A 57671-nucleotide genomic window follows, 5' to 3' on the forward strand; every position below is an offset into this window, starting at 1 on the left:
ATGTCTTTCCTGAGAGTCCTTTTTGCCATTTTGTTTCCACCCCTGGCGGTGATCGATCAGGGTTGTGGTTCCGTGCTCATCGTATTCCTGCTGACCCTTGCAGGATGGGTTCCCGGAGTGATTGCTGCACTGGTCATTCTGAACCGCCAGAAATAAGCTATGTTATCTTTCCTAAAAAGCAGGTTTGGATGGTTCGTCATTCAATGATGGTAGTTTTTCCTGGTAAGGTTTTTAAAGCTTTTTTGAACAAAAAGAAACGCCAGGAAACAATCCCCCCACAAACTTGTTTAACTTTTATTAAAACAAGTTAAACATGGAGTCGAAAAACTACCTCATTATTGGCGGCACCTCAGGCATTGGTGCCGCCATTGCCAACACCCTTGTCAGAGAAGGACACCAGCTGTATATCGTATCGCGCAAGGGAGCTGAAGTCCTGCCTGAAGGTGCAATCCACCTCCAGGGTGATATTCTTGATCCGTTAACTGATCTCAGCGGCTTTCTGCCCGAGGTCCTGCACGGACTGGCCTATTGTCCGGGCAGCATCAATTTGAGGTCCTTTAAGGCCATCAAACCAGCCGATTTTGAGGAGGAATTCCGCATCAATTTGTCGGGGGCAGTGATCGTCATCAAGGAGGCCCTGAAGCCCCTGCAGAAGGCAGGGCATTCCTCGGTAGTGCTGTTTTCGACCGTTGCTGTGCAGACGGGCCTTCCGTTTCACGCCTCCATCGCTGCTGCCAAGGGTGCGGTAGAAGGTCTGACCCGTTCGCTGGCCGCTGAATTTGCGCCGGGCATCCGCTTCAATGCCATTGCCCCATCACTGACCGACACCCCCCTTGCAGCCCGCCTGCTCGAAGGAGAAGCCAAGCAGGAAGCAGCTGCCCAGCGGCATCCGCTCAAACGTTTCGGCAAACCGGAAGACATGGCCGAAACCGCCGCATTCCTGCTCTCCGAAAAAGCCTCATGGATCACCGGGCAGATCATTCATGTGGATGGAGGATATGGCACGCTGAAAGCATAGTGATTTCCCCCTTGGTTTAGCCTTATTTGGGTCTTGGTTTGGCCGTTGTTGTGCATCATAACCAGGTCTTAACAATTTTTTTAAATATGTTTTTATAAAACGATATAATTCTTCCAGATACCGAACATAGATTAGGCTGGAAGGAAGTATTACCTGTATTGGATCTTGAGGTGATCTCGGAGAAATAAAGAGCACCTCAGCAGATGCCCCAATGTTTCAAAAAAAATTTAATAGCATTAAATATCAGGTAAAATAATTGACAGAGTTATTTATCTTTGGAAGAGGCTCACTTTGCTTTGATGCAGCCAATAAGCCTCTCTTCGGCCAGCAATTTAGAAGGCTTTCCCTTGTTTCTGACCATTGCAATCGTACTTTTGAGAATCCATAAATCACTCCAGTAAATTAAAAACAGGAAATTATGAAAAGGATAATCTTTCTTTTTGCCTTTCTATCCATCTTCTCTGGTTGTAAAAAAGAGGGAGGAAAACTGGGCTGCACTATGACTTACGAGCTTTCAAACCCTTTGAATGCTGAATTAAAAACTTATTCTGATGATTTAACGAGCGACCAGTATTCGCAATTTGGAGATTACATCACAAGCATTACCCCAAGCCGGTTTGTCGGTAAGTTTTTACATTTACGTTTCACCAATTGGCACGAAGATCAATATCCCGGGGATGAATTTAATATTGATCTTTTTGAGAATCATTCAGAGATTGCAAATCCCCAACGCTTGGCTGATTTCAGCAATGGCAGCACTGTAAGCTTTGTGCCAGAAGAAGTTAACGTACGCAAAACGACCGATCTTATTTACTTCCTTGTCATTCCCATTTTCTTTTACCAGGAACTTGAGTTACCTGAACAGTATGAAAATTTTTATGGGAATATGTTACAATTTTTAAATTTTGATGGTACAGGCGTGGGCAGTTTTGATGGCTTTTCTATAGGTGCAGAAAAAATTGGCCGATTTGTAAAAGCAGGTTATCAAGATTTTGTAGCCCCGATTTTCATTCCAAACTGGACTGGTTCTAATGGTAATTATGGCAACCTGACTTTTTGTTATGCATTTGGAAATACCGATTCCACTTTTGTTTTTCATAATGATATACCGGATATCAGAACGAATGATAACCCATTGGGGCAGACCGGATATATTATTAGGAGCCATCAGCATAATCCCATTACGATAACCAGCATACCAGAAGGAGAGATCAGGTCCATTCAGGCAACCATGAGCTTTAACACCATCGACCTGATTCAAATTTATGCTGGCCAGGATAATATACCCTATACTTCGGATGATATCTTTGTTTACTCCCCAAAATTTTGGGAAAGAATGGCTGTGACACTGGTCTACAACTAAACCCTTCGCTTTTTGATGTCCTTATTTTTAGGGTAAACCTAATGTGAATCAGGGTGACAGAAAAAACCCAGGTTATTGCCACCCTGTTGAGCAGAATCCTTAATCTCATTCATAGAGAGTTGGTTTTCTAAATCCATACAATTGAAATTGGTTTTTGAAAGATAAAAATGAAATGAGGAAAAAAGAACGTATTCATAATCCTAAAGACGGTTTAGCTTGGGAAAAAGGAAAAATGCCTGGAACCCAACCGTATATTCTGGCAGAAACTAACTGGCATGCCCTGAAAAATCAAAGTTTTGAACTAGCCATTTTACCCTGGGGGGCTACGGAGGCTCATAATTATCATTTGCCCTATTCAACCGATAATATTGAGTCGGAGCGGATCGCCGCGGAGGCTGCCAGGCTTGCCTGGGAAAAAGGTGCCAGGGTCATTGTCCTGCCTACCCTGCCCTTTGGCGTCAATACAGGGCAGCGCGACATTTACCTGGACATCAGCCTTAATCCCAGCACCCTGATGGCCATTTTATCCGATATCGTCGATGGCCTGCATCACCAGGGAATTCTTAAATTACTGATCCTCAACAGTCACGGGGGCAATGACTTTAAACCCATCCTGCGGGAGCTCGGGTTGAGATACCCCGGCATGTTTCTCAGCCTGGCCAACTGGTACCAGATACCGGGAAAGGAAAAATATTATGAACAGGCGGGCGACCACGCCGGGGAAATGGAAACCAGCCTCATGCTGTACCTTCGCCCCGACCTGGTTTTGCCCAAAGAGGACTGGGGTGAGGGCAGGGAAAAACAGAACCGGATCCGGGCCTTCCGGGAAGGATGGGCCTGGACCGAGCGGAAATGGCCCCTGGTGACGGAAGACACGGGGGTCGGAAACCCAAGGCCTGCCACCCGGGAAAAGGGGGAGAAGCATTTCCTGGACCTGACTGCGGCCGTTGCTGAACTGATCGTGGAAATCTGCGATACCAATCCCGGGGAGATGTACGAATAAACCAGGGGTTGGAAAAGCCTGGTATGATAAAAAGAAACATTCACCCCTTGAGATCTTAACCTGAAAGCCCCCAGTTGAAATCAAAAAAGCCAAAAAACCGGTCGCATCTATTTTTGATCGGTTATTTTGAGTACCCTGTTCATTTTTTTCTTAAATTTCCGGAACCGGCTGGGGTTCAAATCGCTCATTTTTTGAATGCAGATTTTTCTATTCGCATTCACAGCCAAGTTTAACAGGCAAAAGGTGAAAACCACACTCCCAAAAAATCCGGACAACCATGGAAAAATGGGGAAAACAGGCATTTATCTTTCCTGTAGGCTATGAGGCCTTTCACAAAAAGCAGTTGTATAATTTTCAGCTGAATCGTCCATATTCATTCGGGTATGCCCGGAGGGAAGACCTTTGGGATGTTGGGAAAAGGATTCATTCCTTCAGTGACTGGACGGCAGAGATGCTGAAACTGGCCACGACGGCCGAAAAGGAGGGTAGGCTTATGAATGCTGCCTTTTATTACCGGGCGGCAGAATTTTACCTGAAATGGAAAGATGCGTTAAAATCCGGACTCTACGAAACATTCATTTCATTATTTGACCAGGCCTTTGAAGGCGATGACTATCAGCGCCACCTGATCCCCTATGAAAATGCTTTGCTCTCTGCCCTCAGGATCAATCCCAAGGGCGATAGGAAAGGAACCCTTGTGATTCATGGGGGCTTTGATTCGCTGATTGAAGAGTTCTATTCAATGATGTGGTATTTTGCCTCCCGGGGCTATGAAGTCATAGGATTTGAAGGGCCGGGGCAGGGTGCCAGCCTGAGAAAACATGGCCTTCCCATCACCATTGCCTGGGAAAAACCAGTCCGGGCGATCCTCGATCACTTTGGCCTTGAAGACGTGACCCTCATCGGCCTTTCCATGGGAGGCTGGTTCTGCCTGCGGGCGGCTTCCTTCGAGGAACGGGTAAAACGCGTCATCGCCAACGGGCATGCCATAGATTATATGAAAAGCATGCCGGGCTTTCTCCGGAAAATACACCTCTGGTCCATGACCCGCTGGCCGGGAATGATGAACCGAATGGCGGAATGGAAATTCAGCAACAGGGAGGGGGTTCAAGGCTGGATGGTTGACCAGCTGAAATTCATCACCCAAAAGACAAAAGCCCTGGAAGCCCTGGATCTTTATCTTCAGCTGAACACAGAGAACATAAGGGCAGACCAGGTGAAACAGGACGTTTTGATCCTTTCGGGCAGCCACGATCATTTTATCCCCCGGAAAATGCATGGGATGCAGCTGAAGGCCCTGGTAAATGCCCGGTCGGTCACCGGGAAAATGTTCTACCCCGATGAACAGGCAGAAAACCACTGCCAGATCGGAAATTTTGAACTCGGCCTTCGAACCATGGCTGATTGGTTAAACGGTTTTCAACGGAAAGAATGACCACACCTGTCAATATTTAAAGCGTTATAAGACCCAAAAGAAATGATAAAAAGAGCCCTGATATTCACAATCCTCTTGCTGATCGGGATGAAATCCCATTCACTGCCTTTTGGACCTTTCCCATTCATTGACAACAATCCTCCGGTTACAGGATGTACGGTCATTTCAGTGGCCAAAGGAGATCGTGTTTTTTTCGGGGGAAATGACGATTACATCAATCCCGATTCCTGGTATTGGGTGGATCCAGGCGACTCCACCCGTTATGGCGTGATTTGGATTGGCACCCCGGATAATCCCCAGCAGGGGGTGAATGAAAAGGGACTGGCCTATGATTCTAACGGTTTGCCAAGGGTGGAGGTAAATCCCCACCGGGAAAGGATCCCGGTTTCAGAAGCCTACCACCTCTATTGCATGCAGATCATGCAAGAATGTGCAAGGGTGGAAGAGGTCATTGCCTGGGTTAATCTCCACCAGCGTCCTCCTTACATGCACGACCAATTGCATTTCGCCGATGCCACGGGCGATGCCGTCATCATCAGTGCCGGGGCCGACGGCGAGATGGTGTTCCGGCGAAAACCCCCGGGGGACGGATTCCTGGTTTCCACCAACTTCAATGTGGCCAACCCGGACAATGGGTTTGGTTTTCCCTGCTGGCGTTACGACCGTGCTGAAGCCCTTATCGGGGAGCTTATTAGCAAACCCGGGCCTATGGATTTTCAGGAGGTCACCCAAGTGATGGATGCCGTGCACGTGGAAAAGGGTTCAAGCTGGACCCTGGAAACCCTGGTGGCTGACCTGGTCAAAGGAGTGGTTTATATCTATTATTTCTACCAATACGACCGCCCGCTGGTTCTTGAAGTGGCCAGTGAGCTGGCCAACCCACGGGAATCAGGACCCTTAAGCCAGCTATTCCCGGAGGATGTCCGGGAGGAGGCCGCCAGGCGATACCAGGAAGCCCGGGCAGGCTTTAGAATGAGCCGGATCATCGGGATCTTATGGCCGGCACTGGTTTTATTCAGCCTTTTGATGCTAATCATCCTTTTAAAAGATACCAGGAAGGGATCCAGTTTCTGGTTTGCCGCCGTGCTGGTGTTGGGCCCCCTTGGATTGATAGCCCGTTCCCTGGCGAAAATAAAAAGGGAGACCCCTGTTGTCAGGAATTCAATCATTGAAACAACAGGCAACCTAATCCCGATCGTGATCTTTTTTACCCTTGGCCTGACCCTCCTGATCCTGGAAACCATCAGCGGAACCGCTTCCCCGCTTTTTCAGCTCTTCCTGATCCTGATTTTGCCCCTGATCCTGGTGTGGCTATCTCAGGGTATCCTGATGGTTCATTTAAGCCAAAAAGGCTTTCCGCGATTCCTTTTCCAGCGTCTTCTCCAGGCAGTCATCTCTGCCTTCTTAAGCCTGGCCGGCATTGTCCCGGTTGCCATGATCCTGTCCAACCGGAACCTGAACATTTCCCTGATCATCCCACTTTCGCCACTGGCCGTGGCCAATTGGTGGGCCTATGTGGTCCTGGGCTCGGTTCCGGGAGGGATCCTGGTTTACCTGTTTGAGCGCTGGGAGACCAAACGGGGGTATAGAGCCTGGACTTCACTGATTAATGAGGAAGGCACCCTCAGCCTCCCGCCTTTCCGGAAAACCTGGGGCTGGCTGCTGATCAGCCTGGTGATGCTGCTCGGAGGGCTGGTCCTGGGAACTTCTCTTAGTCATGGGTGAATTTTCTCATCCGGCAATACTACCCAGGAAGCCAGATCATGAATTGGAACCCAAAAAATCATTTTTATCATGTCATTCATTTTTATTTCAAGATCAAAAGATGAAAAAGAGTGAAATGAAGCCGGAAGAAAAACGGCAACTGATCCGGAAGATCGTGGCCAGGTTTGCGGGGCTGCCGCTGGTGCTGGCCACGATCGTGCTCTTGCCCGCAGGCACCTTCAATTACTGGGAGTTTTATGTCTACACGGGAATTGTGGTCATTCCCATGCTTTTTGTGCTGAGTTATTTTCTGAAACGCGACCCACGGTTCCTAGACCGCAGGACCCGCGCCAGGGAGAAGGAGAAAACCCAGGTGATCGTCCAGGTAATTTTTACGATCGTTTTCCTTGTGGGATTTGTTGTATCAGGACTTGACCGGCGTTTCGGCTGGTCGGAGGTGCCGGTTAACATAGTCCTGCTGGCCGACCTAGTCATTTTATTGGGTTACCTGATCATCTTCCGGGTGTTCAGGGAAAACAGCTATGCTTCGCGCATCGTGGAAGTGGAAGAGCATCAGGATCTTATCACCACCGGGCTTTACAGCCTGGTCAGACACCCCATGTATGTCGGCGTGCTGATCATGTATGTGCCCACCCCAATCGCCCTGGGCTCCTGGTGGGGCGTGATCCCAATGATGATGATACCCCTGGCGCTGGTATTGAGGATCCGCAATGAAGAAGCCCTCCTGAAAAGGCAATTCCCGGAATATGCTGAATATTGCCGGAACACGAAATACCGGCTGATCCCATACCTCTGGTAAATCATTAACCATGATAACGCTTTTCTGTAAATAGAGCCCAAAGGGGTTTCAGTTTCAGCTACAAAAAAACGGAACTTCTTATGCCTTAAAAAATTTTATCACAGAACTTTAGGGATCCTTAAAAGGCTGGAGGAAAAATAAAGATCCTGGATTCATCTGTTTTTTTCGGAATGGAGATGTAGTTTTTTTTCGTTGTTTTCGACCTATTGATTAAGAAGTGTTAAATGAGATTGCAAAAAGGACACCGGAAAGCATTCATGGGCCTTATTGAAGGCAATAAGGGCATCATCCATAAGATTGCCCTGATTTTTTCCGAAACCCTCCACGATAAGGAAGACCTGTACCAGGAAATCTGCTTTCAACTCTGGAGATCTCATGGAAATTACCGGGGAGATGCCAAATTAAGCACCTGGCTATACCGGGTTGCACTGAACACTGCGATCAGCTCTGTCAGGACAAAAAAACGAAATGTGGAAACCGTTGAACTTATTCCTGAAAAGCATTACCAGATCAAAGACCCGGAAAAAGATGAGATGACCGCAAATTTATTCAAGGCCATTGGCCTGTTGCAAAACATTGACCGGGCCATTATTCTCCTTTGGCTGGAAGAAAAAAATTACGAGGAGATCTCAGAAATCACGGGCTTGACTAAATCGGCGGTTAGCGTAAGGTTAGTCAGGGTAAGAAAAAAACTAGAAGAAATATTAAAAAGAATTGAAAATGAATAAGATAAAAGATCGGTGGAATAATATCAATGAATTTTCCGGCATTCCAGGATATGGCCTAACTTCCATCGAGAAATTCATACAAGGCCGGTCGGAATCAATCTTCGAAAAGATTAGATCTATATTCTTGAGGGATATCATCATTAAGTCCATAGCGGCTGTGTTTATTACCCTGAACCTAATATTTTACCAGGGTTATGATTTGATCATTACATTGAACGTCGTTCTTTTGGCTTTCCTGGGTTTCTTCTTTTTTATCGAGATGAAGTATTTTTCAGCATTCAAAAGGAGTGCTGACATGGGGAAATCCTCCAAAGAAAACCTTTCATCCATCCTGATATTCCTTGAGCGGAAATTTCCGGTGTCAGCGATCTTCAGGGCAACCACCTATTTGTTCGGGTTCGTTCCTGGCCTTTTACTCTATTTTTACCTGGCCTACGGCTACCCCAAACCGATAGAAACCATGGGTTATTTTGTATTTTCCTTCCTTTGCCTTCTTGGGATAATTTCGGGGTACATCCTTGATACCAGACAGGTCCGCCACCACAAAAACCACATAAAAGTCTGCCTGTCTGACCTGAATGACGATGCCCTGGCCCTGGCCTCAGCAAATATTGAAGCGAACCGTAAACTGGACATCACGACCATTGTCTTGGTTCAAGCCCTGATACTTCTGGGATTCCTTGTCCTGGTTGTGATCCTAAAAAGTGCTTTAACATAAGGTGAGAATTATGAAAAAGATCCTGCTGATCCTCTGCATTGCCCTTGGAATATATTACACGCTTTCCTGTCATGGAAGGGAAGAGAACAAAAACCCCATTCGCAAAGAAGGCGATAAAACCATTCTGGTATATGGCAATGGCCTTGATCCGGCTTACATTGAATATGTAATATTTTTGACCGGAAAGCCCAGACCAAAGGTTTGCTTCTTTCCGACAGCCGCAGCGGATGATCCAAGGGTTATTGATTACTGGAGCCGGATGGTATCCGACTTACCCCTTGAACCCATCGTCATCCGGACTTTCATTAGTTCTGCACCCGGGCAAAAAACCTTTGCTGAGGAGATCCTGTCCTCTGATGCAGTGATTGTTGGAGGAGGCAATACCTTGAATATGCTTGCGGTATGGAAAGTCCAGGGAATTGATACCCTTCTCAAGCAAGCCTATGAACAAGGAATTGTCCTGGCGGGAGGCAGCGCAGGTTCCCTTTGCTGGTTTACAGGCGGGTACAGTGATTCCAGACCAAAAGCATTATCACTGATTGAGGGCCTTGGGTTTCTTGATTTCAGCCACTCACCCCATTACAATGAACCTCAGCGAAGGTCCCTATTCAAGGAGGCTATTTTGTCCGGAGCCCTGCAGCCAGGTTTCGCCTGCGATGATGATGCTGGCCTCCTTTTTATCAATGGGAAAATGGTTAAATCTTTATCTCTTCATCAGGATCGGCACAATTATTATGTCACAATTAAAAACGGTAAGATTTCCGAGGAGCGATTGACCGCCGAAATAATTAAATAGCAAATAAAACCAGTGAAGAGGTAAAAAGGTTAACTAAAAATGTTCTAGCTTGCTAAAAGCAAGCTCAGAAAGATTAAGAAAGATAAAAAATACAATAGCTCTTGGGGGATTTCAAGCAAAACCTTCATGGATCATGTTCCCGGACATAGTTTCAATTTCTGGTTGAAAACCATGAACGGGCGATAGAAGTCATTTTTACTGGCTCAGAAAGGGATAAGTAAATACGGAAAGGTCTGTTGTCTCGGGGTGGCATAGTTTTTGGGGAAAACTTTGGGAAAATGCCCAAAAAGAAAAATAATTCAGGGTGCTTTTTTCCGTAAAATTACGGTCAGAATTAGGGTAACATGTTGTAATTTCGGGCCCGTATGTGCACTCAGAGCAGTAAACCCTAAAGCCACCCCCTGATGCTGACCGATTTTCTGACCCGCCTGGCCGACCTGATTGGTTACGTAAACACCTATGTTGAATTTCTGCTGCTTCTCTTTGCCTTTATGGCGGGGCTGATCTTTTTCACCATCCCCTATGTAAGGCCATTGCGGAGCTTACTGGGTTCGCTGGGCCTGAGTTTTGGTGAGATCACACGGGTTTTGTGGGCTTGTTACAAGAGTCCGCGCAAACTGATCCGGGTTTACATCGAACTGGCCATCTTTCACACAGGGGGGCTTCACCAGAACCGGCAATTCTGGCGCAAATTCCTTCGTACCTTCAAGCGGTTTATTGATGATAATGGTGAGTCGGGGACTTACATTGCAAAGGTGGAAACTTGCTTTGATGTGGCTTCTGCAGAGTTCAACGAACTGGTCAGCGCATATTTCGAATTTTTTAAGCAAAATAAGGCCAGTGATAAGTTTGCCATACCTGCTGATGAGCCTTTGTCGTTTATTATTCAAACTGAGATCAACGAGGGCTTCATTGTGCCCATTACTTTCATCACTGGGCTGAACGACCGCTATGATGAGGACTGGGAAAAGATCCTGGGCAATTATTTCACAGCATTTGGCGAAGAGCAGCCTCCTGAAACAGCCATCCTGCCCGAAGAGCTGTATTTCACTTACAACTGGCTGATGTGGGGCCCGAGTTACCAGATCAAATATGCGCCCCAGAAAAATAAACTGATACAATATGGCTTTGGCGATGAATCGAACTCGGTGAATATCGTGCTGAAAACCGATGAGGTGGGCGACAGCCTGTGGGAAAAAATATGTCACGAAGGAGAAGAAAACGGGGGAAAGAAATTTGGTTATAACTGTATGATCAGGGGCCGCCTGGTTGACAGCTCCGAATATTATAACTATAAGCGTGATGAAATGGACCTGCGTGCGATGCCATTTTTAAAGCGACTTTCGGCACCTGCACTGGGCATTTCATTCCTGATGGAACTGGAGCATTACGAGATCAAGCACAGCCTGAAGGCCGACAATTACTTCTTCTCAGCTTATCTGTGGATCATGTTTGCCCTGGTCGATACAACCAATCCAGGCTTTACCCCCCGCAAAAGCGTCACCTTCTTTGAGCACGCCAACCTGGCCGATACCACCAATTATAAGTTTCTTGCCAATTCCCTTGTGGATAAGTGTATCCGGCATTTTCAGTATATTGCCGGGCATACGGAATACCGAAAACGTAAGTATCAGCTATGTCTTTCGATGAATACCTTTATCGAAAGCCTGTTTTTAAAACGCCTGCATGAGATCCGGCGGGAGGATCCGCAAGGCTGGTTCAGCACAAACCTGGCTACAGATACCCCTTTCTCCATCAGCGAAATTCTGGACACCTTCGACAATTACTTTGTCACCCAGGAGTCGGATTTCGAGGTGGTGGGCGTACAGGCCGGCAATAAGGAAGGCATCCGTCACCTGTGCAACTTTTATGCCGACACTTACCTGGAGGAATTTGAAAAACTGCCCTCTGCCCTTTCACTCGACAGGATGTTTGCCCTGATGCGCAAGCCTTCCGAGCAGTGCAGCTTTCATATCTCGCTGGCCTTAAAGGAAGAAACGGAAGTGGTTGGAGGGGCAACGGCTTTGTACCTGCCCGGGTCAAAATGCGGGGTGATCGACAGCATTGCCGTGGCCCAAAACTACCGCAACAATGGTACCGGAAAGCGCTTGGTTGACCACGCCCTGCAAATGCTGAGGCAGGATGCCCTGGAGAAGAACGGCAAGGGGCTGAAGTTCCTGTTGGCAAGGGTCCCCCACGAAAGTGACCAGGCAAGCCTGCGCAAATTTCGGTTCTGGGCAAACCACGGCTTTTTGCATCTGCCCGAAAACACCAGGCAGAATCATCACGGCTGGGCGGTTCATATGCTCACCGATGACACCCCGGCCAGTTTACCCAAAGGGGAAATCGAAAAGGCCATACTGGAATATGACAGGCTTACGAACGAAGTGGCAGGTTAAGCCTAACAGCTTAGAAGAGCTCCTTTAATGGCATCCAGGCATCCGGTTGACCATAGATTTTTGCTTTCAGGGCCTCATAATATTCCTGGTCGCCACTGATTTTCACCAGGGGATGCTGCCGGAGCCATTGCATCTGCCGGCCGTAAAACGTGTCCTTCAACACATCCCGTCCTTTGAAAACCGCAATGCTAAAGAAGCGTTCGAGGTGTTCCCTGACCAATTCTGACGGCACCTCCTCCATTTCGCCTGCTCTGACATTAAAGGTAAGGTTGAGGCAAGGCTCCATACCCGGGTTCAGGGGTGGCTGCACATAGTTAAAATTCAGCCGTTTATAACCCAGCCTGTCCCACCACTTCAGGCGTTCGCACTGGTCAATGAGGGCGTTGAGATTGTCGTGGAAATATTCTTCGGCAGTCATCAATTCAGGGGCATTCTGCTCACAAAAGAACAGGACTGGCCCCCGCTGGCCTGTGAAATTCATTGCATAATCTTCCGTAAGCTTAAGCAAATGAGAAGCCACCCCCAGGCTCCGGTATTCTGGTTTGACAAAAATATAAATGACATGATTGGTGGCAGGAAAACCAAAGGCCTTCCTGAGCCGGTCTGGCAAAACATAGGTGCTGAAATCTACGCCGGCTATGATGGCCCCGGTTGAGGGTTCTCGCAGGTATAGCCAGGTTTCCTCATGCAATCCAAAACGCTCTGTTAGAAAGGGATCCGAGTTGAGGTTTAGGGTAGCTTCAAACCCTTCGAAGGTCTCGGTCTCATCGGGAAGGGTAAAAACCGTTGAATAAAAGGCATACAATTCAGGAAAGTGAGGGTCATCTGGACGGTTGATCACCTCGGGCTTCAAGGAACTGAGGAATCCGGAAATATCCCCATACTGCCTGAGTACGGCTTTACGTGTCTCCTTTTGCAGGGCCGCAACCTTTTCGACCGCCGCCTTATATTGCTTCACCAGTGACTGTAATCGCATAAAGCTAAATATGCGGCAAGTTAACAAATTTATGAGCGCCTTTTTTGGTTTTTGCCCGCAAATAGGCTAATTTTCAAACTTGAATTTGATTTTTCCAACGCACTGATTTTATGGACTTGTTTACTTATTTATTGATATTTCTGGCTGTGCTCAGCCTGGTCAACATCATTCTGATCCTCGTTTTTCTTCCCAAAAGGGAAAAAAGACAGCAAAGACTGGAAGGTCTGGTGGAGGACCTTGAGAAAAACCTGGGGCGGCTGGAGGCAAACCTGAAGGATGACTTTCGCATCAACCGGGAAGAGTTTGGGAACCTTACCACAGGCAACAGGAAAGAGCTGAGTGAAGGGCTTAGGGAGTTTCGCGAGGGCCTATCAAAAAATCTGAAGGAGTTCTCGGAAAGCAACATCAGCCAGCTCGACCGCATCAATGCTACTACGCGCGAGAAGTTGCAGGAATTGACGGAACAGGCCAAAACCGACAACACTCAGATGCGCGAGTCGCTGGAAAAGGTTTTTCGCAACTTCCAGGAAACCTTTGAGAAGAACGTAGCTTCATTCAATGACTTGCAGCGGGAGAAGTTTAGCCAGCTGGAAGAAAAGCAAAACAAGCTGGTTGAGACCACCGAGAAGAAGCTGGAACAGATGCGGGAAACCGTTGAAGAGAAGCTGCAGAAGACCCTGAACGAGCGCCTGGGGCAATCGTTCGAGCTGGTGGGCAAACAACTGGAAAGCGTTCAGAAAGGCCTGGGAGAGATGCAATCCCTTGCCCAGGACGTGGGCGGGCTGAAAAAGGTGCTTAGCAACGTGAAGTTGCGCGGGGGTATTGGGGAAGTGCAGTTGGGGATGCTGCTGGAACAGGTGCTTGCCCCTGAGCAGTTTGAATCCAACGTAATCACCAAGAAGGGGTCCTCAGAGTCTGTGGAATTCGCTATTAAGTTACCGGGACGTGAGGACAGACAGGAAACCGTTTACCTGCCTATCGATGCCAAGTTCCCCAAAGACAAGTATGAGAAAATGCTTGACGCCTACGAGTTGGCAGATCCAAGCCTGATTGAAATTGCAAACAGGGAACTGGAGCGCACCATCAAACAAATGGCTGCAGATATTCACAACAAATACATCGATCCTCCCAACACCACCGACTTTGCCATCATGTTCCTGCCTTTTGAGGGTATTTATGCCGAGGTGGTGAGGCGCACCAGCCTGCTGGAACATTTGCAGCGCGATTTCAAGGTCATCGTTACCGGGCCTACTACCCTGGCGGCCATCCTCAACAGCCTGCAGATGGGCTTCCGCACGCTGGCCATTCAGCAGCGAAGCAGCGAAGTCTGGAAGATCCTGGGTGCCGTGAAAAAAGAATTTGAAAACTTCGGCGGTATGCTCGAGAAGGCACAGAAGAACATCCAAACGGCCAGCAACCAGATCGACGAGGTCATGGGCAAACGCACCCGCGCCATCCAGCGCAAGCTGAAAAGCGTAGAAACCCTCAGCAGCGCGGAAGCCAGCTTGATTTTGCCGGAGGTTGGCAGCCCGGATGACAGCGAGGACGCAGAAGAGGACAACAATGCATAATCCGTTGTGCGCATCTGGTATGGTTAACAGAAACCTTTTCCAATCATTATAACCACCAATATTATGGAAAAAAGCATTCCGGGAAGGCTTATTTCGCTGGATGTATTCCGTGGCCTTACCATTGCGGCCATGATCATAGTCAATTATCCTGGCAGTTGGGGCCACGTTTACGCTCCCCTGCTCCATAAGCCCTGGCACGGGATCACCCCCACAGATCTGATCTTCCCCTTCTTCCTGTTTATTGTTGGCGTTTCTATTGCACTGGCCTATTCAAAAAGGCTGGAAAAGGGTGCTTCCAAAAAAGAGATGGCCGGGAAAATCCTGTTCCGCGGCTTAAAGATCTTTGCCGTAGGGATTTTCCTGAACCTGTGGCCAGAATTTGCTTTTTCCGAGCTCAGGGTGGCCGGGGTATTGCAACGCATTGCCCTTGTATTTCTGGCCTCTGCTCTTTTGTTTATTTATACTTCCTGGAAAACACAAGCTGTGATTGGAGGCCTAATATTGATCGCCTATTGGCTCGCCCTGGTGTTGATTCCCACACCCGGTTACGGGCAGCCCTTGCTTGAGCCCGGGATAAATCTGGCGGCCTGGATCGACAGCTTTCTGCTCCCGGGCAGGATGTGGCAGGGCACATGGGACCCGGAAGGCCTGCTCAGCACGCTGCCTGCCATAGCCACAGGCATTACGGGAATGCTGACCGGAAAGATCCTCTTGTCAAACAACAGCCGGGAGAAAAAGGCCCTTTGGCTATTTGTGGCGGGTTTCCTTTCCTTTATCGCTGGTTATGCCTGGAGTTGGGTATTTCCCCTGAATAAGCCCATCTGGACCAGTTCCTATGTGCTCCTGACATCAGGTCTGGGTGCCATGACCCTGACGGCCTGCTATACCTTTATTGATATCCAGGGAAAGACCTGCTGCACCCGCCCATGGGTAATTCTGGGCACCAACGCCATTGCTGTTTATGTGCTGGCAGGGCTATTGTCTTGGTTCTTCCGGGGGATCAGCATAGGTGAAGGGGGCTTGGTATATCATGCCTTCCAATGGCTGACAGCCACCGGTATGGTACCTAAGCTGGCCAGCCTGATTCTTGCCCTCCTTTACCTGGGCATCCTTTTTATCCCGGCAACCATCCTTTACCGCAAAAAGATCTTTATCAAACTGTAAGCGAAGTCTTTTATCTAACCCAAAATATCTCCGGAAGATGAAAAAAATAACGCAATTGTGGATGCTTATCTTACTGGCCGGTTTTTTCAGCGCCTGCCAGAAAAGCCCAACAACCAGTATTCAATCTCCATCAGGAAACATTGAAGTGGAAGTCTTTACCCTTGCCGACGGGCAGGCAGCCTATACCGTCAGCCTTGAAGGCCAGCTGCTGGTCGACACCTCGGGCCTTGCCTTTGAATTCCTCGATATGCCGCCATTAAAGGAAGGGCTGGAGATTCGCTCGGCAGAAACCAGTGCTTTTTCCGAGACCTGGGAAATGCCCTGGGGAGAGCAGCGCTTTGTGGAAAATTCGTATCAGGAACTTCGGGTAGCCTTTGCCGAAAACGAAGGCCTGAAGCGGGAGTTCGACCTGGTGTTTCGGTTGTATGATGATGGTTTGGGATTCCGCTATGAATTCCCTGCCCAGGAAAACTTGGAAAAGGTATTCATCACTGAAGAGCACAGCCGGTTTAAGCTCACCGGCGATCATAAGGTCTGGTGGATCCCTGGCGACTGGGATATCTACGAACATCTATACAGCACCAGCCGCTTCAGCGAGATCGAGGCCCTGAGCTATCGCGACCATTCCAACCTGGCGCAGACCCACATCCCCATCAATGCCGTTGGTGCCCCGGTGACAATGAAAACCGACAACGGAATTTACCTCAGCTTCCACGAAGCAGCTTTGGTAGATTATGCGGCCATGACCCTGGCCATCGACAAGGAGAACCTTGAAATGGCCACCAACCTAGTTGGCTCGTGGCGCGACTACAAGGTGGAAAAACAAACGCCATTCAACACCCCCTGGCGAATGATCCAGATCGCCCAACGTGCGGGTGATCTGATCGAATCAAAGCTGATCCTCAACCTGAACGAACCCAGCAAAATTGAAGATACGTCATGGCTGAAGCCCGTAAAATATGCGGGTATCTGGTGGGAGATGCACCTCGACCTCTCCACCTGGGCTATGGCAGGCGGAAGACACGGAGCGACCACAGAAAATGCAAAACGTTACATTGACTTTGCCGCCGAAAACGGCCTGGATGCCATCTTGGTGGAAGGCTGGAATACCGGTTGGGAAAATTGGATCGGCACGGCCGACCGTGAAGGCATCTATGATTTTGTAACGCCTTATCCCGACTACGATCTCAAGGGAGTGGTGGAATATGCCCAAAGCAAGGGCTTGAATATTATCATGCACCACGAGACCTCAGCAGCGGTGAACACCTACGATCAGCAACTGGACACTGCATTTGCCCTGGCTGAAACCCTGGGGATACACGCCGTGAAAACAGGCTATGTGGGCACCATCCTCCCGGAAGGGGAATACCACCTCAGCCAGTTTATGGTCAATCACTATCAGAAAGTTTTGGAGACCGCTGCCAGGCATAAGGTGGCCGTCAACTCACATGAAACCGTCATGGCAACGGGATTACGCCGCACCTGGCCTAACTTCTTTGCCAGCGAGAACCTGCGGGGGCAGGAATTCAACGCCTGGGCCAGCGACGGAGGTAACCCCCCAGAGCATCTTACCATCGTTCCTTTCACCCGTATGCTGGCAGGGCCTATTGATTTCACCCCGGGCATTTTCTACATCAAACTGGGCCCCACAAAGCCCAACAACCAGGTCAATACGACTTTGGCCCATCAATTGGCCCTTTACGTGGTGATATACAGCCCAGTACAGATGGCAGCCGACCTGCCCCAAAACTATGAAGGTCACCCGGCTTTCCAGTTTATTCGTGACGTAGGGGTCGACTGGGAGCAGAGCAGGGTATTGGACGGAGAAATTGGTGAATTCATCACTATAGCACGTGAAGAACGTGAGACTGGAAACTGGTTCCTTGGAAGCATTACCAACCAAGAAGGCAGGGAAATCACCATTCAGACCGATTTCCTGAAAGCTGGGCAAACTTATCTTGCCAGAATTTACGCAGATGCACCTGATGCCCATTGGAGTGACAACCCAACTGCTTACCTAATTATAGAAAAGGAAGTTAATTCAGAAAGTATTCTACCTGTACGACTTTCTCCGGGGGGCGGCGTCGCAATTTGTTTCCAACCTCAAAAATGATCTTTACAGCTTGGTCATAACCCTTTGAGAAGGGCCTTAAAGTTCTCATAATGAGAATAATTTTTCTCAATTAAAAAACCAGTTTCTCAAGATATTTTCGTAAATTGCTGAAATGTAAAGCAAAAGATTTTTGCCATTAATTGGCATTGCTTTGGCAGTTAAATGTTTTTCAAATACTATTTATTTTTTTAATAACATAAAACAAAAGATTTATGAAAACAACAAAACTGATGTTCATTGGAATTTTATCGGCCGCCCTTTTATTTCAAGGCTGCAAAGCGTTGACGGGAACCCAGAAGGGCGCTGCCGTTGGAGTCGCTGCAGGAACTGCTGCTGGAGCCATTATAGGACGGGCTTCAGGTAATACTGCCGCAGGCGCCGTGGTCGGAGCCGCCGTGGGTGGAACAGCCGGTGCAATCATTGGGCACCAGATGGACAAGCAAGCCGAGGAAATCAGGGAAGAACTTCCTGATGTGAACGTTGAAAGGGTTGGCGAAGGTATCATTGTAGAATTTACCAATGACATTCTTTTCGGTTTTGACAGCTCTGTATTGACTGACCAGGCCATGGAGAACCTGGACAAGCTAGTGATCATCCTCAACAAATATCCCGATACGGATATTGAAATTCTGGGACACACGGACAGCTCAGGATCAAACGAATACAACCAGGCGCTCTCAGAACGCCGTGCTGGTGCAGTGGCCACCTACCTTGTAAACCAAGCCATTGCTGCCAAAAGGCTTGCCATCATTGGCTTTGGTGAAGAACAGCCCAAGTATTCAAATGAAACCGCTGAGGGACGTGCCCAAAATCGCAGGGTAGAATTTGCCATTACCGCTAATGAAAAAATGCGTCAGGAAGCCGAAGAACAGGCCACTGAAGGAAACTAAGACTAATGGTTAAACACTTCAAACTGACCGTTTATCTCCCTTATGTCTAATTAAAATTAAAAAGATCATGAATATGAAAAAAATTGTAATTGCCTTTTTTGCCATAATTCTTGTTGCTGGATTTACAGCACAATCTCAGGCGCAGGGAATATCCTTTGGTCTGCGCGGTGGTTTTGACCTTCAGAATATCAATGGGAAGGATTCTGACGGTGATGCCCTCGAACTCGACCTGGTCCCCCGCTTTAACGTGGGCGCTGTTGTTGAAATTCCTGTTGCTCCTGATTTTTATTTCCAGCCCGCTTTGCTGTTCTCCACAAAAGGCGCCAAGACCGGTGACGAATTTCTTGGGCAAACCATAGAACTGGAATACAACCTGGGATACATCGATCTGCCCCTCAGCCTGCTTTATAAGCCGGTATTGGGCAACGGACGGTTCATCCTTGGCTTTGGCCCTTACCTGGGTTATGGTATCACAGGAAAAGCTTCTTATACCCTGAACAGTACCACAACAGAAGAAGACATTGAATGGACCAACGAATATGAAGGAAACGGAACACTGGCTCAGTTCAAGCCCTTTGATTTCGGCGCCAATGTGTTCTTCGGATATGAGCTGGCTATGGGCCTTTCTTTCCAGGTTAACACCCAGCTTGGCCTGGCTAAGATCAATCCCGATTCAGGTGATGGCGAGGATGAGGCCAGCCTGAAAAATACCGGTTTTGGTATTTCCCTGGGCTATCGCTTCTAATCCATCTTCACATACTGGTTTTACCCAATAGGGACCGCCCCTTCATCAGGGGGCAGTCTTTTTTTGTGCCTTTTCCTGACCCGGAAGGCTCCCAAACCTCCCTGACCCTTTCCATTCAAATAGTTTCCTTGTACTCAACCCCAAGCCGGACAGGAAACGGCCTGCTTTAAGGCAGTATCTGCCTGTAAGATAACACGTAATTAACACGTTGTTGACACGTAGTTTAAACGTGCAAAAACGTTTATGATACGTCTTAACTACGTCTGAACTACGTCTGAACTATGACCCAAAACCGACTCTTAAAGGATTAAGGAAAGTTCTTGTTGAAAGGGTTCAGGTAAGGCCAGGGCCTTTGGGGAGAACCCGGTGTTTGGTTTGATTATCATTTTGTTGGCTAAACCAGGGCGTGATTCTTTTTAAATCAACCTGAATTTTATTAGTTTTACCCTTTCGGGAAAAAACCCGCCAAATGATTCAGCATGAAAGATCAGCATGACCCGGCTGCCATTGCTTCCCGCTTTATCAACCAGACGGGTTGCCACATTTTCCTCACGGGAAAGGCGGGCACAGGGAAGACCACCTTCTTAAAAAAAATGGTTGGATACACCCACAAAAAGGTGGTGGTTGCTGCGCCCACCGGAATTGCGGCCATCAATGCGGGGGGCGTTACCCTTCATTCCCTTTTCCAATTGCCATTCGGGTCCTTTGTTCCTTCCCTGAAAGGATTCTCGGGCAGCCACCTCAACACCCAGGTTACCACCCCGCAAAGCCTGCTCAGTAAAACCCAACTCAATGCGACCAAGCGAAACCTGCTCCGCGAACTGGAATTGCTGATCATCGATGAGGTGAGCATGCTCAGGGCTGATCTCCTGGATGCCATCGATACCCTGCTCCGCCATGTGCGCCGAAAAAAAAGCATCCCTTTCGGGGGACTCCAGATCCTGTTTATCGGTGACCTCTGGCAACTGCCCCCGGTGGTAAAGAAGGACGAATGGGAGTTGCTGAGACATCATTACCCATCGCTATTCTTTTTCGATGCCAGGGCCCTGCAGGAAAATCCACCCCTGACCATTGAACTCGAAAACATTTATCGCCAAACCGATCTGCGCTTCATTCACCTGCTCAACCATCTGCGCGAAAACATCCTTGATGCCTCTGACCGGGCCTTGCTCAACAGCCATTACGTTGCCGGATTCGACCCCACCGAAAAGGAAGGTTGGGTATTCCTCACCACCCACAACCACAAGGCCGATCTCATCAACCGAAAGGCCCTCGACAAGCTTAAAGGTCGCATTCATCAGTTCCATGCAAAAATCGATGGTGATTTTAACGAGTCGCAGTACCCGGTAGAATATACCCTGGAACTGAAGGAGGGGGCCCAGGTGATGTTCATCAAAAACGATTACTCGGCCGAGCGGCTTTATTTCAACGGGAAGATTGGCACCGTGGATGAGATCAGCGAGGATTCAATAGTCGTTCGCTTCAGCGATGGTTCTACGCCCGCAGAGGTAGAACCCTATACCTGGGAGAACAAGAAGTTCAGCATGAACCAGGACACCAACGAAATTGAGGAAAAGGTGGCCGGGACCTTTACCCACCTGCCACTGAAGCTGGCCTGGGCCATCACCGTGCACAAGAGCCAGGGGCTGACCTTCGATAAGGCGGTGATTGATGTGGCAGAAGCATTTGCCTCCGGGCAGACTTATGTGGCCTTGTCGCGCTTGCGCAGCCTGGATGGACTGGTGCTCACCACCCCTTTCCCTGTCCGGAACCTGGATGCCGACCCTTCGCTGGTTCAATTTTCCGGCATTAAAACGGGAACCGACATCCTTCTGAACCGGCTCCGTCATGAAACCCGCCTGTTTCTGATCCGCGAAGTGGAGCAGGCCTTCGATTTTGCTTCCCTGGTTTGGGTGTCTGAAGACTTCCTTAAGGATTACAATAAAGACGAGAAACGTTCACCAAGGCAGGCCTACAGGGCTTTTGGCGCTGAAGTCCTTGAGCAGGCCAAAAGCATTAAAGAGGTTGCCGACCGCTTCCGCCAGCAAATGCATCGCCAGGGGGTATTGCAGCACGACAGCCATTTGCCCCTGCTGAAGGAGCGCATCCATGCAGCAAAGACCTATTTTGAGCCCCTTCTGAAAGAACTTTCGGTTAAGGTCTTCGGGCACATCAAAGAAGTCAGCGGGACCAGCGGCATGAAGAAGTACATCAAGGAATTGCGCGAGCTGGAGGTTGTTTTTTACGGACGCCTTCAGTATATCCACAAGGTCGATAAACTGATCGCTGCAGTGCTTGAGAATGCCGAACTGAACAAACAACGGCTGAAAACCACCGACCTTCAAATGGAACGGGATCAGATGACCGCCCAGGCTGAAGCCACAAAAAAAACCCGGGGAAGAAAAAAGAAAAAGCCCGAGCCGGAGTTCAAGGAGAAAAAGCCTGATTCAAAAACCATTTCCTACGAAATGTTCCGCCAGGGCCTTGGCATTGAGGCCATTGCAAGAGCGCGCGCGTTGGCCGAGTCGACCATCGAAGGCCACCTGGCTCATTTTGTGAAAGAGGGAAAAATTGATCCCACCCTGTTTGTTGAACCAGAAAAGATTGAACAGATCCTGGAGGCATCAAAGGCCGTAAAAAGCACAAGGATGAGCGACGTGATGGCGGTTCTGGGCAGCGAATTCACCTATGCGGATATCCGGTTTGCCCTGGCTGGACTGAAGGAAGATTCAAACGAAAAATAATATTATTATTTAAACACTGATTAAATACCTAATCATCGGTTATTTTAGATTTTGTTGTAACTTACCGGTGAATTCTACCTCCCGTTGTTTCTGGTTTTTTTATTTATTAAACTGACCTTGGTATGGAAACACAAAACCTCGCAGGGAGGCAAACTTCCGAATTGCCAATCTTTCAATTTTTCAGGGAATCAAAGGCAGCAAGACTGCTAAGTTGGGTGTTGATGGTTGCCCTGTTAAACCTCACCGGCTGTAAATATTATTATAAGGTAAGCCGTCCAAATGGTCCGTTTGCGGAAACCATTTCAACTTCTGTTTCAGAAGAAAAAACAATAATTCTGATTTCTGAAGAGGAAGTTTACCAGTTATCAGAAGTAGAATTCAATGAGAATACCCTTTCTGGGGTCATTAAACCCCTTTACGGTTATTCCAGGCATATTAACACAAAGCCTGACAAGCCTAACCGATATATAAAAAATAAAGAATCAAATATTCTGAAAGAGGTCCAGGTTTTCGTTAATGACATTGGAGAGGTCACTGAAGGCAAAATAATCATTCCTTTGGATCAGATCAATAAGATAGAAATGTATGACCCGCACGTGGGAGCCACGGTGGGATCCTGGATATTGGGCGGTGTAGGACTTGCCGCTGCAGGATTCGCGGCTTTTTTTATTATTTTGTTAATTTTTAAAGACTCCTGTCCATTCATTTACGTTTTCGATGGAGAAGAATATGCCTTTGCTGGTGAAATTTTCAGCGGGGCCATTCAACCCCAACTCGAACGCCATGATTATCTTCAACTGCCTTTGCCTGAGAAGCAAAGCGAGGTTTTCCAAATGAAAATCACCAACGAAATCAAGGAAATTCAGCATACCAACTTGCTTGAACTTTGGGTTTTTGATCACCCAGAAGGTGTAGAAATCATTACCGACAAATATGGTAATCTCCATACCGTTTCCAGCCTGCAAGAACCCGGGACTGTAAAGAGCCTCTCCGGAAAGGACATACAGAGCCTGGTCGGGAAGCAGGATTCTTTTGTTTATGTTGGTGGAAACCCATTGGAACCGCTGGACATCACCGATGGTATGATCCTGGAGTTTGAAAAACCTGAAGCCGTTAAAAATGCCAAACTTGTGATCAGGGCAAAGAACTCCTTTCTCCTGGATTATAGCCTGAACCGGTTTCACGAACTATTTGGAAATGCCTATCATAACTGGCAGGCCAGGCAGCAAAAAGCTTCCGCTGAGCAATTGAAGCAATGGACGATCGACCAGAACATCCCCCTTTCGGTTTTCATCCAAAGAAACAATGAATGGGAGTTTGTGGACTATTACAATATCGCAGGCCCCATGGCTTTTAAGGACGACGTACTCTCTATCCCGCTTGATCTTGCTGATGATGACCCGCTTCGTATTAAACTTGAATATGGTACTTATTTCTGGGAAGTGGATTACGTGGGAGTTGATTTTTCAGACAATGTACCTGTAACAAAGCACGTGGTTCCCTTGCAATCAGCTATTAACCAGTTGGGAGAAGATGTGGGCCCGCTCCTTGCAGCGGATGATGATCTTTATTATGACCAGCCTGAAATTGGGGATGAAGCGGTGGTTCGATTTGTCCTTCCCCCGGTGACTGATGACGGCCGCAGCGTAATCCTGCATTCGAAAGGACATTACGAAGTCATTCGTGACCCCAGCGGAAGGCCCCAACGGCAGTACCTTCAGACTTTTCGTGAGCCAGGCCAGTTTAACCGGTTTACGATCGAGCATCTGCAAGCCTTGGCCAGGGAAATCTCTGAATAGCATTCAGTTATGGATAAAACACCAAGCCTGATTGGGGGAAGAAGGGCCGGATGGATACGGATGCGATTGCATTTCAACATCCTGAAAGTAACCTTGCAGTTTTTCAGAAACCCGCTGAAGTCTGTCAAAGCACTTAAACAACTCAAGGCTTTCCGGCGAAAACAGCAGGGGTTGGAACGGATATTTAAATTTGTGAAATCAGGACAAAGATATTTCTGGTCATCTGAAATTCCAGGTTTCCCTTCTCCCCAACTGGAGCAAGTCATAAAAAGCGAGATGGCCAGAAATATGCCCTCCAAAAATTTGAACGGCGGCAGGCCAGGCTTGCAAACCCTTATCTGGGGCATTACAAACCGTTGTCCGCTAAACTGCATCCATTGCTATGACTGGGAAAACATTGATACCAAAGATAAGTTGAACCTTGATCAGTTGTTGGAAGTACTCCGACATATTGAAGAGGTGGGGATAAGACATATTCAACTTAGCGGAGGAGAACCCCTGGTAAGATTCAATGACCTGATCCAGATACTTAAAAAGGCTTCAAAAAAAATGGATTGCTGGTTGTTAACCTCTGGTTTTGGCCTGACAAATGAAAAAGCACTCGCCTTGAAAGAGGCTGGTTTGATTGGAGTCAATATCAGCCTCGATCACTGGGATGAAAAAAAGCATAATGCCTTCCGCAGAAACGACCACAGCTTTGAATGGGTTAAGAAAGCGGCGAAGCATTGCAGGGAATCTGGCCTGATGGTTAGCCTTTCTTTGTGCGCCACCAGGGATTTTGTCAGTAAGGAAAACCTTTGGGCCTACGCAGATCTGGCAAAGGACTGGGGGGTGCACTTCATCCGTATTCTTGAGGCCCGTGCAGTTGGCAGTTTTGCTGGCAAGGATGTCCACCTCAATAAGCAAAGCATTGAACAGATCAGTGCTTTTTTCCACCAGGTAAATTCCGATCCTCATTTCAAGGAGTATCCAATTGTGAACTTCTTTGGATATCACCAGCGTGAAATTGGTTGTATGGGTGCAGGAAACCGGTACTTCTATATTGATGCCAACGCCGGGGTACACGCTTGCCCGTTTTGTCGTGGCAGCAAGGGCAATGTATTGGAAACTCCCCTTGCTGAATCCATAGAACGCCTGAGGGAAACTGGCTGCCATTTCTTTAAGGATCAGGATTTGCAACAATAAAAAATCTAAAAACCAGAAGTGTATGAAAGTCCCCGGCAAAATTGTCCGGGGTTTTTCTTTTCTATTTTTTTACCTTTGCCTCGCTTTTACCTTCAACTAAGCTGAATTTAATGGATTGGAATGCCTTTTTTGAATTGTTCTGGCAAAACGTAGCCGCTTCCTCAATCTGGGAGATCATCGCTGTTATTTTCGGAATCCTGAGCGTTTGGTATGCCCAAAAGGCTAACATCCTGGTTTATCCTACCGGCATCATTAGCACAGTCATCTATATTTTTATTTGCTTTTTTGCCCAGCTTTATGCCGATATGGGCATCAACGTGTTTTATACCAGCATGAGCATTTACGGCTGGTATATGTGGACCCGCAAGGACGAAAACAAAAAAGTGCTGCCCATCCGCTGGAACACCAAAAGGGAGCAGGCACTGGGTATCCTGATGATCCCGGTATTATATGTATTGATCCTGGGGCTGATCTGGATCTTTATGAAGGATGATCCCAGCGGATATATGCAAACTTACGTTCCCTATGTAGACTCATTTACCACCTCCATTTTCCTGATCGGGATGTGGTATATGGCCCGCAAAAAGATTGAGAACTGGATCTACTGGATCGTTGGTGATATAATTTCTATCCCCCTTTATTTCGTCAAGGGCCTGGTGTTTACCAGTTTTCAGTTTACCATTTTCCTGGTAATTGCCGTAATGGGGCTGATTCATTGGAAAAGGATGTATGATGTCAGCCGCCGCGAATCGGTCTAAAGCATATTCCGGACGACATATTTCATGAGGGCCTTATCGGCTTCTGCCCAGTCAAGGGTTAAGAGTTCGGGAAGGCTGAACCAGCCTGTGCTGTTGTGTTCAAGGGCAGTGTGCCCCCCTTCAAGCAGCTGGCATAAAAAGGGGATCAGTTCAATGGAGAAATCGGGATAGGTATGGTAAAAGGAAGGCAGCCTGGTCAGGATGTGAATGTTCATTTGAAGTTCTTCGGCCAGTTCCCGCTTGATGCATTCCTCTTCTGTTTCGCCGGGCTCCACTTTCCCGCCGGGGAACTCCCATTTCATCGGATGGTGCATTCCCGGGCCCCGCTGGGCTGCAAACACTTTGCCTCCGTCAAAGATGATGGCACAGCTTACCCGTAACATTTCTCTCACTTTTTGTTGAAAAGGTTCATGGTGCGTTCAGCACCCTGGAGGCCAAAACTGACAACCATTTCGCTTGCCATTTTTATCCGTGGATCGATCAGCTCACGTTCTTCCGGCTCCCATTTGCCCAGGACATATTGCGACTGAAACCCCCTGGGAAAATCGCCCCCAATGCCAAAGCGCAGCCTGGCATACTGGTCGGTGCCAAGGATGTCAATGATATGCGACAGACCATTATGCCCGCCGGCACCGCCCCTGGCTTTCATGCGCAAAGCGCCCAGGGGTAATGCAATATCGTCGACCACCACCAGCAAATGCTCAAGTTCAGCCTTTTCCTTCGCCATCCAGTAATGAATGGCCCTGCCACTCAGGTTCATATAAGTAGAGGGCTTCAGCAAAATGAAGGTGCGCCCCTTCAGTTTAAACTCAGCCCTATCACCATAACGCGCTGGAGAAAAAACGGCTTCCTTTTCTGCAGCCAGGTGATCGAGGATCATGAAGCCGATGTTGTGGCGGGTTTCATGATACTCAGGGCCAATGTTGCCCAAGCCGGCAATTAAGTATTTCATATTAAGGACAGAAGATTTTTTAAAACAATTTTCCGGATCACATATTTATTGTAAAAATACGTAAAAGCCAATAGCTGGCAAACTAAAAAAAAGCACAGGAGGAGTCCCCTGTGCTTTTAAAAATGCTATGTAAAAGCGTTTCTTATTCTTCGGAAGCGGGAGTCTCTTCTCCGCCTTCGCCTTCTTCTTCCTCTTCATCAGCTATGGGAGCCACAACGCGGGTCGATTTCACCATGGCAATCACCGCATTGGCGGGATCAAGGAACTCAAGTTTGTCGCTTTCCAGCTGGCTCACTTTGAAAGAATCGCCGATCTCGAGTTTAGAGATGGAAACATCAATTTGGTCGGGCAGGTCAACGGGAAGGCCTTTGGTTTTTACCTTACGCAGTTTAAGGTGGAGTTTACCACCCTTGATGACACCAGGGCTATTACCCGTGATTTTAACCGGGATATCAATTTTTACTGGCTTGTCATCAAAAACTTCAAGGAAATCAGCATGCAGAATGCTTTCGGTAACCGGGTGGAACTGAATGTCCTGCAATATGGCATTGAATTCTTTGCCATCAATGTTCAGGTTAATCAGGCAGGCTTCCGGAGTATAAACCACATCCTTAAATTCTTTTTCGGGGGCGCTAAACTGGATCTGTTCCTTACCACCGTAAATCACACAAGGCACCAGGCCTTCACGGCGCAGGCGCTTAGCATCTTTTTTCCCTACGTTCTCGCGCGGAGAACCGCTCACAGATACTTTTTTCATTTTCTTTACTCAAATTGGTTTATAAAATACGGGGCACTTTTTGCCCCAAAAAAAATTGCCTGCAAAGATAACACTTTACAGCCAATTGGCTATGAATATTTTAAAAAACTTAAAGCATGGTCGAAAATTCAAAATGGGTGCTGATGGACTGATGCGAATGTACGCGCTGGATCACATCGGCAAAAAGTTTGGCGGCGCTCAGCACAGTGATCTTTGACGATTCGCAGGTCAGGGGGATGGTATCGGAAACGATTACTTCATCAAACACGCTGTTTTCAATACGCTCAAGAGCTTTCCCGCTGAACACGGGATGGGTACAGATGGCCCTGACGCTGGTGGCACCATTGTCCATCATCATTTGTCCGGCCTTGGTAATCGATCCGCCCGTATCAATGATGTCGTCTACCAAGACAACGTCCTTGCCCCTCACATCGCCAATGAGCATCATGCGGTCGACTTCGTTGGGCTTAATCCGCTGCTTATAACAGATCACCAGCTCGCTGTTCATAAACTTGGCATAAGCGCCGGCCCGACGCGTACCCCCAGTGTCGGGCGAAGCCATTACCAGGTTGGGAAGGTTTAGTTTTTTGATGTAGGGCACAAAAATTGCTGAGGCATAAAGATGGTCGACCGGTACGTCGAAAAACCCCTGGATCTGGTCGGCATGCAGGTCCATGGTGATCACCCTGCTTACGCCGGCTGCGGTAAGCAGGTTGGCAATAAGCTTGGCACCTATGGGAACGCGGGGTTTGTCCTTACGATCCTGGCGGGCAAAACCGAAATAGGGAATCACGGCTACCACCTGGTTGGCCGATGCCCGCCGGGCAGCGTCGATCATCAGCAACAGCTCAAGGAGATTCTCGGCCGGGGGAAACGTGCTCTGGATGATAAACACATCCTTGCCGCGAAGGGTTTCCTCATAGGAAGGCTGAAATTCGCCATCAGAAAACCGTGCAACGATCTCTTTCCCGAGGGGTATCCCATAATGATCGGCCATTTTTTGCGCCAGGTAACGGGACGCTGATCCGCTAAAAATCTTTACTACCGTTGACATAGCAAGGGGGTTTGTCGGGTAAAACAGCTCTTGATTTCAACAAAAATAGAAATAATATCACACTTAATCCTTCCAGTCCCAATTGAATTTCGGAAAAATTTTTGTGGGATTGAAAGGATTGATTAAATTTGCAGGCTTGGAAAAATGCCTCTTTTTGTGGCTCCTGCCCGGGTGGCGGAATTGGTAGACGCGTTGGTCTCAAACACCAATGGTAGCAATACCGTGCCGGTTCGATCCCGGCCCCGGGTACCAGAAACCCCCGTTGATCAAAGCATCAGCGGGGGTTTTGCTTTGGAAAAATACAGGTTAGAAAAAAAATCGGGAAGTTCAGGGAAGTGAAATTCGAGTCACAGAAAAACCGGATATCCTTTCTGACTAAAATTCAAGGCTCTAAGGCCTCCAAATTTAAACTTGCAGTTCAAAAGACCCACTATCGACCTATCATGGTCGTATGTACTCGAACCCGACACAACTATGGTACGACCATGGTATAGCCCGGCTAAGAAAATGTCAGATAAAAGAATAAGTATTTTAGATAAGATAAAAAATCGGCCATTAATCATAACGCCCTGATAACCAGTTTGCTAAAAACAAACCAGTGGCCATAATGCATATTCCTTCCAGATGGCGGATCCATTTGTGAACCCGGATAAAGAGCCGGGCAAGGGGCTCATCTTTGGGCAGTCATTGGACTTTTAGTCCAAGGTGACCTCTTTATTTTTCAATATCAGATTTTTTCCGTTGGCGAAAGACCAGGGGGATCTGATGATCGAAGGGCGCCCCGATCTCCATCAACTGCCAGTTCTTATCGTAGTTTTCGATTTTGCGTTTCAGCACCGAAACGCGGTCAATGGAGGGGTCGTGGCCTTCCCATTCCACAATTTCAACCCGGTACTTCAGGGTGTGCTTTTTCCCATTGATTCGAACATCGATTTCGACGTTTTGCTCGGCATCCACTTCAGGGATCAGGATCACGATTTCTCTCATAGCGGGGCGTTTTTGGAAAAGGATTTCGGTGGCATTGCAGATGGCAGGGTAAAAAGAAAGCATCCTGCATAATTTTTGCCACAAAAAGCATGCAACTCAATTTACCTAAATGATATTAAGGCATTTAAGTCAGATACAACGGCAGGTTAAGGCTAAATCAGAGGGCAAAAAGCGGACAAAAATGTCCAAAAACGGACAGAATCCATGAAAAAACCTTTACAAAGAATCGGCAGTGGGTGCGTGACTTGAGTCGAGCATTTGTTCAGTACGTTCCAAAAGCTGCTGTCGCTCCAGATCAAGCTGAATGGAATCTTCCAGGCGTTGCTTTTCTTGTTCGCTGGACGAAGGGCCACAGGCATTGGTTAATACTGCAAAAGCAAACAGAATGAGGAAAAATCGGAACTTCGGGAAATGAATCTTCATTTTCAGGCTGTGGGTTGGTTTGTTTCACAAAAATAAAAATTTTGCGCAATAAGGACAGGGGATTTGCAAAAGTGCTTGTTTTTATTTAAATTTGCTAGATATGAAAACTCAAAAACCAAATGACATGACACACACATTACCCAAACTGCCTTTTGATCCGCACGCACTGGAGCCGGTCATTTCGGCAAAGACCATCGAGTTTCATTACGGAAAGCACCACCAGGCTTACGTGAACAACCTGAACAAGCTAATTCCGGGCAGCCCGTTTGCGGAGGCCAGTCTGGAAGAGATTGTCAGGAAGGCCGAAGGCGGAATCTTTAACAATGGCGCCCAGGTGTGGAATCACACCTTTTACTGGGAGAGCCTGTCACCGGAAGGGGGCGGTGAGCCTAAAGGCAAGTTGATGGAAGCAATAGAAGACAGTTTTGGCAGTTTTGAAAAGTTCAAAGAAGAATTTTCGCAGGCTGCTGCCACCCTGTTTGGCTCAGGCTGGGCCTGGCTGGTCAAGAACGGAGAGGGAAAACTGGAGATCGTAAAAGAAAGTAATGCAGGCAACCCCATGCGCAGCGGCAAGGCGCCCCTGCTTACCTGCGATGTTTGGGAACATGCCTATTATCTCGACTACCAAAACAGGAGGCCCGACTACATTGAATCATTCTGGAAACTGGTAAACTGGAATAAAGTAGAATCACGACTTTAAAAAAAAGGGCCATGTGGCCCTTTTTTTTTCCAAAAATTTTTACCCCAAAACAAATTCAAAAAAAACCAAGATTAATTTTCAGTTTACGTTTCCTGACCTCAAAACAAAAATGAATGAATAGGCCTTTCTCCTTGATTTTAAAAAAGGAAAGCGATGTTAAATTATGTTAAACACCTAATTATTAATCCTTTCCGCTTTACATTTGCATCGAAAGCGGTGCAGGCAAAGTTTAGCTCCTGGCCGCCTTTTTAATCATTATTGGAGAGGTTTATTGTTTAATCAGGGATGAAGCGAAGGTTTATTTTTCTGCTAATAATAGCCATTACCATTTCCTTGCTGGGGCTGGTAGGAATCCAGATTTACTGGATCAGGAATGCTCTTTCGGTAAAGGAGATGAATTTCGACCGGGGAGTTGGCGATGCTGTAAACAAAGCGGTTACGAAATTTAACAAGATCGAGGTGACACGTAGGCTGCTGATCCAGCAAGAACGCGACAACCGCTATTCACAAATGATCGACTCACTCAATCGCGAGTATTACAATGCCATAGCCGATTCGATTCTTCAACCGGAAGCAGGTGCTGAAAACAGAGCTCCCAATATGCGCGAATCTTTCGAGTTCAGTATCAGCGAACACCAAAACGGCAGGCCAATCCACTCATTCGATACTTCCTTTGTCAGGGAATCGAATGGGAGGCACCCCGCCATGGGATATGCCCCCGATCCCGGGGTCATGATTCCTGAGGATCCTCTTCGTATGTTTTTCGACCGAAGCAAGTTCATCAACGACCTATTTGAGGAGCTGTTTTCGGACCGTTCCTCCTTTCAGGCCTCAAGTGAAGAAAATGTGCATGTCCTCGACTCCCTACTTCAAACCGAGCTAAAGAATCATGGCATTAAAACTTATTACGACTTTGCTATTTACAACCCGGCATTCAACACAGTTGTAGCCCAGAAAACCGGGGAAAACACACAGAAGCTGCTTGAGAGCCCCTATGCGTTCACCCTCTTCCCGAACGACATTTTCATGAATCCCGAATACCTGCTGCTGTATTTTCCCGAGCAAAAGCGATACCTGGTGTCGCAAATCAACACCATGCTGGCCACCTCTTCCCTTTTCATCCTGGTGATCATTTCTTCGTTTGCATTTACAATGATGACGGTGATCAGGCAAAAAAAGCTTTCGGTGATGAAGAACGACTTCATCAATAACATGACCCATGAGCTGAAAACGCCTATTTCGACCATTTCGCTGGCATGCCAGGCCCTAAAGGACCAGGACGTCAGCAAATCGGAAGATCTTTACCAAAGCTACATCCGGATGATTGATGAGGAAAATCAGCGACTAGGACTCATGACCGAGAAGGTGCTTCAGACTGCCATCATAGAAAAGGGCAAACTAATGCTGAACCGCACCGGCCTTGATATACACGAACTGGTTGAACAGGCAATAAGAAAGATCAGCCTTCAAGTGGAAGCCAAACACGGGCAGATCAACTCAAAACTGGGTGCGGAATATAGTTTTATTGAAGCCGATAAGGTACATTTAACCAATGTATTTGTAAATTTGCTTGACAATGCCAACAAATATTCTCCTGTAACACCCCAAATTATGGTAAGTACGGAGAATAACAGTGCAGGCATCCTGGTTCACGTTGAGGACAAGGGAATTGGCATCAGCCGTGCGAACCAGAAAAAGATCTTTGAGAACCTCTACCGGGTTTCGACCGGGAACATTCACGATGTAAAGGGTTTCGGGCTGGGCTTGAGTTACGTGAAAGCCATTGTTGAAAAACATGGCGGTCACATTTCCCTGGAAAGTGAACCCAAAAAAGGATCCCGCTTCACCATATTTTTACCCTTTGGTTTCAATGGGTATCAAAAAGAAAATCAGGAATAATCAGAAAAAGCCATCATGGAAGAATCGAATATAAAGATTTTGCTGGCCGAGGATGACCCCAACCTGGGAACCATCCTGAAGGCCTACCTGGAAGCCAAGGGGTTTCCCACACGCCTGTGCGTAAATGGTCAGGAAGCCTATGATGCTTTTCTGAAGGAGATGTTTCAGTTCTGCATCCTGGATGTGATGATGCCCATCAAGGATGGTTTTACACTGGCGCGCGACATCCGGAAGATCGACAAAAAGATCCCCATTCTCTTCCTTACGGCCAAAGCCATGCAGGAAGACATTATTGAGGGGCTGAAGATCGGTGCCGATGATTACATCACCAAGCCTTTCAGCATGGAAGAGCTGCTGCTTCGCATCAATGCCATTTACCGGCGCACCAATCCAGAGCAGAGCGGCGACACCGACAAGACGCTTTTCCAGGTGGGGAAATATGCCTTTGATTTCTCGCGCCAAACGTTAAAATATGAAGACCAAGAACAGAAGCTTACCTCAAAGGAAGCCCAGTTGTTAAAAATGCTCTGCGACCGCACCAATGATGTACTCGACCGTTCAGAGGCCCTTACCAAGATCTGGCTCGACGATAACTACTTCAATGCGCGAAGCATGGACGTGTATATTGCCAAACTGCGTAAATACCTGAAGAACGATCCCGAGGTGGAGCTTATTAATGTGCATGGCAAAGGCTTCAAATTGGTGGTTAACCAGGAAAGCTAATCAACGGGCCTTTTCCTTTCAGGTTTTTCTCGGAAGTCTTTCGAGTCAATGACATTTTTCCTAAATTCGCTCAAAGAATGTTGACATTCTGGGGGCATTCCATGTTCCTGGCGGAAACAAACCCATGGAAACTGAAAGGAAGATCTATTCGCTGAGCGACCTGGCCCGAAGCCTGCGTTCCGTCATTGAACGCCACTATGCTTCCACCTATTGGGTCAAAGCTGAAGTAGCCAAGCTAAACCATTATCCCCGCAGTGGTCATTGCTATCCGGACCTGGTGGAGAAATCGGGCGAGCAGATCCTGGCACAGATGCGTGCCACGATTTGGGCAGGCGACTATAAAATCACCAATCAGAATTTTATCCGTGTCACCGGAGAACCCTTAAGCGAGGGGATGGCCATCTTGTTCCAGTCAAGTGTGACTTATCATCCCGTATACGGGCTTTCATTGCAGATCCACCAGATAGAACCATCATTCACACTGGGCCAAATGGCTTTTGAAAAACAAAAGACCATAGAACGGCTGAAAGCAGAAGGCATCTTTGATCTGAACAAAAGTCTGGAGATGCCTCTGTTGCCACGGCGGCTGGCCATTGTATCAGTGGAAACGAGCAAGGGTTACCACGATTTTCTGAAGATTCTTTCGGGATACCGGAAACAATTCACCTTATGGCATCATCTCTTTCCTGCCCTGTTGCAAGGGGATAAGGCAGTTGAAAGCCTGACGGCTCAATTGCGCCAGATCAGAAAGAAGGCACACCTGTTCGACCTGGTGGCCATTATCCGTGGGGGCGGCGGCGATATCGGGCTCAGTTGCTATGATCATTACACCCTAACCCGTGAAATTGCCAATTTCCCCTTACCTGTCATCACAGGAATTGGGCACGCCACCAATGAAACCATTGCCGAAATGGTTGCCTGGGAAAATAAGGTAACCCCAACCGATGTGGCGTATTTTGTTCTGGGGCGCTTTACTGCTTTTGACGACAGGGTGAGGGCCGCCCAGGGAGTCCTCACGGCCCGCTCACAAGAAACCCTTTCGGACGAAAACCAGCACCTGATGCGCCTTGGAGGAACCCTGCGCTCCTTCTCTGCGAAGATCCTTCAAAAAGACCAGTATATGCTGACTGCCTTATTGAACCGTCTGCAGACCGGCACAAAAAGGTTTGTTGAAAAAGAAACCCGTGAACTGAGCCACCGCCAGGAAAGAATCAAGCTTTTGGATCCCGACCACATCCTGAAGCGGGGCTTTTCCATTACCCTGCTGAACGGCAAAAGCATAAAAAACGAGGAGGAAGTCAGGCCAGGCGATCTGATCGTTACACGCCTCTTTGAAGGAAGTATTGAAAGCCAGGTACAATTAAAGAAAAAAGACCATGACGGATAAAATCACCTATTCGCAGGCCATCGAAGAACTGGAGGCCATTGTAAGCGAGATTGAAAACGAAGACATTTCGGTGGATGAACTCTCGGAAAAAGTCAAGAGAGCCTCCCACCTTATCCAGATATGCAAGGATGCCCTGCATTCCACTGAAGAAGAGGTGAAACGGATCCTGGAAGAACTGAACCAGGAAAAGACCTGACCCGGCTTGCGGTTATTCGTATTTTAAAGCCTCAGCAGGATTAGCGGTGGAAGCCCGCAGGGCGTGGTATCCGACGGTAATGACCATAATCAGCAAAGCCATTACTCCGGCATAAATCAGGGGCATCACACCCGGCTGAATATGATAAGCAAAGGTTGATAACCACTTCTCCGTAAAGAACAACACAAAAGGTGCCGCAATTACCAATGCAACCAGCACCAGAACGAAGAACTCCTTCAGCATCATCATCGAGATGTTTCCGATGCCAGCCCCCAGCACCTTCCTGAGGGCAATCTCACGGGTACGCTGTTCAGCCGTGAACGACGCCAAGCCGAACAAGCCCAGGCAGGCAATGATAATGGCAAAACCTGCAAACAAAAGGATAATCTTACCGAATCTTTCCTCCTGCTGGTAGCTGCGGTTGAAATACTGCTGAACTGTATTGGCGTTAAAATTCCTCCCGGGCATAAATTCATTTCTGACCTGTTCCAGGTAATTCATCAGTCCAGGCAATTGGACACCCGTTGTTTTTACAAGCACATTAAAACAGCGATCTTCCCACCACACTATGACCAGTGGGCCAATGGGCTGTTGCAGAGAGTTAAAGTGAAAATCGCGCACCACCCCTATGACGGGCCGCCCGTCTATTTCCTTTCCTATGGCCTGCTGTGGGCTGTCGCCCAGTTCAAAAAAGTTAACAGAAGCCTCATTGATCACGATGGCATTCCTCTCTTCCGACCTTAATTGAGGGTCAAAAAGCCTTCCTTCCACGGGTTGAATATCCATCATCTCAAGGAATCCCGGATGAACAGGAAAATAAGTATATTGCTTGGTTTCCCCGAAAATTTGAGTGCTTTCCTGCCAGGTGATGCTCCCAAAGACGGCGCTGGAAAAGTTTACCTCCAGCACCTCGGGGTGTTCCGCAAGGGCTGCCGCGAGTGCATCCTTGCGTTGGCCGGTTTCCATATCGATGGTGAAAAAAACGACATTTTCAGGATCAAAGCCCAGGGGTTTGTTCTTCATATAATTGATCTGCCTGAAAACCGTAATGGTGAAAGCAATCAGGGCAATGGAAACCATGAACTGGAAAACGATGAGCCCTTTCCTGAGAAAGGCGCCCTTTTTCCCGCGTGAGCGTTCGCCTTTCAGGGCAGCTACGGGCTGGAATGCGGTAAGATAAAAGGCCGGATAGATGCCCGACAAAAACCCGATGGACAGGGTTGCAATCACCAGGATTAACAGGACCCCTAAGAAATTAAGGTCTGAGGTCCTGAAATGGGTATTAGCCAAAGCATTGAAGTTAGGCAGAAGGGCCTCAACGAGCACCATGGCAAAGATCAATGCAATGGCGGTGGTAATGACCGACTCCACCAAAAACTGGATAATCAGTTCCTTGCGCGTTCCCCCGAGGAGCTTGCGAACCCCAACTTCCTTCGAACGGTTGGCAGCACGAGCTGTGGCCATATTCACAAAATTGATGATGGCAATTACCAGCACAAACACCGCCAGTATCCCAAAGGCGTTGACCGTCCTGAGACTGCCATGCAGTATTGGAATTTCGTGAACGATATGATCGGAAAAATATATTTTTGAATACGGGAAGAGGGTAAATACCCGGTCGGTAGTCTCACCGGTCTGCTCAAAGTAATAGTTTCCGAGGACTTGGGTAATCTTTTCTTCGGCAGTCTTTACATCCGTATTGGGGTTCAGCTTGAAAAAAGTAAAATAATTCCATCCCCCAAATACATTGAGAATATCCGGATCTCCCGTTAGCTCTGCCAGGAAGTGGAAAGGGATAATGGCTGAGATGGGGAAATGGCTGTATCTTACATCTTCCACGACACCAGTAACCTGTAACGTGAACTTGTTGCGGAAGCGAAGCGTCTCGCCCACCACATCTATCCTGCCAAAAATATTCATCGCCTGGGTTCTTGTCAAAACGATGGATTGCTCATTTATCAATGCCTTGGCTGGCAAACCAGCGATAAACTCCAAAGGGAAAAAATCGAAGAAAGTGCTGTCGGCCATAATCATATGGGGGATGACAAAGATCTTGTCGCCTACTGTTATGTCTGCATTTTGGCCAATGCGAATATCTACTCTGACAAATTGCTCCAGTTCTGGAATTCTCTCCTCGAGGTAGGGACCCATCATGGTGCCTGTTAATGACCAGGTTCCAGTCTCCAAACGGTAAATGGTTTCCCGTTCAGGATTCCAGCGATCATATAAATACTGATCTATAACATAAATGCTGACAAAACAAAAAACCGTGATACCAAGCCCAAACCCTGCTATATTAAGAAAACTGTAAAAACGTTGTTTCAGCAGTGCACGTATTCCGGTTTTGAATTGATCCATATTAAAAAGATTTTGCTCATCTAAACATTCAAAAACATGCCACAATCCTTTTATCACTGAAAATCAATCCAGTGAAAGAAAAATGGTTCTGAGACTTTTTGTTTCATTGTCCATAAAAGTACATCATCTGTCCGTATATGGACATTCAAACGTTCCAATACCTGCAAAAATATGAAGCTTCAGGGCATTCTGTCCTAAAGGCGCAAAAATTATGTATTTTTATTCCTTTAACGAAGACCTTATGCAAGAAAACGGCTTAATATCCTTGTTTGATTTGGGGAAACGGCCTCCGCTGCATTTCCATTTAAGGAAGGCCTGGAACCCTTCCTGGTTCCAGGGCAAAATGGCAAAGAAGAATTATTTTGAGGGCTGGTATCTGAAGTCGGTCAGTGCTGACGGCAAGCATTCCTGGGCTTTCATTCCGGGCATCTCGCTAAACGGGACCGACAGTCATTCCTTTGTACAGGTCATCAATGGCAAAACCAGCAAGACCTGGTATTTTCGATATCCCATTGAGGATTTTCAATTCTCGGTCAGGGAATTTTCTGTTGCCGTGGGGCCGAACCGCTTCTCCAGCAAGGGTATGCAGCTCGACCTGCAAAACGATACCGGATTTTTCAGGGGGAGACTTCAATTCGGGGCGTTTTCCCGCTTCCCGGTGTCTTTCAGGCGCCCGGGCATTATGGGATGGTATCGATATGTTCCCTTTATGGAGTGCTACCACGGCGTGGTGAGCCTCGATCACCGCGTTGATGGAAGAATTGAATACCCCGGAGGAGTCATACCACTTGACCAAGGAAGAGGTTATATCGAAAAAGACTGGGGGACATCAATGCCCGAAGCCTGGATCTGGATGCAAACCAACCATTTTGAGACAGCCGGAACCTCATTCATGCTAAGCATAGCAAAAATTCCATGGATTGGAAAAGCCTTTCCCGGATTTCTTGGATTTTTTCATCACCAGGGGCAATTATTCCCCTTTGCCACTTATACCGGGGCAAAGGTTGAAAAAATAGCCGAAAAGGGTCAACAGCTTTTGATCGAAATCAAAGCCCGGACCTTTCGGCTTAAGGTTGAGGCCTTGCTGGGCGAAAAAGGCTCGCTCAAAGCACCGGTTTCCGGAAATATGGAACGTATCATCCACGAAAGCATCGACGCCGGCATCCAGATCACGATTTACAACAAGCGCAATCAAATTTTGTTTTCAGGGCAAGGTATGCATGCAGGGCTCGAAATGGTAGGTGACCTCAGCCTCCTTTCCGAATAAAACCAACCTTTAGTGGCCTAAATAAATCCCAGTAAACAGTTGAATATCCCCCTGAGCTTTACTATCTTTGCAATCTAATTTAAATTAAATCTAAATAAGCCTAAAGGCTTCTCTCTGCAAGGGCATTAACTTTCAGGGAGTGTGAGTTCCGACCACAAAAAATGATCTTTTGAATGGAAGATAAAAACAACGATATTCTTGACGAGGTAACCGGTAGTGAATATAAGTATGGGTTCTACACGGATATTGAAATGGATCAGGCGCCCAGGGGGCTTACCGAAGAGACCATTCGTTTCATTTCAGCCAAAAAAAATGAACCTGAATTTATGCTCGATATCCGGCTCAAGGCGTTTCGCCACTGGAAAACGCTGAAAGAGCCGAACTGGGCGCACGTGGAATATCCGCCCATTGATTACCAGGATATCATTTATTATGCAGCCCCGCGAAAAAAAGAACAGCTGCAAAGCCTGGATGAAGTAGACCCCGATTTGCTAAAGACCTTTGAAAAACTAGGCATTCCCCTCGAGGAGCAAAAGATGCTTGCTGGGGTAGCCGTTGATGCGGTGATGGACAGTGTATCAGTAGCTACCACCTTCCGGTCCACCCTGGCAGAAAAGGGCATTATTTTTTGCTCTTTCAGCGAAGCCATCCGTGAATATCCTGAGCTGGTGAAGAAGTATATGGGCACGGTGGTTCCCTACACCGACAATTTCTTTGCGGCACTCAACTCAGCGGTATTCAGCGACGGTTCTTTTGTTTACATTCCTAAGGGTGTACGGTGCCCCATGGAACTTTCGACCTATTTCCGCATCAATGCAGCCAATACCGGGCAGTTTGAACGTACCCTCATTGTGGCCGAAGAAGGCAGCTATGTGAGCTATATGGAAGGCTGTACGGCCCCCATCCGCGACGAGAATCAGCTGCACGCCGCCATCGTGGAAATCATCGCCCACAAGGATGCCGAGGTCAAATATTCTACCGTACAGAACTGGTGGCCAGGCAACAAGGACGGCAAGGGCGGGGTGTATAACTTTGTCACCAAACGAGGCATCTGTGAAGGCGAAAACTCAAAGATCAGCTGGACACAAGTAGAGACCGGCTCAGCCATCACCTGGAAATATCCCAGCCTGATCCTGCGGGGCAATAACTCGTCAGGCGAGTTCTACTCGGTGGCTGTAACCAACAACCACCAACAGGCCGATACCGGCACCAAGATGATCCACCTGGGGAAAAATACCCGCAGCACCATCATTAGCAAGGGCATCTCGGCCGGGCATAGCAATAACAGCTACCGGGGCCTGGTGAAAACCACCCGGCGCGCCGAGAATGCACGTAACTTCTCACAGTGCGATTCCCTCTTGCTTGGGGATAAATGCGGAGCACATACCTTCCCCTATATCGAGGTAGGCAACCGCTCTTCCATTGTCGAGCACGAAGCCACTACCAGCAAAATATCGGAAGACCAGCTGTTTTACTGCCTGCAACGCGGTATCGATATGGAGAGTGCCATTGGGCTCATTGTCAACGGCTATGCCAAGGAAGTGCTCAGCAAGCTGCCCATGGAGTTTGCCGTTGAAGCACAAAAATTGCTTTCTATCAGCCTCGAAGGAAGTGTTGGATAATTGATCTGAACCTTATTTTGAAAATAACCCACTATGTTACATATTAAAGATTTATCCGTATCCATTAATGGAAAAACAATCCTCGACGGATTTAACCTCGATGTGAACCCTGGTGAAGTACATGCCATTATGGGCCCCAACGGCACAGGCAAGAGTACGCTGGCCTCGGTCATTGCAGGTCGCGAAATGTTTGATGTCGATCGCGGCGAAATCACTTACCGCGGGAAAAACCTCTTTGAAATGGCACCCGAGATCAGGGCCCGCGAGGGGATATTTCTTGGCTTCCAGTATCCCGTGGAAATTCCGGGGGTCAGCATGGCCAATTTTATGCGCACCGCCCTCAACGAGAAACGCAAGTACCTGGAACTGGAACCACTTAGCGGTGCGGAGTTCCTCAAGCTGATGGAAGAAAAGAAAAACCTCGTGGAGATTCATTCCAAGCTGACCAACCGTTCGGTAAACGAAGGCTTCTCAGGCGGGGAAAAGAAAAAGAACGAAATCTTCCAGATGGCCTTGCTCGAACCCAGGCTGGCCATCCTCGATGAGACCGACTCTGGACTCGACATCGATGCCCTGAAGGTAGTGGCCAACGGGGTCAACAAGCTTCGCACCAGCGAAAATGCCACCATCGTCATCACCCACTATCAACGGCTGCTTGATTATATCATTCCTGATTTTGTGCACGTACTTTTTGATGGACGTATTGTGAAAAGCGGCGGGAAGGAACTGGCCCTGGAGCTGGAAAGCAAAGGGTATGAGTGGGTCAAGAAGGAAGCCAGCGAAACCGCGGCCAGATAGAACATGCCCCGCGACCCACTGCGTTTTATTCACTAAATTACTCAGGAAACCATGACTACCAGCATCAATACCCTGCCATTAAAGGAACGGCTGCTTTCGCTCTTCTACCAGCATCTGCCTTCCATCAAGGGCCAAGCCACTGCGGGAGTGAACCGCCTGCGGGAGGAGGGGCTGGCTGAATTCGAACGCCAGGGATTTCCACATCCCAAAATGGAAAACTGGCGTTTCTCGGATATTACTCCCCTGCTTGAAACAGACTTTGCTTTCGACTTCAGCAATCAAAGCCGCCCCTTTGAAATTGAAAAGATCTTTACCTGCGATGTCTACGACCTGGATACTTTCAGCGTAACCTTGCTTAATGGCTGGTTTGTATATAAAAACGCTCCGCTGACACGCCTGTCAAACGGCACAGTTATTGGCAGCCTGGCCAAGGCCATGGAGGTTTACCCCGAAATCATCGACAAATACCTCGGCAAAGCCGCCCTCCCCGGAAAATCAGGGCTTACGGCACTGAATACCGCCTTTATCCAGGATGGTCTTTTTATTTATGTACCCGAGGGCGTAAAAGTGGAAAAGCCCATCCAGCTGATCAACATTGTCAATTCACCCACTCCTGTATTTTTGCAACCCCGGCATCTCACCATTGTTGAAAAGGGCGCAAAAGTTACCTTGGTACATTGTGACCACTCGCTGACCCATAACCCCAGCTTTACCAATACTGTTCTTGAAATATTCGCCCACCCTCAGGCCGAAGTAGACCATTACAAGATCCAGAACAAGGGGAGGAATTCAGCGCTGTTTACTTCCACTTTTTTCCACCTGGAGAAGGAAAGCAAAGTCAACAGCAATATCATAACCCTGAACGGAAGTTTCATACGCAACAATGTGGATGTGCTACTGAAGGAAGAGGAAGGGCATGCCGACCTGAATGGTTTATACCTGACGGACCGCAACCAGCACATAGACAACCAGGTTTTCATTGACCACGCCTCGCCCAATTGCTTCAGCAACCAGTTGTATAAGGGCATCCTCGATGATCAGGCCCGGGCAATTTTCAGCGGGCGCATCCTGGTGGAGCGAGAGGCCCAGAAAACACTGGCCTATCAAAACAACAAGAACCTGCTGCTTACCGATGACGCCAAGGTAAACACCCAGCCCCACCTGGAGATTTATGCCGATGACGTAAAATGCAGCCACGGAGCCACCGTTGGACAGCTTGACCCGGATGCTATGTTTTACCTGCGTTCAAGAGGGATCGGCGAACACGCCGCACGTCAATTGCTGATGCTGGCATTTGCCGATGAAGTGGTTCAGAAGATCTCCATTGAGCCCCTCCGGCAAAGGATAAGCAATATGGTTGAGAAACGCCTCAAGGGTGAGCTCTCCATCTGCGACCAGTGTGTGCTGCACTGCAGCGACAAGGGCCCGGCCACCTTTAACATTGACATGAGTAAAATCTGAGGTTTTTATGAGCATTAATGTAGAACAATTGCGAAGGGAGTTTCCTGTGCTGAACCAAACAGTCAACGGGAAACCACTGGTGTATCTCGACAATGCAGCCACCACGCAAAAACCCAAAGCAGTTGTCGAGCGATTGATGGATTATTATTACAAGGAGAACAGCAACATCCACAGGGGTGCCCATTATTTAAGCGTGCAGGCGACAGAAGCTTATGAAGAAGCCCGGGAAACCGTCAGACTATACCTGAATGCGGCTTTCAGCCGGGAAATCATTTTCACCCGGGGCACCACTGAATCCATCAACCTGGTAGCGAGCTCCTTCAGCCAGAAGTTCCTGAAGGAAGGCGACGAGATTCTAATCTCGGCCATGGAACATCATTCAAACATCGTCCCCTGGCAATTGGCCTGCGAGCAAAAGGGTGCCACCCTCAAAGTGATACCCATGAACGAGCACGGTGAACTGCTAATGGAAACGCTGACGGGGCTCCTGACCGAAAAGACACGGCTGGTGGCCGTTTCGCACGTGAGCAATGCCCTGGGAACCATTAACCCCATTGAAGAGATCATCAGCCAGGCACACCAAAAGGGAATCCCGGTGCTGATCGACGGGGCACAAGCGGTGCCGCATATGAAAGTCGATGTTCAAAAACTCGACTGCGATTTTTATTGCTTCTCCGGGCATAAGCTATACGGGCCCATGGGGGTTGGCGTTTTATTCGGGAAGGAAGAATGGCTCGAGCAAATGCCCCCCTACCAGGGCGGAGGCGAAATGATCAAAGAAGTGCGTTTTACCGGAACCACTTACAACGAACTGCCCTATAAGTTTGAAGCGGGTACCCCAAATGTGGGCGATGTGCTGGGTCTGGAAGCCGCCCTGCGATTTGTTTCCTACCTCAGGCACGATGTCATTTCGGTGTATGAAGAACAGTTGATGCAATATGCCATGCAGCAGTTGTCAACCCTGCCGAACATTCGTTTTATTGGCACCAGCGAACGCAAGACCAGCGTTATCTCTTTTATCTTCGACGACATCCATCCATACGATACCGGGATCATTCTCGACCAAATGGGCATTGCGGTTCGTACCGGCCATCACTGCGCCCAGCCGGTCATGGACTTCTTCCAAATCCCCGGCACCGTCAGGGTTTCATTTGCCATGTATAATTCCCTCCTGGAAATTGATTTGCTGATGGATGGACTGCAAAAAGTAAGGACCTTATTTGCCTGATTAAAATGAGGGCCAGAAAAGAAAAATCCCCGGATTCACCCGTGCCAATCCTTTGAAAAACTACACCATGGAAAATACGGTTCCCAAGAAAGCCTACAAAAATATCAACCTGGTATACGGGGTATTTTTTTTCAGCATGGTCATTTTCCTGCTGATCGTATCCCTCCTGGTTAGCAAGACGGGGCCGCTCATCGAGGAAGATCCGCTGATGGAACAGATCCTGAAACTGATCGTGATTGTGTTTACCGTGGTGATTATACCCATTGCCCAAGGGTTTCCACAGCGAATGATCCGAAAAATTGGCAGCGATTTGAGTCTCGCTGAGAAAATGGCCAGGTACCAGGCTGCCCTGACGGTTCGCTTTGCCCTGACGGAAGGTACAGGCATCATGGCCTGTTTGTTTTTTTTAATCACAGGCGATACAGACCTGATGCTGTTGGTGGCAATTATCCTGCTGTATTTCATCATTAGCCGTCCCAGCCACTTCAAAATGGGTGCAGACCTTGAACTCAGCGAAATGGAAAAAAAAGAGCTTTTCAAGGAATAACCAGCCCTGAATCGCTTATTTTGTAATCAAAATCTATCTGATCATGACGATTAAAGAAAAGGAAGAAGAGATCATTTCAGAATTTGAGATGTTTACCGACTGGCTTGAAAAATACAATTATATCATTGAATCGGGCAGATCCATTCCGGTCATTGAGCCCGAGTACAAAAAGGATAAATATCTTATCCAGGGATGCCAGTCGCAGGTATGGCTTCATGCCTCCTATAAGGACGGGAAGGTGTTTTTCAGTGCTAGCAGCGATGCCCTCATAACCAAGGGGATTATCGGATTGCTGATCCGGGTACTATCCGGCCAGCCACCCCAGGACATCATCGATGCAAAACTCGAATTCATTGACCGCATCGGCCTTCATCAGCACCTATCGCCCACGCGTTCCAATGGCTTGGCAAGCATGGTCAAGCAGATGAAATTATATGCCCTGGCCTTTAAAACACAGGCACAGGGAAAATAACCAGGACAAAACAAAATTAAGCATGAATTTCCTTGAAAAAGAAACCAAGGTCGTTGACGCACTGAAAAGCGTTTTCGACCCCGAAATCCCGGTAAATATTTACGACCTTGGCCTGGTTTATGAAATCAGGGTCAATGAGGACGATTCGACATACATCAAAATGACCCTTACCAACCCCAACTGCCCCGTTGCCGATGAGATTCCAAGGGATGTGAAAGATGCCGTGCTGCGGGTGGAGGGCATTAAAGAGGTCAATGTCGACCTGGTTTTTGAACCCGAGTGGAATAAAGACATGATGTCGGAAGCAGCCATGCTTGAACTGGGTTTGCTGTAATGGCTCCCTCCTCTGACTGACAATATTTTTCCGCCTGTCAAAATCCTTTTTTTGTAAAAAAAAAGGTTGTATTTTTGGCCCCTGTAGGCGTTGTCCCCATTCATTCACTAAAAAAATATTGGATATGAATTTTCCGGAAAATTTACTGTACACCAAAGATCACGAATGGATCAAGATTGAAGGCGAAACTGCCGTGGTAGGTATTACCGACTTTGCGCAAAAAGAGCTTGGCGATATCGTTTATGTTGAAGTCGACACCGTGGGCGAAACGCTTGACCAGGAAGACACCTTCGGCACCATTGAAGCCGTTAAGACCGTTTCCGATCTTTTTATGCCCGTTTCAGGTGAAATTACCGAGTTTAACGAAGCCCTGGAATCAAACCCCGATGTTGTTAACAAGGATCCTTATGGCGAAGGCTGGATCATCAAAGTTAAGATTTCCGATCCCGCCCAGAAGGATGACCTGCTCACAGTTTCCCAGTACAAGGAACTCGTCGGCGAATAATCTTTTCTTCCGGCATTGGAATAGCCAAGCTGTGATGGCTTTCAAATTTCTTTTACCTGCCCTGGCCTGGGGCTTGCTGATTTTATTGGCCATCAGCCTGCCTCCCGGCAATATTCCCAGAACGGGACTCTTCAGCCTGCCCCATTTTGACAAACTGGTGCATGTGGCCCTTTTTGCAGGATGGGGTTTGTTGCTTTTTGCAGGATTTCGAAAACAAAAACCCGGGAGCTTTTTTCAACAAAACCCTGCGATGATTGCCGTTGCATTCGGCCTTGTCTATGGAATCCTGACCGAACTTTTGCAGCATTTTTGTTTAAGCGGACGCCATGGAAACTATTTTGATGTCATCGCTGATGTGTTTGGAACAGTTTTTGGTGTTTTGCTATTGAAGTGGATCGTGAGGAAACCTTCAAAAATTTTTATTTGAAGGTGGAATTTCGAAAGCAGGGAAAGTATTTTCAAATTATTTGTATATTAGCAGTCGCTTTTGAAAAAGTAGAATTCACCTTTACAGGCGCCTGCCAAAAACCAAGGAGCACATATGGAAGCAAAAAAAACACCGAAAGCCGACCTCGAAAACAAAAAGCGCATTTTTCTCCAGATTGGTCTGGCAGTAGCGCTTTTGGGTGTTCTGGTGGCTTTTGAATGGAAAACCTACGAAAGGCAAGTGTACGACTTAGGTACGCTTGAGATGGACTTTATTGAGGAGGAGGATATTCCCATCACACGCCAGGAAACCCCTCCCCCGCCTCCACCACCTGAAGCCTCCACCGAGCTGATCATTGTGGAAGACGACGTCGAAATTGATGAAGAATTCAGCATCGACGTTGAAGCAACCGTTAATACCGAGGTGAAAGAATTTACTCCGGTTGTGGTGGTTCAGGAGGAAGAAGAAATCGCGGAAGACGTAATCTTTACCGTGGTTGAAGACCAACCCAGCTATCCGGGTGGTGAAGAAGCACGTATCCGCTATCTCCAGGAAAACCTGCGTTACCCCCAAATGGCCCGTGAGGCAGGGATTCAGGGAACCGTGTTCGTAACCTTTGTGGTTGAACGCGATGGCTCGGTTACCGACGTACGCGTACTGCGTGGTATCGGCGGCGGCTGCGATGAAGAAGCCGTTCGCGTCGTACAGAACATGCCGCGCTGGAACCCCGGTCGCCAGAGAGGCCAACCGGTTAGGGTACAGTTTAACATGCCCATTCGTTTCGTATTGAACTAAGCGAACGAAGCAAGATCTTTTGGGAGACAGCCCCGGCTAAAGGTGGCTGTCTCTTTTTTTTACCCTTATTTCCCAGATCAGAAAACCTTGCCTTGGGGTTCTATTCCTTTATTACCATCGACCTTACAGGCTCATACCATCCTCGGAGTTTATACGGTTTAAACCGTATAAACTCCGTCTATTCTCCGTATTAACCATGGCCATGGTCCCTTACTCAATCCAGCAGGAAACAAGACTGGCTTTTAACTAATGCGGCTCCAGAATAACTTGTCGTGATAGAGGGCCCTGAGGCGCCTGGCCACCATCTGGTGGGCGGGTTTTTCGAGGTGGGGGTCGTCGGCCAGCAATTCACGGGCCTTGTCGCGGGCAAATTTAAGGATGGCTTCATCCCTGGCCAGGTCAGCCATTTTCAGTTCGAGGATCCCGCTTTGCTGGGTGCCCTGGATGTCGCCGGGGCCCCGCAACCTCAGGTCCATTTCGGCAATTTCGAAGCCATCGTTTGAGCGTACCATCACCTCGATGCGCTTGCGGGCTTCATTGCTCAGTTTTTGTCCGCTCATCAGGATGCAATAGCTCTGTTCGGCGCCGCGGCCTACCCTCCCCCTGAGCTGATGAAGCTGCGACAAACCAAATCGCTCAGCGCTTTCAATGATCATCACCGAGGCGTTGGGCACATCGATACCCACTTCAATCACGGTGGTGGCTACCATGATGTGGGTCTTGCCCTGCACAAAACGCTGCATCTCAAAATCCTTGTCAGCCGGTTTCATTTGCCCGTGGACAATGCTTACGGCATACTGTGGGAGCGGGAATTCGCGTGAAATGCTTTCATAGCCATCCGTAAGATCCTTCAGGTCAAGTGTTTCTGACTCTTTTATCAAGGGGTAAACAACGTAAATTTGTCTTCCCTGCTGAATCTGTTCGCGCATAAACCCGAATACCTTCAGGCGATTGCTATCGTATTGGTGAATGGTTTTGACGGGTTTGCGCCCCGGAGGCAATTCGTCGATCACTGAAACATCGAGGTCACCATAGAGGGTCATGGCCAGGGTGCGTGGGATGGGTGTGGCGGTCATTACAAGGATGTGAGGAGGCTTATGCCCTTTCGACCAGAGTTTGGCACGCTGGGCCACTCCGAAACGGTGCTGTTCGTCGATCACCACCAGTCCCAGCTTATCAAACTCCACCACATCCTCAATGAGGGCGTGGGTGCCGATGATGATCTGCAGCTCGCCTTCTTTAAGGGCTTTCAGTAAGCCCCGCCGCTGGGCCGAGCGGGTAGAGCCGGTGAGCAATCCAACATGGATGCCCAGGGGGGCCAGCATATTCGACACAGATTCGTAATGCTGGAATGCAAGGATCTCGGTAGGAGCCATCAGGCAGGCCTGAAATCCGTTGTCGAGGGCCATCAGCATGCTCATTAGGGCGACCACGGTCTTACCGCTGCCCACATCCCCCTGCAACAGCCGGTTCATCTGGTTTCCCGTAAGGGTATCGCCACGAATTTCCTTGAGCACCCGTTTCTGGGCGCCGGTCAGTTCAAACGAAAGGCATTCGTAGAAAAATCCGTTGAAATATTGGCCGATCTGCTTAAAAACATGACCCCCGCTTTTTTCGCTGCGAAGCAGTTTATGCCTGAGCAAGTTGAGCTGAATATAAAACAGTTCTTCGAATTTCAGGCGGGCAATGGCTTTTTTCAGGGCATTGGGGTCGGCAGGGAAGTGTATGTCGGACAGAGTCGTTTTGCGGCCGGGAAGTTTTATTGCCTCAAGCATGGCGGTGGGCAGGGTTTCATTGACGTGGTCGATGACTACAGGCAGCAGGGTACGGATCAGTTTGCCAATGCCACGGGAGTCAAGACCCTGTGAACGCAGTTTCTCGGAGGAATTATAGACTGGTTGCATGGCCGATTCCTGGTTGATGGCACCCGGGCTTACCGGCTCTACTTCCGGATGAACGATATTAAACTGGCGGTTAAATACGCTGGGTTTTCCGAAAACAATGTATTCAACATTGGGTTTAAAGGCATTTTTAAGCCATTTGATGCCATTGAACCAGACCAGGTCAAGGGTTCCTGACTCGTCGGTAAAGGTGGCAGTCATACGGGTAGCACGGCGGGCACCATGCAGTTCAATATTGGAAATATTGCCCCTGAGTTGCACATAAGGAAAGTCTTCGCGGATCTCGCTGACCTTATAGAATTTGCTGCGATCGACATAGCGGAATGGGAAAAACTCGAGCAGGTCGCCAAAGGTAAAGATGCCGGCTTCCTGCCGAAGCAATTCACCACGCCTGGGACCAACACCCTTGAGGTATTCAATGGAGGTTTTAAGAATATCCTGGCTCATGCTCAAAAAGGATAGAACGTAAAATTAATAAATCGAGCCGGAGCGAGCATCATTCGTCAAAAAAATTGAGCTCACATGACGAAGTGTTTGTAATTTTGAGCATATTTTCAAGGCAATCCTGTATGAAGATCCTGATATTTGGTGCGGGTGTGATTGGGACCGCTTATGGCTGGCAGTTGTGGGAAGCGGGTTATGATGTGAGCCTGCTGGTGAGAAAACAACGGGTGGTGAGATACAGCAATTCGGGGATTAACATTAGCTGTACGGATCTGAGAGGCAAAGAAAAGGAATACAAAAAAACCGTGTTCCGGCCCAGGATTGTTGACCGCCTGAATCCTGAAGAAGGATATGACCTGATCATTGTTTCGGTAAAAAATTACCAGCTCAGGGATGCGGTTCCCTATCTGGCAAAATATTCCGGCAAGGCTGACATTTTGTTCCTGGGGCACTTCTGGCAGGAAAACGAATGGATTGAAGAGACCCTTCCAAAGGATAAATATTTCTTTGGTTTTCCGGGAATGGTGCTGGGAGCGAAAACCCTGGATGGCATCAACTGCTATTTTTTCGGGAACAGCAATACTTTTCTGGGGGAGCCGGATGGCAAAGTAAGTCAGCGTCTGCTGGACACGAGGAAAATGATGGAATTGGCTGGAATGCAGCCGCGGCAACTGCACGCCATCGAATCGTGGATACGGGGAGATTTTGCCTGGCAGGCAGCCATCCTGGGCCCGGTGCTCAAAGCCGGTAATTTCCGCTTGTTTGCTGAGGACAAGAAACTGCTTGGGCAAGCCATACAAGCCATCCGCGAGGTCAATGGCATTGTTCAGCGTTCGGGCATAAAGGTGAACGGGGCTTTCCCGTTCTGGTTATTCCGGCTGCCTGCATTCCTGGTGGTACCCTTGCTTAAAAAATCATTTAACCAGACCATGCAGGCTGCCCTTGAGGCCAACCTGAAACACAGCCTAGAGGAAATCAGGGGGCAATACATGACCCTGCTTGCCCTGGGAAAGAAAAACAATGAAAAAATGGTTTACCTGGCCTCCTTTGAAAAGTACCTTGAAAAAGAGGAAAAATAAAATTTCTGGATAACAGGACAAAAAAGCATTGTATTTGCCGTTAACCTTCCTTGAAGGAAAATCCACAAATTTTCCTTAACTTTATATTTTGAAAATACACCGGAATCAAGAAATTTCAAGATATTTCACAAACAGGCACCTTGAACCATTAAAACAGCAATCAATATGAAACGAATTTTAATTGTTTTTTCAGCCTTGATCCTTTCGGGCGGGCTTTTATTTGCCCAGGAAGACATGCCGGAGATTCCAGAGGAATATATTTCCGGAACTGCAGACCGGTTTATGGTGGACCTTTTCACCGACATCTGGAGCAATGCTCCTGAAGAAATGGATATGAACACCATTAACCGCGGAATCAGCATCAGCATGATGCAGGACTTCAAACTGGGGGCTTCCCCCTTCAGCGTGGCAGCCGGACTGGGGATAAGCAGTCATAATCTTTACAGCAATTTTGTATATGAATTCACCCCTATGTCCTGGTCTTCGGCCTGGCCGCAACCCGGCACCTATGATTTTCACAAAATTGATGAAGAATTTTATGAAATTAAAAAAAATAAGCTGAGCCTGAATTATTTGAGTGCCCCTTTTGAGTTCCGTTACCGCAACTACAACCTGCCCAAAACCTTCCGTATCTATGCAGGACTTCGTTTAGGCTATTTGATCAATGCCCATACCAAGACCCACTTAAAAATTGAGGAAGGTGTGGTAGGAAGTCCACCGCCCTCAGAATGGAAAACCAAGGAAAGCAAACTAGGCAATCTGGAAAAGTTCCAAGTGGGAGTCACAGCAAGGGTTGGATACGGCCGAATAAATTTGTTTGGTTATCTGCCTCTTACGGAAATTTTCAAGGATAATTTTGCTGCCGGACAAGGGATGAAACCAGTCTCAGTGGGACTCACCTTTATCGTTTTCTAGGATCTGAGATAAAAGAAAAGCATCAGCATTACGCCAATGCCCATAATGTATCCCGCAAACACCTGGGATAATTTGTGGGCGTTGAGTTTTACGCGTGCAGTACCCAGCAATCCTGAGGCCAGGAATGCGGCAATGATCAGCCAGTCAATATTGAGGTGGAGCAGCATGGCCAGGCTGATCAGGAAGCCCGTTAAACCACCCATGGATACCATATGAATACTGATTTTCCAGCGGTAAGTGATGATGAGGGTTAGCAGGATGAGAATGGTGGCCCCAATCACATAAAAATACAGAAGGGAGGGCAGGGCAATTTTTCGCAGGAGGTAATAGGTGATAAAGAAATAAATGGCCGAGAGCAAGAGCGGCACCATTCGTTCGCTGCGCTCATCGAGCAGGATGTCGCGGATCATCCCGGTCTTTTTCAGCAACAGGATGGATAATACCGGAGCTACGGCCGTATTGATGAACAAGATCAGGAGGATCATTCCCTTGGCTTTGGGTGTCAGGCTGTAGGAAAGATAGGTGTTCAGCTGAAAAAGAATGATCAGTCCCAGGGTAGGGATGATCAGGGGATGCAGGACCACGGAAAGAAAACGGGCAACAGGGGTTTCGATCTTCATCAGGAAAGTTCCTTTCGCAACCTGGCCACGGGAATATCCAGTTGCTCGCGGTACTTGGCCACCGTACGGCGTGCAATGTTGTAACCCCTGTTCTTTAAAATGGCAGCCAATTCTTCGTCGGTGACCGGCTTATTTTTGTCTTCGGCTTCCACACAATCCTGCAGGATCTTTTTCACCTCGCGGGTGGACACCTCTTCTCCCGATTCATTCTGCATCGACTCAGAGAAAAAGGTTTTCAGGAGGAAGGTACCATAGGGGGTCTGAACATATTTGCTGTTGGCCACCCTGGAAATTGTGGAAATGTCGAGTTTGACGATATCGGCAATGTCCTTCAGGATCATGGGTCGCAGTTTCGTCTCATCCCCGGTCAGGAAATATTCCTTCTGGTATTTGAGAATGGCTTCCATCGTGACCAGTAAGGTATTCTGCCGTTGGCGGATGGCATCAATGAACCACTTTGCGCTGTCGAGTTTCTGCTTGACAAACAACAGCGCTTCCTTCTGTCTTGAGTCGACCTTTCCTTTTGATTCGGCCATGGTCTCGAGCATCTCAGAATAGGTGCGATTGATGCGCAGGTCCGGGGCATTGCGGGAATTCAGAGATAGTTCTATTTCCTCATCGCTGACGGTGATATAGAAGTCGGGCACAATATACTGCGAAGCTTTGCCGGAGTCGCTCAGGGAGTTACCCGGTTTGGGATTGAGCTTCAGAATCTCATCGATGGCCTCTTTGAGTTCATCATCACTGAAGTTGTGCTTTTTCTGAATCTTATCAAAATGCTTTTTGGTGAAATCATTGAAGTTCTTTTCGAGCAAGAGGGTAGCATTAACCACGGTGGGGGTTCGTGGGGTTTTACGCCGGATTTGCAGCAAAAGACATTCCTGGAGGTCGCGGGCACCTACGCCAGGAGGATCAAATTGCTGAATCACCCTGATCAGGCCTAACACTTCCTTAAAATTGCTCTTGATATTCTGGTTGAATGCCAGGTCATCAATCAGCGAATGAATATCGCGCTGCAAATATCCCGATTCATCAATATTCCCTATGATATGGGTTGCAATCAGTTGTTCCCTCTCATTGAGTTTTCGCAGGCCAAGCTGAGCCAGCAAAAGCTCCTGAAAGCTGGTTCCTGAAGCAAAAGGGATCTCCCTGTGTTCATCGTCGGCGCTGGTGTTTTGGGCATTCAGACGGTAGGCTGGGATTTCGTCATCGTCGATATAGTCGCTCAGGTCAAACTCATCATCCTGATTGCGTTCGGGTTCATCTTTACCCATATCGTCATCCGCCCCATCCAAAGATTCATCAAAATCATCAAACTGATCTTCGATTTCTTCGGCATCATCGGGGCCTTCCTCAAGCGCAGGATTTTCTTCGATTTCCTGCTTTATCCGCTGTTCGAGCAAAACGGTAGGCACCTGCAAAAGCTTCATGAGCTGAATCTGCTGGGGAGACAGCTTTTGCAACAGCTTTTGTTGAAGTCTCTGTTTAAGCATGGAACAACTTCATTTAATATTTCTCACGAACACAGGGCCGTTGAAAAACCCTTTATGATACTATAACGTAAACCAAATTAAAAAAAATTCTATTTCAAAGCAAACGGAGGTTTAAAATTCTGCATTCTGGGGCGTTCTCGGAAATGGGATGACATCACGGATGTTTCCCATACCGGTCACAAACAGCATCAGACGTTCAAATCCCAGCCCAAAACCGCTGTGCGGAGCGGTGCCAAACTTCCGGGTATCCAGATACCACCACACATCCTGCTCATGAATACCCATTTCCTTAATTTTTCCATACAATTTGTCGTAATCCTCTTCGCGCTGAGAACCACCGATGATCTCACCGATCTTGGGAAAGAGCACATCCATGGCTCGAACGGTTTTCCCATCGTCATTAAGTTTCATATAAAAAGCCTTGATCTCTTTTGGATAATCCGTGAGAATAACCGGCTTCTTAAAATGTTTCTCCACCAGGAAGCGCTCATGCTCGGCCTGCAGGTCAACACCCCAGCTTACCGGGAACTCGAATGGATGACCCGAGGACATCAGAATCTCAATCGCTTTGGTATAGGTCAGGCGTTCAAAAGTGTTGTTGATGACAAAGTTGAGCCGTTCGATTAATTCATTGTCATACATTTTTTGCAGGAACTCCAAGTCATCGGGGCAGTTTTCGAGCAAATAGCGGATCAGATACTTGAGGAAATCCTCAGCCAGATCCATGTTATCCTTAATGTCGTAAAAGGCCATTTCGGGTTCTATCATCCAGAACTCGGCCAGGTGGCGGGTTGTATTTGAGTTTTCGGCCCTGAAGGTTGGTCCGAAGGTATAAATGCTTGAAAGTGCAAGGGCGCCGAGCTCGCCTTCCAGTTGTCCTGAAACGGTCAGGTTTGTTTCCTTCCCAAAAAAATCCTGAGAGAATTCGATCTTCCCTTCCGGCGTCCGTGGCAGGTTGTCAAGGTCGAGGGTGGTTACCCTGAACATGGCACCTGCCCCTTCAGCATCCGAACCAGTAATGATGGGGGTGTGAAGATAATAAAAGCCACGGTCGTTGAAGTATTTGTGAATGGCAAAAGCCAGGGCGTGACGAATGCGAAAGATGGCGCCAAAAGTATTGGTGCGGGGGCGCAGGTGGGCGATCTCGCGTAAAAACTCAAGGGTATGCCCCTTCTTCTGCAAGGGATATTTTTCGGGATCAGCACCACCATACAATTCAATTTCGCTGGCGATGATCTCGAGCGATTGACCCTTGCCCTGGGATTCCATCAGACGTCCATTGACCGAAATACACGATCCGGTATTAACCTGCCTCAACAGCTCGTCATTGTTAAATGTCTGAACATCCACAACAACCTGGATATTATGTATGATGGAACCATCGTTGAGCGCAATAAAATTCACGTTTTTATTGCCGCGCCGGGTCCTGACCCAGCCTTTGACGTTCACTTCCTGGCCGATCAGATGGTTGGCATTTCCCTTCAACAAATCAAAAATTCTTTGTCTTTTCAGTCCTTGCATTTTCATTTCAATGTTTTTGCCAATTTACCTGTGCTATTTGGGCTACAAAAATAACACAATTCCTGGTATTCCGGCGTTGAAGGTTTTATGCTGTTTTTCTGTTCAATCATTTAAAAAAAATTAAGTGAAAAATATTTTTTCTGATTCAAAAAAGCTATTTATAAAATTTTTTATTAATATTGTCCTAATAATAGTCTGGTATATGTGCATTCCTTTGCCTGACTTTCAACAAAAACCATAACCAGTGCCCTGACAGTGGGTTTTCCTTTACGGATAAATTAAAGACAGGATAGGTTTCGCCTGAATTAAATTCATCCTGATTTCAGCAATATTATTCAAACCAACCAAAACCAGCATTTATGAACCGAAGATCTTTACTTCTTTTGATGCTGTTTTTATTACCTGCTTTAGCTTTCGGGCAAAGGATCACGGTAACGGGAACAGTAACCTCGGTGATGGAGAACAACATTTCCCTTCCCGGCGTCACGGTCATGGTAAAAAACACTAGCCAGGGGACCACTTCCGATATCAATGGAAGATACCGGGTCGAAGCCAATGCCAACGATACCCTGGTATTTTCGTATGTAGGCATGGTTACTACAGAAATTCCGATTATGGGGCAGATCCAGATTGATGTGGGGATGGAACTCGATGTTGCCCGTCTGGGTGAAGTTATTGTAGTGGGATATGGTACTGAGTCGAGCCGCCTGGTATCGGGATCATTGGGTGTGGTAAGTGAAACGGAAATCCGCGATGTCCCGCTGCGTACCATTGATGGGGTGCTTCAGGGCCGTTCGGCAGGGGTGCAAATCAGCCAGAACTCGGGGACCCCTGGTTCGGCAACCACGGTAAGGATTCGGGGTAACAGCTCCATTACAGCCGGCAACCAACCTTTATACGTCATCGATGGCATCCCCATGATCACCGGAAACTATGGGCAGGTTGGATTCTCGGGGCAGGGCATCAATGCCCTTTCCGACATCAACCCCAGCGACATTGAATCTATCACTGTTCTGAAAGATGCTTCGGCAGCTGCCATTTACGGGGCAAGGGCCACCAATGGGGTCATCCTTATCACCACCCGCCGTGGTAGTAAGCAGCGTACCAACATCACCTTCAATGCAAGCAGTGGCATCCAGGAAGTTGTCGAAGTGCAGGAAATGATCAATGCCGAGCAGTGGCATGAATATAAAGGTACTCAGCCCGATCCTGGCAATCCTGTCGACGTAGACTGGCTTGATAAGGTATTCAGGGTGGCTCCGATGAGCAGCTATGAGTTTTCGGCCAGCGGAGGCGACGCTTCCACACGGTTTTTCATTTCAGGAAACTATTACAACCAGGAAGGCGTCCTGCTGGGTACTGATTACCAGCGTTTGAACGGGCGGCTTAACCTGGATCACACCATGAATGAACACGTGAAACTGGGGGCAAGTTTCGGGGCAAGTTATTCCCTGAACAACCGGGTAGAGGGCGACCGCTCATTGAACGGGGTTTTGCCCAACGCCCTGACCATGCCTCCCATTCACCCCGTTTATAATGAAGACGACACATACAATGAAGACGGCCCCTATGCCAACCCGGTAGCCATTGGCAAGGAAGCCATCAACGAGGCCCATTCATTCAGAACCCTTGGAAATGCCTTTGTTGACATAACCTTTTTAAAACATCTTACGGTAAGTACAAAGTGGGGTTTTGACTATTTGAGCCTTCGTGAACACAGCTTTGATCCACCAACGACCCGGCAGGGAGCCCGTTCAAACGGGATTGGCATTGCAGGTCAGAACAATGTATTAAATATTGTATCAAACAACCTGTTGCGGTACAGCAATTCGTTCAAGGGTCTTCATAATCTGGAAGCACTAGCTGGTTATTCATTCGAGATATTTCAGCGGCGCAACCAATACGCCCGTGGCGTGGATTTTCCGGGGCCATTTTTTGAATACCTTGCCGAAGCAGCTACGATTACATCCTCTTATGCGAGAGCAGTGAATCGGGGCATGAGCTCATATTTCGGGCAAGTAAAATACAACTACGACTATCGTTACATTGTTACGCTGAGTGGAAGGTATGACGGTTCAACCAAATTTGGTGAGAACAACAAATATGGTTTTTTCCCGGCCGTCTCCCTGGCCTGGAGGGTTACTGAAGAGTCCTTTTTTCAGCCACTCAACGATATCTTTGACGAATTCAGAATGAGGGCCAGTTATGGCCTTACCGGTAATGATGGCATCCCGGATTTTGCCTATCTGAATTTATATGGAGGCGGTGCCAATTATCTGGGAGGAGCAGGCATTGTGCCATCACAGCTTCCAAATCCTGATTTGAAATGGGAAACAACAGCCCAGATCAATGTCGGACTTGATCTGGCCGTTTTGGATGAGCGGATTAGCCTGGCAGTGGACTATTATCACAACCGGACAAAGGACCTCTTGTTCGACCGGCCGGTTTCCATGACCTCTGGTTTCTATTCTATCACCACCAATATTGGAGAGCTGGAAAACCGTGGAATTGAACTATCACTGACAACTGTCAATGTGCGAACCGAAGCGTTTGAATGGGATTCACGCTTAAACATCAGCCGCAACCGGAATAAGATCCTTTCGCTTTACAAAAACCAGCCACTTGACAACCTTGACCGCTACAGCCCAAGCATTGTCATGGTAGGTGAGCCCATGAGTATATTTTTCGGGTACAGGAGCCTTGGCGTAGACCCCTCCACCGGCGATATCGTGTTTGATGACGTTAATGGTGATGGAATAATTAATGCTGAGGACCGCGTCAAAATCGGGGACCCCAATCCAAAATTCACCGGAGGCTTTACCAACAATTTAACTTATAAGCAGTTTGAGCTGAGTTTGTTCCTGCAGTTCTCTTATG

At 47.9% G+C, this 57671-nt stretch carries 51 protein-coding genes and 1 tRNA gene (1 of these 52 running past the window's edge); 40 read left to right on the top strand and 12 right to left on the bottom strand.

What is annotated here, in order from left to right:
- The 11 genes from V2I46_01055 to V2I46_01105 all read left to right on the top strand — a co-directional run bounded on the left by V2I46_01055 (position 1) and on the right by V2I46_01105 (position 11984).
- The gene (locus tag V2I46_01055) at positions 1-156 is read left to right on the top strand and encodes a YqaE/Pmp3 family membrane protein (protein ID MEE4176075.1); all 156 of its coding nucleotides are present in this window, start codon (positions 1-3) and stop codon (positions 154-156) included.
- A gap of 157 nt (positions 157-313) precedes the next feature.
- Complete coding sequence (locus V2I46_01060) at positions 314-1018, top strand: SDR family oxidoreductase (protein MEE4176076.1); 705 nt, start codon at positions 314-316, stop codon at positions 1016-1018.
- Positions 1019-1436: 418 nt separating this feature from the next.
- The gene (locus V2I46_01065) at positions 1437-2381 is read left to right on the top strand and encodes a hypothetical protein (GenBank protein MEE4176077.1); all 945 of its coding nucleotides are present in this window, start codon (positions 1437-1439) and stop codon (positions 2379-2381) included.
- Between the two features lie 232 nt (positions 2382-2613).
- Positions 2614-3384, top strand: coding sequence for a creatininase family protein (locus tag V2I46_01070; GenBank protein ID MEE4176078.1), 771 nt, complete (start codon positions 2614-2616; stop codon positions 3382-3384).
- 277 nt (positions 3385-3661) lie between these two features.
- The gene (locus tag V2I46_01075; protein ID MEE4176079.1) at positions 3662-4819 is read left to right on the top strand and encodes an alpha/beta fold hydrolase; all 1158 of its coding nucleotides are present in this window, start codon (positions 3662-3664) and stop codon (positions 4817-4819) included.
- Positions 4820-4861: 42 nt separating this feature from the next.
- Positions 4862-6544 carry a hypothetical protein gene (locus V2I46_01080; protein MEE4176080.1) on the top strand — a complete coding sequence of 561 codons (1683 nt, stop codon included), beginning with the start codon at positions 4862-4864 and terminating at the stop codon, positions 6542-6544.
- 100 nt (positions 6545-6644) lie between these two features.
- Positions 6645-7343 carry an isoprenylcysteine carboxylmethyltransferase family protein gene (locus V2I46_01085; protein MEE4176081.1) on the top strand — a complete coding sequence of 233 codons (699 nt, stop codon included), beginning with the start codon at positions 6645-6647 and terminating at the stop codon, positions 7341-7343.
- Positions 7344-7567: 224 nt separating this feature from the next.
- The gene (locus V2I46_01090; GenBank protein MEE4176082.1) at positions 7568-8071 is read left to right on the top strand and encodes an RNA polymerase sigma factor; all 504 of its coding nucleotides are present in this window, start codon (positions 7568-7570) and stop codon (positions 8069-8071) included.
- The gene (locus tag V2I46_01095; GenBank protein MEE4176083.1) at positions 8064-8789 is read left to right on the top strand and encodes a hypothetical protein; all 726 of its coding nucleotides are present in this window, start codon (positions 8064-8066) and stop codon (positions 8787-8789) included. Before V2I46_01090 ends, V2I46_01095 begins: the two co-directional genes overlap by 8 nt.
- A gap of 10 nt (positions 8790-8799) precedes the next feature.
- Positions 8800-9585, top strand: coding sequence for a peptidase E (locus V2I46_01100; protein MEE4176084.1), 786 nt, complete (start codon positions 8800-8802; stop codon positions 9583-9585).
- A gap of 404 nt (positions 9586-9989) precedes the next feature.
- Positions 9990-11984 (top strand): GNAT family N-acetyltransferase, encoded by a 1995-nt coding sequence (locus V2I46_01105; protein ID MEE4176085.1) that lies wholly within the window; start codon positions 9990-9992, stop codon positions 11982-11984.
- A 10-nt stretch (positions 11985-11994) separates the two neighbouring features.
- Here the strand turns inward: V2I46_01105 and V2I46_01110 are convergent, their stop codons facing one another.
- Complete coding sequence (locus V2I46_01110; protein ID MEE4176086.1) at positions 11995-12960, bottom strand: GNAT family N-acetyltransferase; 966 nt, start codon at positions 12958-12960, stop codon at positions 11995-11997.
- A gap of 110 nt (positions 12961-13070) precedes the next feature.
- Here V2I46_01110 and rmuC point away from each other — a divergent pair, with 110 nt between their 5' ends.
- The 9 genes from rmuC (at position 13071) to pnuC (ending at position 25929) form a co-directional block, all read left to right on the top strand.
- Positions 13071-14531 (top strand): DNA recombination protein RmuC, encoded by a 1461-nt coding sequence (gene rmuC / locus V2I46_01115; protein ID MEE4176087.1) that lies wholly within the window; start codon positions 13071-13073, stop codon positions 14529-14531.
- A 63-nt stretch (positions 14532-14594) separates the two neighbouring features.
- Positions 14595-15695 (top strand): heparan-alpha-glucosaminide N-acetyltransferase domain-containing protein, encoded by a 1101-nt coding sequence (locus V2I46_01120; GenBank protein ID MEE4176088.1) that lies wholly within the window; start codon positions 14595-14597, stop codon positions 15693-15695.
- A 37-nt stretch (positions 15696-15732) separates the two neighbouring features.
- Positions 15733-17808 carry a glycoside hydrolase family 97 protein gene (locus V2I46_01125; GenBank protein MEE4176089.1) on the top strand — a complete coding sequence of 692 codons (2076 nt, stop codon included), beginning with the start codon at positions 15733-15735 and terminating at the stop codon, positions 17806-17808.
- Positions 17809-18020: 212 nt separating this feature from the next.
- Entirely contained in the window at positions 18021-18698 is a 678-nt protein-coding gene (locus V2I46_01130) for an OmpA family protein (GenBank protein ID MEE4176090.1), read from the top strand.
- Between the two features lie 73 nt (positions 18699-18771).
- Positions 18772-19443, top strand: a complete 672-nt coding sequence (locus V2I46_01135; GenBank protein ID MEE4176091.1) for a porin family protein — start codon at positions 18772-18774, stop codon at positions 19441-19443.
- Positions 19444-19922: 479 nt separating this feature from the next.
- On the top strand, positions 19923-22187 hold the full coding sequence (locus V2I46_01140) for a helix-turn-helix domain-containing protein (GenBank protein MEE4176092.1): 2265 nt from the start codon (positions 19923-19925) through the stop codon (positions 22185-22187).
- Positions 22188-22309: 122 nt separating this feature from the next.
- Complete coding sequence (locus V2I46_01145; protein MEE4176093.1) at positions 22310-23986, top strand: hypothetical protein; 1677 nt, start codon at positions 22310-22312, stop codon at positions 23984-23986.
- Positions 23987-23995: 9 nt separating this feature from the next.
- Positions 23996-25171: a radical SAM protein gene (locus tag V2I46_01150; GenBank protein MEE4176094.1), complete on the top strand. Its 1176-nt coding sequence runs from the start codon at positions 23996-23998 to the stop codon at positions 25169-25171.
- A 110-nt stretch (positions 25172-25281) separates the two neighbouring features.
- A complete protein-coding gene (gene pnuC / locus V2I46_01155; GenBank protein ID MEE4176095.1) occupies positions 25282-25929 on the top strand; it encodes a nicotinamide riboside transporter PnuC in 648 nt (215 codons plus the stop codon).
- Here the strand turns inward: pnuC and V2I46_01160 are convergent.
- The 4 genes from V2I46_01160 to V2I46_01175 form a co-directional block, all read right to left on the bottom strand.
- A complete protein-coding gene (locus tag V2I46_01160; GenBank protein MEE4176096.1) occupies positions 25926-26312 on the bottom strand; it encodes a (deoxy)nucleoside triphosphate pyrophosphohydrolase in 387 nt (128 codons plus the stop codon). The genes pnuC and V2I46_01160 overlap by 4 nt on opposite strands.
- A 5-nt stretch (positions 26313-26317) precedes the next feature.
- Positions 26318-26881, bottom strand: a complete 564-nt coding sequence (gene pth / locus V2I46_01165; GenBank protein MEE4176097.1) for an aminoacyl-tRNA hydrolase — start codon at positions 26879-26881, stop codon at positions 26318-26320.
- A 142-nt stretch (positions 26882-27023) separates the two neighbouring features.
- Positions 27024-27638, bottom strand: coding sequence for a 50S ribosomal protein L25/general stress protein Ctc (locus V2I46_01170; GenBank protein ID MEE4176098.1), 615 nt, complete (start codon positions 27636-27638; stop codon positions 27024-27026).
- Between the two features lie 109 nt (positions 27639-27747).
- Positions 27748-28692 carry a ribose-phosphate pyrophosphokinase gene (locus V2I46_01175; GenBank protein MEE4176099.1) on the bottom strand — a complete coding sequence of 315 codons (945 nt, stop codon included), beginning with the start codon at positions 28690-28692 and terminating at the stop codon, positions 27748-27750.
- Between the two features lie 165 nt (positions 28693-28857).
- Between V2I46_01175 and V2I46_01180 the strand changes: the two genes are divergently transcribed.
- A tRNA-Leu gene (locus V2I46_01180) sits at positions 28858-28944 on the top strand.
- A 462-nt stretch (positions 28945-29406) separates the two neighbouring features.
- On the opposite strand, the gene V2I46_01185 is transcribed toward V2I46_01180, so the two are convergent.
- Positions 29407-29742: a hypothetical protein gene (locus V2I46_01185; protein MEE4176100.1), complete on the bottom strand. Its 336-nt coding sequence runs from the start codon at positions 29740-29742 to the stop codon at positions 29407-29409.
- A 153-nt stretch (positions 29743-29895) separates the two neighbouring features.
- A complete protein-coding gene (locus V2I46_01190) occupies positions 29896-30102 on the bottom strand; it encodes a hypothetical protein (GenBank protein MEE4176101.1) in 207 nt (68 codons plus the stop codon).
- A gap of 124 nt (positions 30103-30226) precedes the next feature.
- On the opposite strand from V2I46_01190, the gene V2I46_01195 reads away from it, so the two are divergent.
- From V2I46_01195 to xseB, 5 genes are all read left to right on the top strand, one after another.
- Positions 30227-30802: a superoxide dismutase gene (locus tag V2I46_01195; protein ID MEE4176102.1), complete on the top strand. Its 576-nt coding sequence runs from the start codon at positions 30227-30229 to the stop codon at positions 30800-30802.
- Positions 30803-31087: 285 nt separating this feature from the next.
- The gene (locus V2I46_01200; GenBank protein ID MEE4176103.1) at positions 31088-32701 is read left to right on the top strand and encodes a HAMP domain-containing sensor histidine kinase; all 1614 of its coding nucleotides are present in this window, start codon (positions 31088-31090) and stop codon (positions 32699-32701) included.
- A gap of 15 nt (positions 32702-32716) precedes the next feature.
- Positions 32717-33424, top strand: coding sequence for a response regulator transcription factor (locus V2I46_01205; protein ID MEE4176104.1), 708 nt, complete (start codon positions 32717-32719; stop codon positions 33422-33424).
- Positions 33425-33548: 124 nt separating this feature from the next.
- Entirely contained in the window at positions 33549-34811 is a 1263-nt protein-coding gene (gene xseA / locus V2I46_01210) for an exodeoxyribonuclease VII large subunit (protein MEE4176105.1), read from the top strand.
- Positions 34801-35007, top strand: a complete 207-nt coding sequence (gene xseB / locus V2I46_01215) for an exodeoxyribonuclease VII small subunit (GenBank protein MEE4176106.1) — start codon at positions 34801-34803, stop codon at positions 35005-35007. The genes xseA and xseB overlap by 11 nt, the downstream gene beginning before the upstream one ends.
- Before the next feature lie 12 nt (positions 35008-35019).
- Here xseB and V2I46_01220 read toward each other — a convergent pair whose 3' ends face one another.
- On the bottom strand, positions 35020-37365 hold the full coding sequence (locus tag V2I46_01220; GenBank protein ID MEE4176107.1) for an FtsX-like permease family protein: 2346 nt from the start codon (positions 37363-37365) through the stop codon (positions 35020-35022).
- 343 nt (positions 37366-37708) lie between these two features.
- Here V2I46_01220 and V2I46_01225 point away from each other — a divergent pair, with 343 nt between their 5' ends.
- From V2I46_01225 to V2I46_01275, 11 genes are all read left to right on the top strand, one after another.
- A complete protein-coding gene (locus V2I46_01225) occupies positions 37709-38632 on the top strand; it encodes a tocopherol cyclase family protein (GenBank protein ID MEE4176108.1) in 924 nt (307 codons plus the stop codon).
- Positions 38633-38805: 173 nt separating this feature from the next.
- Positions 38806-40254 (top strand): Fe-S cluster assembly protein SufB, encoded by a 1449-nt coding sequence (sufB, locus tag V2I46_01230; protein MEE4176109.1) that lies wholly within the window; start codon positions 38806-38808, stop codon positions 40252-40254.
- 33 nt (positions 40255-40287) lie between these two features.
- Entirely contained in the window at positions 40288-41052 is a 765-nt protein-coding gene (gene sufC, locus V2I46_01235; protein MEE4176110.1) for a Fe-S cluster assembly ATPase SufC, read from the top strand.
- A 51-nt stretch (positions 41053-41103) separates the two neighbouring features.
- Positions 41104-42513: a Fe-S cluster assembly protein SufD gene (gene sufD, locus V2I46_01240; GenBank protein ID MEE4176111.1), complete on the top strand. Its 1410-nt coding sequence runs from the start codon at positions 41104-41106 to the stop codon at positions 42511-42513.
- Between the two features lie 13 nt (positions 42514-42526).
- Positions 42527-43741: a cysteine desulfurase gene (locus V2I46_01245; protein ID MEE4176112.1), complete on the top strand. Its 1215-nt coding sequence runs from the start codon at positions 42527-42529 to the stop codon at positions 43739-43741.
- Between the two features lie 67 nt (positions 43742-43808).
- Positions 43809-44288, top strand: coding sequence for a hypothetical protein (locus tag V2I46_01250; protein ID MEE4176113.1), 480 nt, complete (start codon positions 43809-43811; stop codon positions 44286-44288).
- A 43-nt stretch (positions 44289-44331) separates the two neighbouring features.
- Entirely contained in the window at positions 44332-44760 is a 429-nt protein-coding gene (locus V2I46_01255; GenBank protein ID MEE4176114.1) for a SufE family protein, read from the top strand.
- A gap of 22 nt (positions 44761-44782) precedes the next feature.
- Positions 44783-45094 carry an iron-sulfur cluster assembly protein gene (locus tag V2I46_01260; GenBank protein MEE4176115.1) on the top strand — a complete coding sequence of 104 codons (312 nt, stop codon included), beginning with the start codon at positions 44783-44785 and terminating at the stop codon, positions 45092-45094.
- Positions 45095-45218: 124 nt separating this feature from the next.
- Entirely contained in the window at positions 45219-45599 is a 381-nt protein-coding gene (gene gcvH, locus V2I46_01265; GenBank protein ID MEE4176116.1) for a glycine cleavage system protein GcvH, read from the top strand.
- A gap of 34 nt (positions 45600-45633) precedes the next feature.
- On the top strand, positions 45634-46026 hold the full coding sequence (locus tag V2I46_01270) for a VanZ family protein (protein ID MEE4176117.1): 393 nt from the start codon (positions 45634-45636) through the stop codon (positions 46024-46026).
- Positions 46027-46140: 114 nt separating this feature from the next.
- Complete coding sequence (locus V2I46_01275; GenBank protein MEE4176118.1) at positions 46141-46821, top strand: energy transducer TonB; 681 nt, start codon at positions 46141-46143, stop codon at positions 46819-46821.
- Positions 46822-47063: 242 nt separating this feature from the next.
- On the opposite strand, the gene recG is transcribed toward V2I46_01275, so the two are convergent.
- Positions 47064-49169, bottom strand: a complete 2106-nt coding sequence (recG, locus tag V2I46_01280; GenBank protein MEE4176119.1) for an ATP-dependent DNA helicase RecG — start codon at positions 49167-49169, stop codon at positions 47064-47066.
- Between the two features lie 122 nt (positions 49170-49291).
- On the opposite strand from recG, the gene V2I46_01285 reads away from it, so the two are divergent.
- Positions 49292-50245, top strand: coding sequence for a 2-dehydropantoate 2-reductase N-terminal domain-containing protein (locus V2I46_01285; protein MEE4176120.1), 954 nt, complete (start codon positions 49292-49294; stop codon positions 50243-50245).
- Between the two features lie 165 nt (positions 50246-50410).
- Positions 50411-51160, top strand: coding sequence for an outer membrane beta-barrel protein (locus V2I46_01290; protein ID MEE4176121.1), 750 nt, complete (start codon positions 50411-50413; stop codon positions 51158-51160).
- On the opposite strand, the gene V2I46_01295 is transcribed toward V2I46_01290, so the two are convergent.
- The 3 genes from V2I46_01295 to asnS form a co-directional block, all read right to left on the bottom strand.
- Positions 51157-51780 carry a hypothetical protein gene (locus tag V2I46_01295; protein MEE4176122.1) on the bottom strand — a complete coding sequence of 208 codons (624 nt, stop codon included), beginning with the start codon at positions 51778-51780 and terminating at the stop codon, positions 51157-51159. The genes V2I46_01290 and V2I46_01295 overlap by 4 nt on opposite strands.
- The gene (rpoN, locus tag V2I46_01300; protein MEE4176123.1) at positions 51780-53273 is read right to left on the bottom strand and encodes an RNA polymerase factor sigma-54; all 1494 of its coding nucleotides are present in this window, start codon (positions 53271-53273) and stop codon (positions 51780-51782) included. The genes V2I46_01295 and rpoN overlap by 1 nt, the downstream gene beginning before the upstream one ends.
- A gap of 111 nt (positions 53274-53384) precedes the next feature.
- The gene (gene asnS / locus V2I46_01305; GenBank protein MEE4176124.1) at positions 53385-54794 is read right to left on the bottom strand and encodes an asparagine--tRNA ligase; all 1410 of its coding nucleotides are present in this window, start codon (positions 54792-54794) and stop codon (positions 53385-53387) included.
- Between the two features lie 359 nt (positions 54795-55153).
- Here asnS and V2I46_01310 point away from each other — a divergent pair, with 359 nt between their 5' ends.
- Positions 55154-57671, top strand: the 5' portion of a protein-coding gene (locus tag V2I46_01310; GenBank protein MEE4176125.1) for a TonB-dependent receptor. The gene runs 422 nt beyond the window's last position; only the first 2518 of its 2940 coding nucleotides appear in the window; its start codon is at positions 55154-55156; its stop codon lies off the right edge, out of view.

Source organism: Bacteroides sp. (assembly GCA_036351255.1).
Classification (GTDB): domain Bacteria; phylum Bacteroidota; class Bacteroidia; order Bacteroidales; family UBA7960; genus UBA7960.

Excerpts from the sequence above, each read along its gene's own strand:
- sufB (MEE4176109.1), top strand. The coding sequence starts at position 38,806 with ATGGAAGATAAAAACAACGATATTCTTGACGAGGTAACCGGTAGTGAA.
- V2I46_01095 (MEE4176083.1), top strand. The coding sequence starts at position 8,064 with ATGAATAAGATAAAAGATCGGTGGAATAATATCAATGAATTTTCCGGC.
- V2I46_01200 (MEE4176103.1), top strand. The coding sequence starts at position 31,088 with ATGAAGCGAAGGTTTATTTTTCTGCTAATAATAGCCATTACCATTTCC.
- recG (MEE4176119.1), bottom strand. The coding sequence starts at position 49,169 with ATGAGCCAGGATATTCTTAAAACCTCCATTGAATACCTCAAGGGTGTT.
- V2I46_01250 (MEE4176113.1), top strand. The coding sequence starts at position 43,809 with ATGGAAAATACGGTTCCCAAGAAAGCCTACAAAAATATCAACCTGGTA.
- V2I46_01270 (MEE4176117.1), top strand. The coding sequence starts at position 45,634 with ATGGCTTTCAAATTTCTTTTACCTGCCCTGGCCTGGGGCTTGCTGATT.
- V2I46_01185 (MEE4176100.1), bottom strand. The coding sequence starts at position 29,742 with ATGCTTTCTTTTTACCCTGCCATCTGCAATGCCACCGAAATCCTTTTC.
- V2I46_01090 (MEE4176082.1), top strand. The coding sequence starts at position 7,568 with ATGAGATTGCAAAAAGGACACCGGAAAGCATTCATGGGCCTTATTGAA.
- sufC (MEE4176110.1), top strand. The coding sequence starts at position 40,288 with ATGTTACATATTAAAGATTTATCCGTATCCATTAATGGAAAAACAATC.
- V2I46_01160 (MEE4176096.1), bottom strand. The coding sequence starts at position 26,312 with ATGTTACGGGTAAGCTGTGCCATCATCTTTGACGGAGGCAAAGTGTTT.
- V2I46_01175 (MEE4176099.1), bottom strand. The coding sequence starts at position 28,692 with ATGTCAACGGTAGTAAAGATTTTTAGCGGATCAGCGTCCCGTTACCTG.
- sufD (MEE4176111.1), top strand. The coding sequence starts at position 41,104 with ATGACTACCAGCATCAATACCCTGCCATTAAAGGAACGGCTGCTTTCG.
- V2I46_01195 (MEE4176102.1), top strand. The coding sequence starts at position 30,227 with ATGACACACACATTACCCAAACTGCCTTTTGATCCGCACGCACTGGAG.
- V2I46_01225 (MEE4176108.1), top strand. The coding sequence starts at position 37,709 with ATGGCAAAGAAGAATTATTTTGAGGGCTGGTATCTGAAGTCGGTCAGT.
- pth (MEE4176097.1), bottom strand. The coding sequence starts at position 26,881 with ATGAAATACTTAATTGCCGGCTTGGGCAACATTGGCCCTGAGTATCAT.
- V2I46_01110 (MEE4176086.1), bottom strand. The coding sequence starts at position 12,960 with ATGCGATTACAGTCACTGGTGAAGCAATATAAGGCGGCGGTCGAAAAG.
- V2I46_01060 (MEE4176076.1), top strand. The coding sequence starts at position 314 with ATGGAGTCGAAAAACTACCTCATTATTGGCGGCACCTCAGGCATTGGT.
- V2I46_01190 (MEE4176101.1), bottom strand. The coding sequence starts at position 30,102 with ATGAAGATTCATTTCCCGAAGTTCCGATTTTTCCTCATTCTGTTTGCT.
- V2I46_01150 (MEE4176094.1), top strand. The coding sequence starts at position 23,996 with ATGGATAAAACACCAAGCCTGATTGGGGGAAGAAGGGCCGGATGGATA.
- V2I46_01130 (MEE4176090.1), top strand. The coding sequence starts at position 18,021 with ATGAAAACAACAAAACTGATGTTCATTGGAATTTTATCGGCCGCCCTT.
- V2I46_01295 (MEE4176122.1), bottom strand. The coding sequence starts at position 51,780 with ATGAAGATCGAAACCCCTGTTGCCCGTTTTCTTTCCGTGGTCCTGCAT.
- rmuC (MEE4176087.1), top strand. The coding sequence starts at position 13,071 with ATGGACTTGTTTACTTATTTATTGATATTTCTGGCTGTGCTCAGCCTG.
- V2I46_01255 (MEE4176114.1), top strand. The coding sequence starts at position 44,332 with ATGACGATTAAAGAAAAGGAAGAAGAGATCATTTCAGAATTTGAGATG.
- V2I46_01145 (MEE4176093.1), top strand. The coding sequence starts at position 22,310 with ATGGAAACACAAAACCTCGCAGGGAGGCAAACTTCCGAATTGCCAATC.
- V2I46_01220 (MEE4176107.1), bottom strand. The coding sequence starts at position 37,365 with ATGGATCAATTCAAAACCGGAATACGTGCACTGCTGAAACAACGTTTT.
- V2I46_01080 (MEE4176080.1), top strand. The coding sequence starts at position 4,862 with ATGATAAAAAGAGCCCTGATATTCACAATCCTCTTGCTGATCGGGATG.
- V2I46_01075 (MEE4176079.1), top strand. The coding sequence starts at position 3,662 with ATGGAAAAATGGGGAAAACAGGCATTTATCTTTCCTGTAGGCTATGAG.
- V2I46_01285 (MEE4176120.1), top strand. The coding sequence starts at position 49,292 with ATGAAGATCCTGATATTTGGTGCGGGTGTGATTGGGACCGCTTATGGC.
- V2I46_01105 (MEE4176085.1), top strand. The coding sequence starts at position 9,990 with ATGCTGACCGATTTTCTGACCCGCCTGGCCGACCTGATTGGTTACGTA.
- V2I46_01085 (MEE4176081.1), top strand. The coding sequence starts at position 6,645 with ATGAAAAAGAGTGAAATGAAGCCGGAAGAAAAACGGCAACTGATCCGG.
- V2I46_01170 (MEE4176098.1), bottom strand. The coding sequence starts at position 27,638 with ATGAAAAAAGTATCTGTGAGCGGTTCTCCGCGCGAGAACGTAGGGAAA.
- V2I46_01135 (MEE4176091.1), top strand. The coding sequence starts at position 18,772 with ATGAAAAAAATTGTAATTGCCTTTTTTGCCATAATTCTTGTTGCTGGA.
- V2I46_01120 (MEE4176088.1), top strand. The coding sequence starts at position 14,595 with ATGGAAAAAAGCATTCCGGGAAGGCTTATTTCGCTGGATGTATTCCGT.
- pnuC (MEE4176095.1), top strand. The coding sequence starts at position 25,282 with ATGGATTGGAATGCCTTTTTTGAATTGTTCTGGCAAAACGTAGCCGCT.
- V2I46_01065 (MEE4176077.1), top strand. The coding sequence starts at position 1,437 with ATGAAAAGGATAATCTTTCTTTTTGCCTTTCTATCCATCTTCTCTGGT.
- xseA (MEE4176105.1), top strand. The coding sequence starts at position 33,549 with ATGGAAACTGAAAGGAAGATCTATTCGCTGAGCGACCTGGCCCGAAGC.
- gcvH (MEE4176116.1), top strand. The coding sequence starts at position 45,219 with ATGAATTTTCCGGAAAATTTACTGTACACCAAAGATCACGAATGGATC.
- V2I46_01070 (MEE4176078.1), top strand. The coding sequence starts at position 2,614 with ATGCCTGGAACCCAACCGTATATTCTGGCAGAAACTAACTGGCATGCC.
- rpoN (MEE4176123.1), bottom strand. The coding sequence starts at position 53,273 with ATGCTTAAACAGAGACTTCAACAAAAGCTGTTGCAAAAGCTGTCTCCC.
- V2I46_01205 (MEE4176104.1), top strand. The coding sequence starts at position 32,717 with ATGGAAGAATCGAATATAAAGATTTTGCTGGCCGAGGATGACCCCAAC.
- V2I46_01275 (MEE4176118.1), top strand. The coding sequence starts at position 46,141 with ATGGAAGCAAAAAAAACACCGAAAGCCGACCTCGAAAACAAAAAGCGC.
- V2I46_01140 (MEE4176092.1), top strand. The coding sequence starts at position 19,923 with ATGAAAGATCAGCATGACCCGGCTGCCATTGCTTCCCGCTTTATCAAC.
- V2I46_01290 (MEE4176121.1), top strand. The coding sequence starts at position 50,411 with ATGAAACGAATTTTAATTGTTTTTTCAGCCTTGATCCTTTCGGGCGGG.
- V2I46_01125 (MEE4176089.1), top strand. The coding sequence starts at position 15,733 with ATGAAAAAAATAACGCAATTGTGGATGCTTATCTTACTGGCCGGTTTT.
- asnS (MEE4176124.1), bottom strand. The coding sequence starts at position 54,794 with ATGCAAGGACTGAAAAGACAAAGAATTTTTGATTTGTTGAAGGGAAAT.
- V2I46_01055 (MEE4176075.1), top strand. The coding sequence starts at position 1 with ATGTCTTTCCTGAGAGTCCTTTTTGCCATTTTGTTTCCACCCCTGGCG.
- xseB (MEE4176106.1), top strand. The coding sequence starts at position 34,801 with ATGACGGATAAAATCACCTATTCGCAGGCCATCGAAGAACTGGAGGCC.
- V2I46_01260 (MEE4176115.1), top strand. The coding sequence starts at position 44,783 with ATGAATTTCCTTGAAAAAGAAACCAAGGTCGTTGACGCACTGAAAAGC.
- V2I46_01100 (MEE4176084.1), top strand. The coding sequence starts at position 8,800 with ATGAAAAAGATCCTGCTGATCCTCTGCATTGCCCTTGGAATATATTAC.